This is a genomic window from Pseudomonas sp. WS 5051 (assembly GCF_012985715.1).
GTDB lineage: Bacteria > Pseudomonadota > Gammaproteobacteria > Pseudomonadales > Pseudomonadaceae > Aquipseudomonas > Aquipseudomonas bubulae.
Map to the genome: position 1 here is coordinate 115343 of NZ_JAAQWV010000008.1, position 56301 is coordinate 171643.

Consider the following 56301-nt stretch of genomic DNA (forward strand, 5'->3'; position numbering starts at 1 on the left):
AATCGAAGGTCTGGACAACCTGAGCATCGAGCAAGCCTTCGAACTGTCCGACGCTTCGGCAGAACGTTCGGCCGCCGGTTGCACCATCAAGTTGTCCAAAGAGTCGATCACCGAATACCTGAATTCCAACATCACCCTGCTGCGCTGGATGATCGGTGAAGGTTACGGCGACGCACGTACCCTCGAGCGTCGTGCTCAAGCGATGGAAGCCTGGGTAGCCAACCCTGAGCTGATGGAAGCCGATGCTGACGCCGAATACGCGCACATTATCGAAATCGATCTGGCTGACATCAAAGAGCCTGTGCTCTGCGCGCCAAACGACCCGGATGACGCCCGTCTGCTGTCCAGCGTTGCTGGCGAGAAAATCGACGAAGTGTTTATCGGTTCGTGCATGACCAACATCGGCCACTTCCGCGCTGCGGGCAAGTTGCTGGACAAGGTCAAAGGCCAGCTGCCAACCCGTCTGTGGCTGTCGCCGCCGACCAAGATGGACGCTCACCAACTGACCGAAGAAGGCTACTACGGTATTTACGGCAAAGCTGGCGCGCGCATGGAAATGCCGGGCTGCTCGCTGTGCATGGGTAACCAGGCACGTGTAGAGCCGAACTCGACTGTTGTGTCGACTTCGACCCGTAACTTCCCGAACCGTCTGGGTGACGGCGCGAACGTTTACCTGGCTTCGGCCGAGTTGGCGTCGGTTGCCTCGATCCTGGGTCGCCTGCCTTCCGTTGAGGAATACATGGCCTACGCGGCAGAGATCAACACCATGGCTGCGGACGTGTACCGCTACCTGAGCTTTGATCAGATCGCCGAATTCCGTGAAGCGGCAGCCAATGCCAATATCCCGGTTATTCAAGCGTAAGCTGATGCAGTAACGAAAAAGCCCCGACTCTTACGAGCCGGGGCTTTTTCATCTCTGGCGTTCAGTGATTTACAACAGCGGTGATACGACTTGCTGCTCGCGCGGCCAGGCATCGAGCACGGCCTTGAACAAGGTCGCCAGCGGGATCGCAAAGAATATCCCCCAGAACCCCCATAAACCGCCAAACAACAGCACCGCACAAATGATCGCCACCGGGTGCAGGCTCACCGCCTCGGAGAACAGCAGCGGTACCAGCACATTGCCGTCCAGGGTCTGAATGATCCCGTAGACCGCCATCAGGTAGATAAACTGATCGCTCCAGCCCCACTGGAACAGCGCAATCAGCAGCACCGGCACCGTCACCACCACCGCCCCGACATAGGGCACCACTACCGAAACCCCCACTAGCAGCGCCAGCAAGGCCGCATAGTTGAGGCCCATGGTGACAAAGGCGATATAGGTCACGCCGCCACAAATGATGATCTCGATCACCTTGCCGCGAATGTAATTGGCAATCTGGCGGTTCATTTCTTCGGCCACGCGGGTAATCAATGCCCGTTCACGGGGCAAATAACCCCGCACCCAACGGCCAATCACCGCGCGGTCCTTGAGGAAGAAAAACACCAGGATCGGCACCAGCACCAGATAAATCATGATGTTGACCAGCAGCGGCAAACTGGACAGCGAAAAGGTCAGTGCCAGTTGCCCGAACTTGCCGATTTCACCCCGTGCAACTTCGATGGCCTGTAACACCTGCTCATCCGACACGAGGTGAGGGTAGCGCTCAGGCAGCAACAGCAACAACGATTGCCACTTGGCAAGCATGCCCGGCAGCTCGTTGAACAGGGTGATCAACTGATGCCAGAGCAAAGGCACTACCACCACCAGAAACACCAGCAACAGCCCCATAAACAGCGCAAACACCAGCCCGACTGCCGCCGCGGCCGGCATCCGCATGCGTTCCAGTGCAACCACCAGGCCCTGCATCAAATACGCCAGCACCATGCCCGCCAGCACCGGCGCCAGCATGCCGCCCAATGTCAGTACGGCGGTGAAAGCCAACACCAGCAACACCGCCAGCACCACTGCTTCTTCATCAGAGAAATAGCGCTGCACCCAACCACGTAAAACCTTGAACATCGATATTCCTTAAAAGAAAGTGCAGCGCTTCTGCGGCAGCGATTCATTCGCGAGCAGGCTCGCTCCCACAGCGAGGTCAAGCAGGCTCAGGCCTTGCGTAACCAGTAGCGATAAGTGCCAGCATCTACTTCTTCACGCAGCAACTCATGGCCTGCCAGGCGCGCGAAGGTACGAATGTCCCGTTGTGAGCCGGCATCGGTGGCAATCACCTTGAGGGTCTGGCCACTGCCCATTTTGTTAAGCGCCATCTTGGCCTTGAGCAGTGGCAGCGGGCAATTGAGCCCGGCAGCATCCAGTTCGGCATCATGGGCCAGCACATCAGTCATTGCATACGTCTCCACAGAGGGCTTTTTTTATGCGGGCTAGAATACCCCAAGCAACCCCGCCACTGGTCGCCAGCCAAGTGTCCAGCTACAGTAAGCGCTTTACCGACCAGAGCCTTGTGCATGACTTTTCTGCGCCCTACCCTGTTGACGCTCGCTTGCCTGCTCGCATCACCGAGTTTCGCCGACGATTTACCGTCTCTGGGTGACGCCAGTTCGTCCATTGTCTCGCCACAGCAAGAGTACCAACTGGGCCGCGCCTGGCTGGGCATGTTGCGCGGCCAGGTGTCACAACTCAACGACCCGCAGCTCAAGGACTACGTCGAGACCAGTGTCTACAAACTGGTCGAAACCAGCCAGGTGCAGGACCGCCGCCTGGAATTCATCCTGATCAACAGCCCGCAGCTCAACGCCTTCGCCGCACCCGGCGGCATCATCGGGGTTAACGGCGGTCTGTTCCTCAATGCCCAGACCGAAGGTGAATATGCCTCGGTAATGGCCCACGAACTGGCCCACTTGTCCCAACGCCACTTTGCCCGTGGCGTGGAAGCCCAGCAGCGCATGCAACTGCCGATGATGGCAGCGCTGCTCGCCGGGATCATCGTTGCAGCCTCTGGCGCAGGAGATGCCGGCATCGCTGCGATTGCCGGCACCCAGGCTGCGGCCCTGCAAGAGCAGCGACGCTTCTCGCGCCAGAATGAGCAGGAAGCTGACCGCATCGGCATTCTTAACCTGGAGAAAGCCGGTTACGACCCGCGCTCCATGCCCACCATGTTTGAGCGCCTGATGCGCCAGTACCGTTTTGATGGCAGGCCGCCGGAATTTTTGCTGACTCACCCGGTCACCGAGTCGCGTATCGCCGATACCCGCAACCGCGCGGAACAGGCCCGGCCAGGCGGCACTGAAGACAGCCTGCGCTATCAGTTGATCCGCGCCCGGGTGCAACTCAATTACGAAGAAACCCCGGGGCTGGCGGCCAAACGCTTTCGCCAGCAACTGGATGAAAACCCGAAAAATAACGTAGCCCGTTATGGCCTGGCGATTGCCTATATAAAAGGCAGCCAGTTCAACGAAGCCCGCGAGACCCTCAAGCCACTGCTGGAAAAGGCGCCCAACGACATCACCTATAACCTGGCACAGATCGAGCTGGACATGGACAGCAACCGCCTGAGCGAAGCCCAGCAACGTATCGACCGGATGCGCACCCTGTACCCGGGCAATTACCCGCTCAATCAGGCCCGGGTTGATTTGCTGCTCAAGCAGAATAATCCCAAGGAAGCCGACAAGGCCCTTGAGGCGCTGCTCAAGAGCCGCCCCGACGACCCGGATGTCTGGTATTCGGTTGCCGAGACCCGAGGTTTGTCAGGCAATATCATCGGCCTGCACCAGGCCCGTGCGGAGTACTTCGCATTGGTGGGGGATTACCGCCAGGCCATCCAGCAACTGGATTTCGCCCAGAAGCTGACCAACAACTTTCAGCTGTCGGCACGCCTGGATGCTCGCAAGCGGGAGTTGATGGATCAGGAACGGGCGCTCAAGGAAATGATGAACTGAGCCTGACTGGCTCAGTTCCTGTGGGAGCGGGTTTGCTAATCAGGCATTCCCCGCCAGCTTCAACCGCGCTGCCTGGGTGAAATCGAGCATGCGCTTGAGCGGGCGAATGGCATGGGGCACCAGTGCCGGGTCGACAAAGATTTCGTTGCTGCCCTGCTGCAAGCATTCCAGCGTGCGCTCCAGGGTATTCATCGCCATCCACGGACAGTGCGCGCAACTGCGGCACGCCGCACCGTTACCCGCGGTCGGGGCTTCGATAAACACCTTGTCCGGGCACAACTGCTGCATCTTGTAGAAAATGCCGCGATCGGTGGCCACGATAAAGGTCTTGTTGGGCAGGTTCTGCGCCGCAGCAATCAACTGACTGGTAGAGCCCACGGCATCGGCCAGATCGATCACCGACTCTGGCGACTCCGGGTGCACCAGAATCGCTGCATCCGGGTACAGCGCCTTCATGTCTTCCAGCTGCTTGGACTTGAACTCTTCGTGAACGATGCAGGCACCGTCCCACAGCAGCATGTCGGCACCGGTCTGGCGCTGGATATAACGGCCCAGATGCTTGTCCGGCCCCCAGATAATGGTTTCGCCGTTATCCATCAGGCTTTCGACGATTTCCAGCGCACAGCTTGACGTCACCACCCAGTCCGCCCGGGCCTTGACCGCCGCCGACGTGTTGGCATACACCACCACCGTGCGCTCGGGGTGCTTGTCGCAAAACGCGGAGAACTCTTCCACCGGGCAGCCCAGGTCCAGCGAGCAGGTGGCCTCCAGCGTCGGCATCAGCACGCGTTTTTCAGGGGTGAGGATTTTTGCGGTTTCGCCCATAAAGCGCACACCGGCGACCAGAATGGTCTTGGCCGGGTGAGCCGCGCCAAAGCGGGCCATCTCCAGGGAGTCAGAGACACAGCCGCCAGTTTCTTCGGCCAGGGCCTGAATCACCGGATCACAATAAAAGTGCGCCACCAGCACCGCGTCGCGGGCTTTAAGTTCAGCCGCGATTTGCGCCCGCAGGCTGAGGGCTTGAGCCTCAGTCAACGGCTTGGGCTGCTTGGCATCAAGGTGGGCTTGAACCAGAAGTCGTTCAGAAATTTGCGTCATGTTCGCAAGACCTGCAAGCGCTGTTGCGCGAAAGTCGAGTGTACCACCAGCTCCGGGCCGGCAAGCCCCGCTGGGAGAATGTATGTATCAGGCACGGACAAGCACTGAAGCGCGACAAGGCTACAGAATATCCTTGGGATTCAAAAGTTTAATGTGGGTATCAGGCAGGTAGATGCAGGCTGAGGGGCCTGCATCGGCTTTAGAACGGGGATTTTACTGAATCGCCGCCAGTACCAGCTCGGCCACCGGCCCGCCCGATGCCGGGTTTTGCCCGGTAATCAGCCGTCCGTCTGCGATGGCAAACGGTGCCCATGGGGTACCGGCCTTTTGATACAAGGCACCGCGCTTCACCAGCTCGGTTTCGGTCAGGTACGGCACATGCTGGCTTAATCCGGCCAGGTCTTCCTCTTCATTGGAAAAACCAGTGACTTTCTTGCCCTTGACCAGCAGCTCACCATTACTCAGCTTGATATTCAGTAAACCCACAGCGCCATGACACACCGACGAAACCACCCCGCCGTGCTCATAGATATGACGGCTGAGCGCTTGCAGTTTCTCGTTGTCAGGAAAATCCCAGATAACGCCATGGCCGCCCGCGTAATAAATGGCGATGTAGTCATCCGGGTTGACCTGATCGGGCTTGAGCGTCGCGCCCAGCCGGTTCATGAAGGCCTTGTCGTGATACCACTGCCAGTCAATCGGCGACGCCATGTCGGCGGCCAGGCTGTGGGGGTCGATCGGCGTGTACCCACCTTGCGGGCTGACGTAGTCGACGGCATAGCCTGCGGCCTCGACCTTGTGCACAAAATGCACGGCCTCGCCCAGCCATAAGCCTGTGGCGCGATCAAGGTTCGGGTATTTCTCGACGCTGGTCAGTACCACCAAAATCTTCTTGCTCATGGTCAACCTCCTGTTTGTGCGGACACCGGCAAACCGGTGGGAACAAGAGCATAGACCACAGCAACACGCATTCGTCCTGTGCACTCAAATCTTGCCGAACACCTTGAACACACTGATGATCGCAGGCCCGATGGCCACCAGGAAAAAGCTCGGCCACAGGCAGAAGATCAGTGGAAACACCAGCTTGGTACCGACTTTGGCGGCCTTTTCTTCAGCCAGCTGGGTGCGCCGATCGCGAAACTCTTCAGCATAAATCCGCAGGGTCGTACCCACACTGGTACCAAAGCGAATGCTTTGTGCCAGCAAGCTCACCAGCCCGCGAATATCTTCCAGCCCGGTACGCTCGGCCAGGTGCTTGAGCGCCTCAGTACTGGGCACCCCGGCACGCACCTCGGCGTTGACCAGCGCCAGCTCCATGGCCAGGTCAGGCTGGCTGACGGCCATTTCCTCGGCCACCCGTTCAATAGCCTGGGGCAAGGCCAGGCCCGATTCCACACACACCACCATCAGGTCGAGGGCATCCGGGAAGGCAATGAGCAACCGCGACATGCGCGACTCCTTGCGTGAGCTGACATAGATCGCCGGTATCAGCCAGCCCACCCCGAGCGCTACTGCCAGGATGCCGCCCCCCAGCAGCAGCGACATGTTGGGAATAAACGGCAATGCCAGAAGCGCAATACCCATCAGCAGCAGTGGCAGCAGCAGACGAATCGCCCAGTACACCTGCACCGCAGACGGCGAGCGATAACCGGCATGGATCAGCAGGGTCCGGGTGGCCGATGCCCCCCGGGTCTCACCGGAGCTGAAACGCTGCCCGACCTGCTCCAGCATCATTTGCAGATTGCTCGGCGGCGCCCGGTGGTCGACACCATGCCCGCGCTTGATCAACATCAAGCGCCGCTGTACCGGGCTTTGCAGGCCCTTGACCAGCACCGCCAGGGTGACCACCACCAACACCACACTCAGGCCGATCACTGCGGCAAACAGCATTCGGGTCAGTTGCTCGTCACCCACCATCCGATTGATCAGTTCCAGTAAATAGTTCATGTCACCCTCCAGGGCGAGCCGTGTTCAAACCTGAATCCGGATGATTTTGCGAATCCAGAAAATCCCGATGATCATGGCCACAAAAGCCCCCATGATCAGCTTCTGGCCCATGGGCTCCTTGAACAGCAGGGGCATATAAGTCGGGCTGGAAATCAGGATGGCCAACGCCAGCACAAAGGGCATCGACACCAGAATCCAGCCGGACATCCGCCCTTCAGCCGAGAGCGTCTTGACCTTGCGATGGAAGCGAAAGCGCCCGCGGATCAGGCTGCTCAAGCGGGTCAACACCTCGGTCAGGTTGCCGCCGGTTTCGCGGTGGATCAGCACCGTGGTCACCAGCATCATCACCGTCATGCTGGGCACCCGTTCCAGCAGGCCGAGCATGGCCCGGCGCACATCATTGCCATAGTTGATATCGGCAAAGGCCAGGCCGAACTCGTAAGCCACCGGCCCGTGATGCTCTTCGGCAACCAGTTGCAGGGTTTCGTTAAACGGATGCCCGGCGCGCAAAGCCCGGCACATGGCATCCAGCGCATCGGGCAAACCCTCTTCAAACTGGGCAAAACGCTTGATGCGATCGTGGGAAATCTTCCAGATGGGTAGCCAGAAGCAGACAAACGCCGCCGGCAACGCCACCCACCACAGCTGCAACAACGACCACAACACCAGCCCCACTGCCGTGGCCAGTACCAGCCCCAGCAGCAACACGCGGTAGGCCCTGTATTCATGGCCGGCCTGCTCGATCATCTGCGCCAGGGTTTCCATCATCGGCAACTGCTCGAGGCGGGCCTCAAGGGGTGGCAGACGCCGCAGGTATTTCTGGCGCAGGATCGACTGCATATTGGGCAGGTTACTCGCCCGCTCCAACAGGTTAAGGCGCCCGCGAATGCGCTTGCGCACCTGGTTGGCCTCACCGAACACCGGAATGGTCAAACCCTGACTGAGCAGGAACATGGCAGTGAACACCATGCCCAGGAACGCCAGGATAAACTCGCCAGGAACCTGATTCATGACTGCCCCTCCATCCATTCCGGCCGGAACAGGCTGAGCGGCAGCTCAATACCCCGTTTGGCCAGCACATCACGAAATGCCGGCACCATGCCGGTTGAGCGGAACTCGCCCAGCACTTCCCCTTTCTCGCCCATGCCGCTGCGTACAAAGGCGAAGATCTCGGTCATGGTAATGATGTCGCCTTCCATGCCATTGATTTCCTGCACGCTGACCAGGCGCCGGGTACCATCCTCCTGACGCTCCAGCTGGATGACCACGCCGATGGCCGAGGCAATCTGCTGACGCATGGCCTTGATCGGAAAGGTGGCGCCGCTCATCGACACCATGTTTTCGATCCGCCCCAGCGCGTCGCGGGCCGTGTTGGCGTGAATAGTGGTCAGCGACCCGTCGTGGCCGGTGTTCATGGCCGTCAACATATCCAGCGCCTCGGCACCACGCACCTCACCGATCACGATCCGGTCAGGGCGCATGCGCAGGCTGTTGCGCACCAGTTCACGCTGACCCACCTCGCCACGCCCCTCGATATTCGAGGGCCGGGTTTCCAGGCGCACCACATGGGGCTGCTGCAATTGCAGCTCGGCGGAGTCTTCAATGGTGACGATGCGCTCGTTGTGCGGGATAAAGCTGGAGAGCACATTGAGCATGGTGGTCTTGCCGCTGCCGGTGCCGCCGGAGATCAGCACATTGAGCCGCCCGCGCACGATGGCCTTGAGCATCAGGGCAATGGCCGGGGTCAGGGTGCCCATCTGCACCAGGCTCTGGGTATTGAGCAGGTCTACAGCGAAGCGGCGGATCGACATGCTCGGCCCGTCGATGGCCAGCGGCGGGATGATCGCGTTGACCCGCGAGCCGTCCTTGAGCCGTGCATCCACCAGGGGCGAGGACTCATCGATACGCCGCCCGAGGCTGGAGACAATACGGTCGATGATATTGAGCAGATGATGATCGTCGCGAAAACGCACATCGGTTCTCTGCAATTTGCCGAAGCGCTCGACGTACACCGAGTCAAAACCATTGACCAGAATGTCCGATACGCTGCTGTCACCCAGCAGCGGCTCCAGCGGCCCGAGGCCCAGCACCTCGTCGGTAATCTGCTTGATGATCAACTGACGGCTGCTGGCACTGACCGGTGCCGAGTACTCATCCAGCAGGCGCTGACTGATCTCGCGAATCTGGCGCCCTGCATCGGCCAGCTCCAGGGTGTCGAGCAAGGACAGGTCCATGACCTTGAGCAACTGCTGGTAAATCTTCTCCCGCCACTCGGCTTCCATGGAGCTGAGCTTGGTGCGGGTTTCATACACCACATCCGGCACGCTGGCTTCCCAGGCCATCAATACACTGGTGCAATCGGCGCCCTCGACAGGCAGTGCCACCACTTCTGCGGAGGCCAGCTTGCCGGCTTGCTGACGCAGACGATTACGAAAGTCGCTGAGCATGGCTTATCCTCCGAACAGACGGCTGAAAGTACGTTTGAGCAAACCTGCTTCAGTGGCCTCGATGCCGATCAGGCTCTGGCTCAGCTCACGCAGGCTCAAGGTGATGCTGGCACGGGGAGCATGCAGCTCCAGGGGCACCCCGGTATTCTGGCTTTCACTGACCACTGCATAGTCATTGGGCAACTTTTGCAGTTCCGCGCAGCGCAAGGCTTCGCTGATGTCCTTGGGTTTAAAGGGCGACGCCTTGTCAAAGCGGTTAAGCACCACATGCAGACGATTGCCCTGCACGCCCAGGTCGTCGCGCAGAATGCGCACCAGGCGGTTGGCGTCCTGCAGATGGCTCAAGCTTTGTTGCAGCACGATATAGACCCGGTCCGACTGTTCCAGGGTGATGCCGGTGAGGTGATCAATATGCCGCGGCAAATCCACCACGACCCAGTCATAGGTGCTGCGCGCCAGTTTCAGCAAACTGTCCAGTTGCTCCAGGCGAATTTCCTGGGACAGGCACAGCTCATCGGTGCGGCCGCCCAGCACATGCAGACTGGGGCTGAAATGACTGCAGAAACCACGCAACGCCACGCTGTCCAGGGTATCGATCTGTTGCAGCACATCGGTATGGCTGTGGGTGGGCAACACATCCAGACTGTGAGCCAGGCTGCCGAATTGCAGGTCCAGATCCAGCAGCAGGGTTCTGCCGCCCTGCACACTTAATTGATGAGCCAGATTGCAAGCCAGCATCGAGGCACCTGAGCCGCCCTTGGCATTCATCACCGACACCAGCTTGCCCTTGCTCCCATACTCGCTGTGCTGCTCCAGCTGCATGCGCTCCAGCGCCGACTGCAAGTCCTCGGCCGACACCGGCTCCGGCAAAAAGTCACGGGCCCCGGCCTGCATGGCCATGCGCATGCCTTCATGCTCATCCAGCGACCCGCACACCAGCAGTGGCGGACGCTCCTTGAGCGGATGCTGCAACAATGCCGCCAGTTCCTCGCGCCATAAATGACTGACGCGCAACAGCAGAAAATCAGGCTGCTGTTCCAGGCCGTAGAGCGGGTCAGTGTGGCCATTGCTCACCAGCCGCGTACTCACCTGCAAGTGGGCTATGCCCTGGCTCAAGGCCTTGAGATGATTCAAGGCCGCGGCATCACGACCGCTGATCAACAGGCGCATTCCCTGGCGGTCTGATGACGTAGCCGCCGTCACTTCTCGGACACTTAACATGGCGTAATCCCCGGTGTAACCGCCGGATCAGGCTGGCGTCCAAGACTCTCACGAGGCACGGTCGACCTGAACGTGGGCAGAATGAAGACCCCCCTGAAACCGGGGATCAACAGATTGAAACTGAAGTTGGTCACCTGCAGTTGCACATAACGAATGGCGGCAAAACCGCCGGCCCCCACCAGATCATTGGGGCTGCTGACCACTGCACCGTTGGCGTCCAGATAGATCAGGTTCAGATTGGCACTGGTCAGGCTGGCGATCAGGCTGCTTGGCCCGGCATTGCCCGCCGTGTTGAACATGGCACGACGCAGGATGACCGGGTCCTGGATATTGCACACCGCTGCCAGCCGCGCGCCGCGACGCACCGACTCGCTCAGCACATTGACGGTGAAGTACAGCCGGCCCATTTCCAGTGCGCCAAACAGCAGGGTGAAGAGCACCAGAGCGGTGATGGCGAACTCGACGATATACACGCCACCCATGCGTTTTCGGTTCATCACAAGGCCCTCATTACGACCGTTGAAGTCAACAGCAGGCCCAGTGGCACGCTGCTGCCATACAGCGCAGGAATGGCGCTGCCGAGCGCCGGGACAAAGGTGTAGGCAATGCTGACCCGTACATGGTTGGTGCCCACCGCACTCACCGTGACATCACCGGTGGTCAGGCCCGGTGCCGCCGCCGGGTATCCATTGGGGTTGGCCGGCAGGCCGTAAACGGCAACGTTTTTGGTCTTGGTGACCAGCGCCGCGTTCAGGTCCAGCGTGCCCAGGGTGGCGTTCCACGCCTGGCTGGCCACATAACGCCCGGCATCACGGCTGGCCTGCTGCAGGCTGTTGTACTGGAACAGCATGCGGCCGAACTCGGCGAAGGCCAGCATCAGCAACACCAGCAGCGGCAGGGTCAGCGCCAGTTCGACCATCGCCAGGCCCCGCTGGGCGCGGGACGACCTGAATCCACAGCGTCTCATGAGACCTCCTAGGAGTCGGTGCTCGGCGTCTGGTTGTTGTCGATATAGGTTTTGTACAGCTGGATCACCTGTGGCCCGGCGTTGGCCGCAGGGTTTGGACCCGGTACGTTGTCGCCTTCGCACACGCTGACGAACTGGCCGAAGATTTGCGCTTCATTACCCTTCAGAGCGGCTGGCTGCATCACGAAATAGCAGCCAAAGCCCAGCACCGGAATCGCCGAGGCTCCGTCGTTCTTGCCCGAGCAATCGCCGATCACGATTTTCAGGATCCGTCGTTCAAATACACCATTGCCCTGGCAACCGGCGCCACCGCCCACACAAGCTGCCTCGTCCTGTTTCCAGTTGTTGTAGTCGTACAGGGCTCCGCTGCTGGTGGACAGGTTGCCGCTGCTGGACGTGACCGTATTGCCGTCATACAGAATCGGCGCAGGCGAGCCGGCGTAGGTAAATGACTTGGGATTGACGGTAACCACCAGGTCCGGCGGATAGTCAGAAGCACTGAGGCCACCCTTGTATTCGTTAAAGCGCGTATTGAGGCCCTGGGAAGCCGGGCCCACGGTGTTGCCCGGCTTGGTCTGGGCAGTTGCACCGACGATATTGCACTGGTCGATCCCCCCCGCCAGCGCTTCCCTGACCGTCTTGCCGCCCGAACCGAAATCCAGCAGCTGAAAATTGCCCGGACCGATGGGCGAATTGTTGTTGGCGGCAGTTTTCAGTACCTGCAGATCACCGAACGTGAAACCCCAGAACATCCCCGCAGCCGGATTGTTCTGCGCAGGGTTGCCGCACACCAGCAGCGGCGTCAGATCACAGGGGCCGCTGCTCGGGCTGGGCCCGGCAGTGGCCACCGCCGCGACGGCCTTGCCGGTGGCGTTACCGTTGTCCAGCGCCTGGAATACGCCCCAGAAAAAACTGCTCAGGGGATAGTTGTTCACCGTGACCCGAACAAAGGTCGCATTGGTCGGCCCCGGGAAAGAAAACGGCCCGTAGACACTGGTGGCCAGTTCTACCGAGGCAAAGCCTGACGGGTTGGCCGTGATGGCCCTGCCCAATTCCTCGTTGCCCGTCGCATTGGCATTGAGGCTCAGGGTATTGAGGGCCGCTGTTTGCGTCAGGCTGGCCGAGCCGGTCGCCCCCACCACCATGCTGAGCGTCTTGGCCCCGCTCAACGCCGCCGCATCCACGGCGTTTTGCAACCGGGTCTTGTTCAGCAGCATATGGCTGCCGTCCAGGGCCAGGGCGCCCATCAACAAGAGCGAAGCCATGGCAATGACCACCAGGACCAGCATAGCGCCGCGCTGTTGCCGGGGAAACGCGGTGTGGGGCTGTTGGATACGCGCGTTCATGATGGTTCACCTTGATAGTGTTACGCTGCCGCTGCCCGGCCCTCTACATCGCCTTTTCTACCGTGGCCGCGACACCGCGGATGACAATCACGCCACCGTCATTGGCCGGTGCACGACGGCGAGCCACCGGCTTGGCCATCACGGTCGGCAGTACCGGCGCCGCCATGGCAACGGGTTCAGCCGCAATGGGTGTCTTGTTGTTATCCAGGGGGTTGCGCAAGGCCAGTTGCACCTTGCCAGCGCTCATGCCCTTGACCAGCACTTCGGCCTGGGCGGGGGTCATCTCCAGGGTTACCGCACGCACCACCACCGGTTGGGTCTTGTCAGTGCTGGCGGTCTGGTCAACAGCCAGTACCCGCAGGTCCTGGAGAATGGTCTTGGACTCGGCATTACCTTCGCTACCAACCTGCCGGGTTGCCAGCACGTCGACCCGATTACCCGGCAGCAGGAAGCCGCCGACGCCAACCACGTCATCCACCCGCACCGAGATGGCCCGTTTGCTGGGTTCGATCAGCGAAGCCAGGGTGCTGCCACCCATATGCTCGGCCAACCGTGCCCCCCGCAGAATGTCGCCGCGCAGCAGGGAGAAGGTGGCGATCTTGCCGACCACTTTTTCAGGGGTGTCGAAGGCGTCCTCGGGGGCTGCATCCCTGGGCATGCGCACCACAGTCACCTGCTGGGGCTCGATCATCTGCCCGAAAGCGATTTCCACCGTGGCAATCACCACGTTTTGCTGGTTATCGTCAGGGCTGGTGTTCAGCCGTGCCGTGAGCCAGTTATTGGCCATCCATGTAGCCCCCAGCCCGAGGATCACGGACAGGACAATCAAAGTCAGCGTGCGCGAGTTCATGACGGTAACTCCTTACCCAAGAAAATCGAGTTGGACGAAATAGTTGCGCCACGCCCACTCAAGCTCCTGAGTAGTCAGTGGCCCCGCCCCCTCCAGATAACGCTGGCGATCGCACGCCATATTCAACAGATCCCGGGGATGGCATGGCACCAGGGGCATGTTTTCGGCGCCATACAGGTCGTGCAGCACGAAACTGAGCAACAGCGGGTCATAGGGGATACCCAGGCGCTGCGTCTCTTGAATCCAGATGCGTTCGTATTCGCCAGGCTTGAGGTAGCCAAATTGCAGCTTGTAGCCAATGCGCCGCAAAAATGCTTCGTCAGCCAGCTCCAGCGGATTGAGGTTGGTGGAGAACACCAGGATCAGGTCAAACGGCAGTTCGCAGTGGCGCCCGCCCCCCAGGTTGAGGAAGTCTCGCCTCTCTTCCATGGGCACAATCCAGCGGTTCAACAACTCGCCCGGGGTCATGCGCTGACGCCCCAGATCGTCGATGATCAGCAGGCCGTTACTGGCCTTGAGTTGCAACGGTGCCTGGTACTGACGGGCATAAGGGTCATAACGAACATCCAGTTGTTCCATCGTCAACTCACCACCGGTGATCACGATCGGCCGTTCGCAGCACAGCAAGCGGCGGTCTATGCCCTCGTTGAGCATCAAGCCGTTTTGATGTTCGTCATCGCCCAGGCGCTTGTGTACCTGAGGGTCAAAGATCTCGATCACCGATTCATTGATGGCGATGGCATGGGGCACCCAGATCGCTTCGGCAAACAAGCGGATCAGCCGACTGCTGACATAGGTCTTGCCGGTACCAGCAGGCCCGTAAATCATGATGGCGCGCCCGGAATTCAAGGCAACACCCAGTTGATCGAGCATGCTTTGCGCCAGCACCATCGAACCGAAACAGTGGTGCATGTCATGGGCGCTGATACGCCCGTGGTGAATGGTCTGCAACTTCAGCAGCGAGCGGTAGGCACTCACCGGGTAAGGCGCTGCACCTATGTAGCCACTGCGGGCCAGGGCATCGCGGGCACTGTTGCGGCCGCGCTCGGTCAAGCCGTAGCGCATGGCCTGCCCCCCTGCCTGGCCCAGTACTTCGACGCGACGGTCCTTGCGCAGGAACGTGAGGATTTCTTCCATCACCGCACCGGTAAGCGCCAGTCGCGCCACCAGCTGCACCATGTCCAGCACACCCGCATCGTATAAATGCTTGCACACCAGATCACCGAGAAAATTGTCTGCCAATCCGGTTTCAAGGATGGTCCGTGGTTGTGGAGCCAGTAGTTGTACCGCTTCGCGCTCATCGAGAGAAACACGGTTGCTGCTGATGGCGTACATGGTGTTCTCCTGAACTAGTGGCCCAAGGTCAGCCAAAAGACGCTGGCCAAGGTGCCGAGCAAAACGGCGACCGAATAAGGGAAAGGTTTGCCGGCCACTTCAGCAGCGTGGGGGGGGAAGTAGGCGCGTGCCCTGAGCATCAACCAGTAGCGGCCCAGGGTTTGCAGGGCCTGGCCCTGCACTAGGACGATCAATAACCCGCATACCCCACCTGCAATCAGGCTGAAAAACGCAGCCCAGAGGGCGTCATGGGGGGTTAAAAATGCGCCGGCCATGGCCATTAACTTGACGTCCCCGGCGGCCATCCCGCCAACGGCGTACATGGGCAGGAAAATTCCGAAACCGATCAGCATGCCCAGCAGTGAATGCCCCAACCCGATAAAGCCTGCGGCCCAGGTCTGGCCGACCAGGCCCAGTACCAGCCCCAGCAAAACAAGAAGGTTGGGAATGCGGTGACTGCGAAGATCGCTCACCACCGCAACTCCCAGCAGCCCTAAAAGCAATACGACAGGAGCAATCAGTAACTCGCTCATGGCTGCACCCTCAACAGGAGACATCGTGTTAGCAGACAGTGCCCTTGACAGCACATCCCAGACTGGTGATTGCTGTTTTCACATTGCCGCCCAGGGTGATAAACGCGGCGACAGCGCCCAGTGTTATCAGCCCGCCTGCCACTGCATATTCCACAATGGTCAGGCCATCTTCGTCGTTGATAAACTTCACTACGGAAGTCTTGATTGATTGCAGGCTCATTTCGTCCACCTCACTCAATGTTTGATATCAAGAAGCAGGGCTATTTGCGCTGCTTGATTGGATCTTAGCCAGAGGGTTATTTGAGGGTTAGGAGATTTTTGCTGACTGCTAGGACTTTATTGAAATTACCCAGAAACAGTTAAACCCCACCTATTCAAGAGCAGGTAACTGCCACTAACAGACTCTTTATATGCAATCCGTACTACAACTAATCAGGCACAAAAAAACCGGCTTCAGGGTGCTGGGCTAGAGGGGACGTATAGCGCAACAGACTAAGCCGGGGGTTTCATAGCAGGATTTAATCTTCACAACCTCACAGCAACAGCGATACTTATGTACGGGTTGGTATCATTGGCGCTGCAAACCGGCAGCCAGCAACTGCAAAGGAGCCATGCCCCAGTGATCATTGCCCGTGCATCAGCAGGTAGTACCCTTGACCGCACACCCCAGGCTGGTAATGGCGTCCTTGACGTTGCCACCCAGGGTGACGAATGCCGCAACCGCCCCCAGGGTTATCAAGCCACCGGCCACGGCGTATTCAACAATGGTCAGGCCGTTCTCATCCTTAATAAAGGCCTGGACGGAAGTTTTAATGGTTTGCAAGTTCATTTTGTTCACCTCACTCGAGTGGCTTGCCCAAAGCGATTACTAAATGCACCGCCTGATTGAAGGCTAGCCATCGGTGGAAGGAGCGGTTAGGAGTTTATTGTCGAACAGCAGGATTTTTTTGCACTAATTAGATAGGCAAACACCCTTATCGGATCCAATTAAAAACCAACTTGAAAGTGCGCGTACATATTGATTCGACCTATCAACCCGACAGCGCTCTGCACAAGAAAGGATTAGGGATGGTCTGAAGTAGGCCGCTATTTTTCGACTGCTGAGCCATAGGTGCTTTCAAAAAACGGCAGCCGTTCAAAACCGATCACGTCTGCCGCCTATTCCATCCATTTTTTCCGCTGAACGCTCCTCGCAGCAGCTATTTCCCTCATTACGGACGCACCTCTCCTGCGCTGGAGAGCAAATATCGACGCGCCATCCAAAGGTTCGACAGGGCGAACAGCGTCACCATCTGAGCAGTGTTTTTCACCAAGCCTCGGAAACGCACTTTCGTATAACCAAACTGACGCTTGATCACTCGAAATGGATGCTCAACCTTGGCGCGAACCTGGGCCTTGGCTTTCTCGATCTTGCGCATCGCTTTGTACAGCGCGCTGCGTTTACCGTGTTTTTTGTAGGTACTGCGCCGGGCTGCAATCTGCCAGATGACGTGGCGTCCCGCATGCTCTTCGCGCTTCTCGACACCGGTATAGCCTGCATCGGCGCAGACCACGTTCTCAGCACCGTGTAGCAGTTTGTCGACTTGGGTTATGTCCGCGACGTTGGCCGCAGTGACCACCACGCTGTGCACCAGCCCTGACTCATCGTCGACACCAATGTGAGCTTTGGCACCGAAGTAATACTGGTTACCTTTCTTGGTTTGATGCATCTCAGGGTCGCGTTTGCCGTCCTTGTTCTTGGTCGAACTGGGCGCATGAATCAGCGTGGCATCGACGATGGTGCCTTGTCGCAGCGACAAGCCACGGTCGCCCAGATAGCCATTGATCACGCCGAGAATACCGGCGGCCAACTCGTGCTTTTCCAGCAGGCGACGGAAGTTGAGGATGGTAGTTTCATCTGGGATCCGCTCCAGGCTCAGACCGGAAAACTGGCGCAAGATCGTCGTCTCGTACAGCGCTTCTTCCATCGCAGGATCGCTGTAACCGAACCAGTTCTGCATGAGATGAACCCGCAGCATCGCCATCAAAGGATAGGCCGGACGGCCCCCTTCGCCCTTCGGGTAATGAGGTTCGATCAGGGCAATCAAACCCTTCCAGGGTACGACCCGATCCATCTCGATCAGGAACAATTCCTTGCGGGTCTGCTTGCGCTTACCGGCGTACTCGGCATCGGCGAAGGTCATTTGCTTCATTGAAAAGCTCGGCGATTGGTGTCCGGGGATTTTGCCAAATCAGGAAGTCTTTTTCAGGATTTCCCTAGATGCCGCAGACCTACCTTCGCCGGAAGTACTGGCTGGAGAGTCTATGGCCGAACTGATCGAGGCACTGCATGAGCTCGAAGAGTTGATGAAGGCGTTGGGGGCCGGGGATGAGGTTGAAGCACAGAGGCGGTTGATGGCTGAGGTGATGGGATTGGCGGTGATTGAGGGTGCAGGCAATGAGTGAGTTGCCAAATGGTTGGACTGAAACAACTTTAGGTGAGGTCGCGAACTGGGGTTCAGGGGGCACTCCATCTCGCAGTGAATCGAGCTTTTATGGCGGAAAAATCCCGTGGATAAAAAGTGGGGAACTTAATGGCCGATTTGTAACGACAGCCGAAGAGTACATTACAGAAGCAGCACTCGAAGGCTCTAGTGCAAAGTTATTCCCTGCTGGTTCCGTTGCTATAGCTATGTACGGAGCAACGATTGGTAAAACAGCAATCCTTGGTATCGATGCAGCAACAAATCAAGCCTGTGCAGTTGGAGCGCCAATAGAAGGTCTTATTGGAAAGGAACTTCTGTATCGACTTCTGCAAAATGAAAAGAATGCTTTCATTGAGAAAGGTAAAGGGGGCGCGCAGCCAAATATATCGCAGGCTGTTATCAAGGCTCATTTAATAGGGCTCCCACCACTCGCTGAACAAGCTCGTATCGTGCAAAAACTCGATGAACTACTGACACAGGTCGACATCCTCAAAGCTCGCATCGATGCCATCCCCGCCTTGCTCAAACGCTTCCGCCAATCCATCCTAACCGCAGCCATTTCCGGAAAATTGACGAAAGATTGGCGCACCCAAACCATATCAAATGAAATGGATGATAAAAAAACAGGGGCTGAGCTATTAGCTTCCATCCACACTAGAAAGCAGCAGTGGGCATTAGAACACTCAGACCACAACGAAAGTCGGCGAGTTCTAAAACGATTAACAGCTGATATAAAGCTGTTACATATTCCTAAAATACCAAAAAATTGGATCTCGGCTCAACTCGAAGACGCAGTCCTAATGATTGTTGACTGTCACAACAAAACTGCACCTTACTCCGAGTCTGGTATTCCGCTCGTAAGAACGCCAAACATACGTAACGGTAAATTTGTGTGGGCCGAGCTAAAATTTATTGATGAGCCCACCTACTTACAATGGTCTCGAAGATGCCCGCCCGAAACTGGCGACATCATTTTCACGAGGGAAGCACCGATGGGAGAGGCTGCAATTATTCCAAAAGATACCCGTCTTTGCCTAGGACAAAGAACGATGTTGATTCGCCCATTAGCAGACGCTATTTCTGCAGAGTACTTGCTCTATGTATTAATGGATCCAGCCTTCAGAGCCAGATCTGAAGATACTGCAGTCGGCACAGGTGTGAGGCACCTCAGAGTTGGCGACGTAAGTAATCTGCTTATTCCAGTTCCTCCAACCGATGAGCAAAACGAAATCGTCCGCCGCGTTGAACAACTCTTTGCCTTCGCAGATAACCTGGAAGCAAATGTCGCCTCGGCCAAAAACCGTATCGATCACCTGACCCAAAGCATCCTGGCCAAAGCCTTCCGTGGTGAACTGGTGCCGCAAGACCCCAACGACGAACCAGCCAGCGTGTTGCTGGAGCGCATCAAGGCCCAGCGTGCCGCCGCGCCAAAAGCCAAACGCAGTCGCAAAACATCGGCCTGAACCTAGACGATCGAACAGGAAGTCATTTATGCCCATCCCGGATTTTCAGAGCGTTATGCGGCCGATATTGGCTACCGTTGCCGACGGCACTCCGATTCCGTTGAGCGATTTGCGCGAACGCATCGCCAATGAGTTTCAGCTCAGCGAAGAAGAGCGCAGCGAGCGCCTGCCTTCCGGGAAGCAGACGGTGATTAACAACCGCGTCGGTTGGGCACGCACCTACTTGAACAAAGCCGGACTGCTGAGCATTCCGGCAAAGGGTATGGTGCAAATTACCGAGCGCGGACGAGAGGCTCTGAATAACGGTCCGGCACGCATTACCGTAAGTTGGCTCAAGCAATATCCGGAGTTCGCCGCGTTTCATTCCACAAATCCTGCCGACAGTACTACCCCCACCCAGCAGAGCGAACCGGTCGAGCAAGCTACCCCCGATGAGCAGTTGGCAGCAGCACACCAGGCGCTGACGCAATCAATGGCCGATGATCTGCTGGCTCAGGTGCGGGCCGCCTCGCCGACCTTTTTCGAGCAACTGGTGGTCGACCTGATGATCGCCATGGGCTACGGCGGCTCACGCAAGGAAGCAGGGCGCGCAACGCAACAAACCAACGATGACGGCATCGACGGAATTATCAAGGAAGACAAGCTCGGCCTGGACGTGATCTACCTGCAAGCCAAGCGCTGGACTAATACCGTGCACCGTCCGGAGATCGACAAGTTCATCGGCGCTCTGACCCGCCAACGCGCCCGCAAGGGCGTATTCATTACCACCTCTGACTTTTCCAGCGGTGCCCGCGATGCCGCATTGGGCCTGGATATAAAAGTAGTGCTGATTGATGGCCCTGAGTTGGCCCGCCTGATGGTCGAAAACAACCTGGGCTGCAACGTGAAGCTGATTTATGAAGTAAAACAGCTTGATAGCGACTACTTCATCGAAGACTAAGGGCTTCATACTTCGAACGGGCCGGCACTCGCTCCCTCAAGCCGGGTTAAGGCCCACGGCAAACATGAAAACCATAACCCCTCAATAACAGTTTTCCTGCTGCACCCGTCATTCCTTTCCTGTTTCCTGCACCTGAGCCCACTTCAGGTACAGCGCCATGTATGCACGTCACGCCCGCACCCACCGATCATTCTTATGGATGCTGTCTCTTGTCGTGCTCTCCAGCGCTAATCTCACCCAAGCTGATACTTGGGTTTTCACTGATACCGCAAACCCCGTAACAGCGCCGTCTACAGCTCGAGTTATTCTGCTGGACCAACAACACCACCTCGAAACCGAACTATCCCGCGCCCTCCCCCCAGATCCGCAACAGGCTGCCGCAATCATCCACGCCCGCCTTAACAGCCCCTCCGGCAAACGCTTGCAATCCGACCTCGCCAAAGCCCAGCAAGCTCTAACCGATGCCTGGAGCATGGGTATCGAGAAGATCCCGGCCGTGGTCGTTGATAGACGTTATGTGGTCTATGGCGAACCGGATGTGGCCAAGGCCCTGGAGCTGATCAACCGCGCCAGGAGCCAGCCGCAATGAGCCGCCACCTGCTGCGCCCCGTCTCGCTGGCCCTTATCTGCAGCCTGCCCTTCAGCGCATCCGCATCAATCAACTCGGCCAGCATTATTGCCTCCTCGCTCTCGCCACAGTGCCTTGAGTACAAGGTGGTCGGCATCTGCTACTGGCTGCTGTGCACGGCCTTCGGCTGCAAGGTGAGGACTTCGACCAAGGTTCGCCACTACATACCGGACGCGGTGGTGTCGGCGTATTCCAATACAGGAGCGAATCCGTGGGCCGAGCTGTCGGTACTCGGTACGCCTACCCCACTGTCTCAGGCAGGCAATGACGCGACCACCAACCATATCGGCGAAAACGCGGCGCTGAAGTTCAAGGAAGCAGATGTGATTGGCCACCCGGGCGGTGCCACATTCAGTCAGTTTGCCAGTGCTTCGGGGTATGCCTGTCAGGGCGCGACACTGCCTCTGGTGCCCTACTTCGTCAGCACGCTTGATCCGATAGCCTGGCGATATGGCATCCCCGAAACCGTTTACCCCGAAGCATTGATACCCGGGCGGCGAGAGGTCGGCAGCATGGCCACTGCGGATTTGTGGGGCAATGTGTATCCGCGCAGTGGTTTTTTGCATCAGTCGGACGACTACAAAACCGGAGCTGTGATCGCTCAGCGGGCAGGTGATATCACCACGCGCTCCGGGCAGATCCACGTTTACTTACCCATGCAGGCCAAGGCCAAGGATGGGTATTGGCCTGCTGGCGAGCTGGTTGAGGGCGACGCCAAGACCGGTAAATGGCAAGAACTGACACCACGCACGAGCCAGTCCTGCGCTGTTTTTCCCAATAGGGAAGCTCAGATTCAGGCAGAGGACGGTGGCTATGCCTGGGCACTGTGGCGGCCTTATTCGTGCTGCCAGCGGCGCGGTCAAACTTTTCTCGGCAGCACGGACTTCCAACAATGAGCAGATTAAAGCTGACAGCAACTGGGCTTGGGTTGTTGTGCGCGTTGGTCAGTGCAGCGATTTTTTCCGCTGATCCCATTGGCGCCTCTTCCTCCGGCAGTGTGATCGGTGACGATGTGCTTTACAGCATCGGCGGCGGCAGCGCGGTGACGATGGGCAGTGCCGGGAATATGGACAGCATCGAAGTGGGCGGCGGCTGGAACAGCAATCTGGTCTGCGGAAACATGAGCCTAAGTAACACGCTGGAAAATCAGTTGAACGGGGCAACTGCTGGTTTCCAAAACATCATGACTTCAGTAGTGCAGAACGCCACTGGTGCGGTGGCCTCACTGCCCGCCTTGATCCTTCAACGTGCAAACCCGGCCCTCTACAACTTGATTACCAATGGCATTCTGCAGGCCCGCCTGGACTTTGACCGCTCCAAAAGTACCTGCCGCGCCATCGGCGACAGGATGGCCGATATCGCAGGCAACCAAATGGGCTGGGGCAAGCTTGCCGAAGGCCAGGCTATGAGCAAGACCTTGCAGTCCAATACGGACGCCGTATCTGCAGTCGAACAAGTCGAAAAGAAAGGCGGCAATGATGGCGTGACCTGGGTCGGTGGTGATCGCGCAGGAGGCTCCGGGCAAAAGCCGATTCGCATCGTGGGGGATGTCACCAGGGCCGGGTACAACCTGCTGAACAAACGCGCAGCCAATGACTCGTCCTCGATCAACAAGGACATCTGCGGCAATGGACTGGTGTGCAATGTTTGGTCTTCCCCTCAGGAAGCCAGCACTTTCGCCAACCGTGTATTGGGGGAGCAGCAGCAACAGACCTGTGACAACTGTCCAAAAACGGTCACTGCCGCAGGCGTGGGCCTGACACCTCTTATCCAGGAAACCTACGATATCAAGTTAAAGGCCCTGCAAGAGCTGCTGACAGGCAGCAAAGCGTTGTCAGTGGACAATCTAAATGCTGCCAGTAGCCATTCATTGCCGATCACGCGGGGCGTGGTGGCGGCACTGAAAGATGAACGTGATCAGGATGTGCTTGCCCGTCGATTGGCCTCGGAAGTCGCTTTATCCGATGTGCTGGAGAAGGCGTTAGTTTTGCAACGCACGCTACTGGCTGGCAGCCGCGAACCCAATGTAGCGGCCAATGATCTGGCCCTGCAGGCCGTCAATTTGCAGAGTTCGTCGCTGCAGCAGGAAATTGGCAACCTCAAGATCGAGCTGGATATGCGCCAGCAACTCGCGAAGAACTCGCCCATGGCCATCATTGAGCGCAGTAAAGCCCGGGCTGAAAACTCTCGCGGGGTGTTTCAGGGAGACCCTGAGACTGGCCGCCTGAACCAGTTGCAGTCGCCAGCCAAAAGCAACCAGTGAGGCATAGACCATGAACCGGCGAATCGGGCACAGCATCCTCATCGGGCTTGGCGTTTTTCTCGCTGTCTTCGTCCTCGCAGTGTCGATGAGTGCCGCCTTGCTGCGCCTGTTCGACAGCGTCCAGCAGTGGCAACAATGGCGGCCAGATTATTACTGGCCGCTCCTCGCTTGGCGTTTGCTGCTCTACGCCGCACTGTCTGTTGGCTGGCTAAAGCTCAAGGCTCGTCTGTGCAAACTACAGCGCCTGAACAGTCGCGGCCGCTTGTTGAAAATCGAAATATTGTTCGTCTTTTTGGTACTGCTTATCGAACTGAGCAAAGTACTGTTTCAGAACGGGGGTACGCAGTGACCCTCTACACCAATGATTACCTCGAGTACTACCTGACCCTGGTCGGCTGGCTAATCAACAACGGCATTTGGGCGATGATCCAGGATAGCGGGTTGTTTGCCCTGCCCTTCTGCATCATCGTTGTTCGCGAATGGGGGAAGGTACGCGGAGAAGGTGCTGACGAGGGCAACAAGGGCGTGCTCTCGCTGGCACGGATCGAGACCAGCATCTATATCGGTTATGTGGTCGTAGCGCTATGTGGAGTCCCGGCAGTCAATGTGAGCTTCGACACCCTGGCATTTGACCAAAGCAGGGCTCAGCAGTGCCAATACAACCTGCCTGCTCCGGGAGATACTGGCTGGAACACCTCATTCAGTTCACTGGCGGGCAAAAGCGCTCAAATGCCGGTGTGGTGGGCCTTTATGCATGCACTGTCCAAGGCCGTGACTAGTGGCTCGGTGGCTGCAATCCCCTGTGGAACCGACCTGCGGCAGATGCGGATGGCGATCGATCAAACGCGAATTAACAACCCGTTGCTGGCCCAGGAAGTGGCTGACTTTACTCACGACTGCTACGGACCTTCGCGCGCACGGTTGTTTATGCGCAGTCCTGACGTGGTGGCTGGAAACAACAAAACAGATGCCCTCTCTGACCTGAGCTGGATTGGATCGCGCTACCTGCTCAATACAGCAGGCTATTACGACACCGACTATTCCAGAACCCCCAGAGCCTTGTGGCCCTATAACCCGGCACGCGACGTTGGCTTACCCATGGTCACTGGTGGTGGCGGGTATCCGACATGCAAACAATGGTGGAGCGACGGCGGTACAGGACTGAGTGAGCGTCTGCAGAAGCAGATCGACCCCGATGTACTGACTCGATTCTTGGGATGGGCCAAGTGGCTGTCCGCAGAGCAGGTCAACGAATCCCTCGTTCGACAATTAGTCTCCCCTTCAAATCAAGTGCAAGGCGATGTGTACACAGACTACGGCGGGCAGATTGGCGGAACGGTTTGGAATGGACTGGCCCGGGCAACCGGCACATTCGGGGTCGCGATTGGCTCTTTGGGCTACTTCCCTGCAATGGATATGGTTCGCCAGGCGTTACCCATGGTTATGGCATTTTTGAAGATGGCCATGGTGATTTGCATTCCACTGGTGCTGGTTGTCGGCGCCTATCAACTCAAAGTGGCCATGACGATGTCCGTGGTTTTCTTTGCGCTGATCTTTATCGACTTCTGGTTTCAGCTCGCACGATGGATCGATAGCAGCATTTTGGATGCGTTTTATGGCTCTGGGTCGCCACATCTGAGCTTTGATCCGGTCATGGGGCTGAATACCGCCACTCAAGACGCCATTCTGAATTTCGTAATGGGGGCAATGTTTATCATTCTTCCCATGTTCTGGATGGGGGCATTGGGCTGGGCAGGCATCAGCGCAGGCAAAGTTCTTGAAGGACTCTCAAGTGGAACGCAGGCTGTTCGAGGAGCCGGAGAGAAAGGAGGTCAAGTTGCAGAAGGAGGGGTCAAAACAATGGGGAGCAGCATGGTGAAATAGCTAGAAAAACCAATACAAGAGTATTCGATTATCTCTTTCTGCGCTCATCTTCACCGCGCCATAAGCTGCCTGATACATTGGTATCCCAAAGGCTTGTATCGTCTGAAGAGGATGAAGCGACAGCATCATTATGACCATCGCTCTTATCTGATCCGCTAGATTTGGCCAGCATCGATGCTACCAATACTGAAACAAGCAGGATCACCACCACACTCAAAATTCCGCTACCAAAATATGTAAGGAATGCCGCAATCAGCCCGGTAAAAACGACTCTTTTGGCCCATCGCAGAGCTGGGCTCTCGTCAACAATGAAGAAACGCACAACCCGACCAAGGCCAAAGCCCAATCGACGTGCAAGCCCATGCGCTGTATTAATGACCATGCTAAATATCCTTTGAAACCCTTTCTGAAATCACCTATACGCCAAGAATAATGCTTTTGTAAACCGATTGGCATAATATGCCAATAACACCCTCTGACACCTGGAGCATCTCATGGCCACTCGAAATGTAGTGCTTACTGACCACCTGGAACAAGTCGTAAATGACCTGGTTGTGTCCGGCCGATATCAGAATGCCAGCGAAGTCCTGCGCGAAGGTCTGCGCCTCCTTGAAAAGCGTGAAGCTGAAGAATCCGCCAAACTCGAGGCACTCCGCAAGGCCACTTCGCTAGGCATGATGAGCCTGGAAGATGGCCGTTTTACAGAAGTCCGAGGTGAAGACCTGGGTCAGTTTATTTCAGACCTGGGCGAGCAAGCTTCACTCCCGACCTCTGAGAGTCATTGAGCATGGCGCAGTACCGAATTTCCGCTCCCGCTCAATCAGATATCGTGGATATCCTGCGGCACTCCCAAACACAGTTCGGCACCACTGCCCGGCTGCGTTACCAAGAACTGATCATCACTGCTCTGGAAGATATTGCAGCCGTACCCAACCGGATCGGCAGCAGCTTTCGAGACGAAATCGCACCGGGCCTCAAGAGTTTTCACCTGTACCACTCACGAAAGCGCGCAGCTACATCCAAGGGTTTAGTCCAACGACCCCGGCACATCATTTTCTATCGCCTTGCGCAAGACCAAGTTATCGAGATCGTTCGACTTCTACACGATGCCATGGAAGTCAGACTGCACCTGCCCGAAGACTGAACCAACAAATGGCTAAAAGGGAAATGGCTCGATAGAAGCCAATGGAAGGGAGCACAAGGGTAAAAGCCTTACCCGAAAGGGCTTGCTGCGCAAAAGGCCTGTCCCTGCAATAGCTTAGGCCATCACTGTCACCAACTACCGACCATTCAGCCGTCACGCACACAACTGACAGACAACGAATAAACGACGGCACCTACATGGCTAAGAGACCCATCCGATTTCCAAGCTTTTTTATAGGCCCCAAAATCACTCCGACTTCATGGACGTGATGGCATATTGCCTTTTTAAATAGGATGAGCAGCGGGTGTTATTTTCCCGTTGAATGGACCCATCTGATAGAGGAAAAGCCCGCCCCATGATTCTTATGTGGAGCTGGCCATGTTTAGTTTATTTCGCCGTAACAAAACACTTCCTAACCAAGCACCGCCCCCAAACGGTTTTTTACAACCTGCTTGCGGCCAAATGCTTCTGGCCACACCACGACGGCAAAAAATGCTGGAGCACATCTGGCAACGGGCATCGTTATCCCGCGCACAATTTACGCGCTTGTACCGGGACCCAATAGCTCGCTACGCCGAATTGGTTCAGCTACTCCCAGCCTCACAGAACCACCACCATGCACATCTTGGCGGGATGCTGGATCATGGTCTGGAAATCGTCGCTTATGCCTTGAAAATCCGCCAGACCTACCTGCTTCCCATCGGCGCGCCTCCAGAATCGCAATCGGCTCAAGCCGAGGCTTGGACCGCAGCGGCAGCTTATGCCGCACTGATACATGATCTCGGCAAGATTGCTGTCGATGTTTACGTCGAGCTGGAAGATGGGCAAATCTGGCACCCTTGGCACGGCCCCATCAATCGCGCCTATCGCTTCCGCTATGTGGACGGGCGTAACTACCAGCTTCATGGTGCAGCTGCAGCGCTGATTTATACGCAGGTACTGACCCCGGAGATTCTGGATTGGCTTAGTGGCTTTTCTGAGCTGTGGACGCAGTTGATCTTTATTCTGGCTGGCCACTACGAGCACGCTGGAACTCTCGGTGAAATTGTCGTCAAGGCCGACCAGGCATCTGTCGCCCAAGCGTTGGGCGGCAATCCGTTACGTGCATTGTCTGAGCCCAAGCAGTCTTTGCAGCGACAACTGGCTGATGGTTTGCGCTACCTGGTTCGCGACACTCTCAGACTGAATCAAGCAGATGGGCCGGCAGATGGGTGGCTGACACACGATGCACTCTGGCTCGTCAGCAAACCTATTGCAGATCAGCTTCGAGCCTACTTGCTGACTCAAGGCGTAGAAGGCATACCCAGCTCCAATGCGACCTTCTTCAACATGCTGCAAGATCAGGGTGTTATTCAAACCAATGCCCAGAACAAGGCGATCTGGAAGGCTACGATCGATAACGGCCGCGGTTGGCGAAATACCTTTACGTTGCTCAGGCTCTCTCCTGCCCTAATCTGGACCGACGCGAACGATCGTCCCGCTGCTTACTCGGGAACGGTACAGGTCGACGAATCAGGCACCCCCGATGCCCAGAGCCTCCCCTCTACTTTGCAACAACCACCGCAGGTGGATTCAGCAACCCCATTTGCAGCAACTACAAATGCTTTGTTCGAGCACCTCCCCCCATCCAGCAGCGACCCCGCCGAGGTTGAAGCATTGATGGCGCTTCTAGACAACATCAAAGCCCCGCTGGAATCTCGCCCAGATACAAGCCCCAGTCAGCCAGAGACGCCGCTGGCCGATGCAGGAAATGAGGACGTGACAGAAACCCTAACCGCACCTCCCCGTCAGAAAATCGAACTGGGCCAGGGGTTTGTTGATTGGCTCAAGGAGGGGATCGCTTCCCGGCGAATCATCATCAATGACACCAAAGCACTGGTGCATACCGTAGCGGGGACTGCAATGCTGGTGACACCCGGAATTTTCAAAAGGTTTGTACTGGAGTTTCCTGCCCTTGAAGCCCAGGCGAAAGCCCAGGAGTTGAATGCATGGCAACTGGTGCAGCGCAGCTTTGAGAAACTGAAACTGCATCGCAAAACAGCAAAAAGCCTCAACATCTGGACATGTAATGTGGCTGGGCCACGCAGCACCATAAAGCTACGCGGCTACCTGCTGCAAGACCCACTGACTGTGTTCAATGAAGTCCCATTCGACAATGTGAGCCTGAGTCTTGTCGTCGAATCAGCCGAGGGCTCCAAATGAACACCCCGCTGGAATTGACTCAGGACTACATTTTTACCCATGACCTTCGAGAAGCCAGCGGGAAGATCTACCTGGCCTCAACCCGCGCGCTGCTCAGGCATTTTGGTCACAGCGTATCCGTCAAAGATATTGACCACCGCTCAATATTGGGATGGCGCAGAAAAGTATTGGCAGAAGGACTTACCAAACAAAGCTGGAACACCTATTCAAACCACCTGCGCAGCATATGGGGATATGCCATTGAACAAGGCACCTTGACTCATTGCGCAATCAATCCGTTCAAGAAAACCACGGTCAACCCACCGAGAAGAGCCAGTAAAACGATTGACCGTAACGCGATACGGACTGCGCGCGAATGGCTAAAGTCACTGGTGATCGAAGAGCACAGCACAAATGAACGCAGCAAAATAACGCCCGCCTGGTTCTGGCTCACCGTGTACGAGATGTTTTATTACTCGGGGATTCGTATCAATGCGCTACTGAATTTGCGGTACCGGGACATCGATTGGGGCAATCGCCTGATTCAAGTACAGGCTGATACAGAAAAAACCCACCGTGAATTTTTCATACCCATTCCAGTTGGCCTGGAGCCCCATATTCGCAGGCTGCTAGATGCCGCCGATGAAATTGGTTTCGGACCGAATGACCAGATTTTCAACGTCAACAGGTTTTCCAGCCACTACCGATCAAAGGTCATGAATATTGACCAGGTCGAAGGAATGTATCGCAAGCTTATTGAAAAAATGGGCGTTCGAATGACCCCTCACCGGTTCAGGCATACGCTGGCTACAGACCTGATGCGCCAACCGGAACGAAATATCCACCTGACCAAAAGCCTGCTCAATCATTCGAATATTGCTACGACCCTGTCCTACATTGAGACCGATTACGATCATATGAGAACCGTGCTGCACGAACGCAGCCTGATTCAGGGGGCGGTCGCTCTCGAGCGACGTGTGGACGAACAGAGGCCTATGGCCACTTTGGTGGAATTGCCTGCAGCGGTTGCCGAGCTAGAACCCGCTCAGGACTGCCCACCCCCATGTGAAGCCACGCTAACTGCTTTCACGCAGGTCAAGAAAGTAGAAAAAATCCAAGCAGCGTCTCCGCCGCCGCTATTACCAGCCGAACCCTCATCGACATCAAAGCTGCTGACTCAGGTCACCAGCCTGGCTTCCGAGCGATACACACTTGAACAGACAATTCTTCCAGTGGGTACGGGGCTCAGTCATGAGCTGACATGGGATGGACCTGGCACATGGTGGCAAGAACTGGGGCTTCCACCAGCCGCCATGGATGAAGGTACGGAGCCCTCTCTGCTGCTCACCTTGATGATCAGTCAGGTCGGTGGCATGAAGATCCACAATTGGGGCTAGGAAATGCGGAACCAGGATCGTACCAATCGGACTGATGGCAACTAATCCCGGAGAGATATGAGCAGGCTTGTAAGCTCAAGGTAGCGATCATCGGAAACGCTTTTCAGAGCAAAAAGAATGTTCCTGCAACAGAAAAATCCACCTTCCGACAGACATTGCTTAAATCGCTAAAAACAGCCAAGAACTCGACCGCTCCATATTGACATCACCTGAAGTCGAAATTAGTGTTCGATTCAGACGGCTGCATGTCTGTACGTTGGTGAAAGCTCAAACCACCTTCCAGCCCTCGCCCCGCCAAATCCCAGGCACAAAAAAGCCGGTTAATCCTGAGGACTAGACCGGCTGTTTTGGTGTAGCGATATGGTGGGTCGTGTGGGATTCGAACCTACGACCAATTGGTTAAAAGCCAACTGCTCTACCAACTGAGCTAACGACCCGCTTCGTTGTGGGGCGTATAATACTGATTTCTAACGAGAATTCAATACCCGCTCAGAAATAAATCGGAAATAATTCAAAAATAACGGGTTGGGTCGCTAATTCCGGCAGCTGCAAAGCCTTCTGCACGCAAACGGCAACTGTCGCATTTGCCACAGGCACGCCCTTGATTGTCAGCCTGGTAGCAGGAAACAGTCAGCGAATAGTCCACGCCCAGCTTTATACCAGCCTGTACGATTTGTGCCTTGCTCAGGTTTTGCAGAGGCGCCTTGATACTGAATCCCTGCCCCTCTACTCCGGCCTTGGTCGCCAGGTTGGCCATGACTTCAAAGGCCTCGATAAACTCTGGACGGCAGTCCGGGTAACCCGAGTAGTCCACCGCATTGACACCGATAAAAATATCTCGCGCCTGCAGCACTTCTGCCCAACCCAGCGCCAAGGACAGGAACACGGTATTGCGTGCCGGAACATAAGTAACCGGAATGCCTTCACTCGGGGCCTCAGGCACGTCTATGGAGCTGTCGGTCAATGCCGAGCCACCCATGCCGTCCAGGTTCAGGCCGATAACTTTATGCTCAACAGCCCCCAGATCCCGTGCAACACGTGCAGCAGCGTCCAGTTCAGCACGATGGCGCTGACCGTAGTCAAAGCTCATGGTGTAGCAGCTGTAGCCCTCGGCACGAGCCATGGCCACGACGGTTGCCGAGTCGAGGCCACCAGACAGCAGGATCACGGCCCGTTTTTCAGTGACAACAGTTTGTTCAGTCATTTCAGCGCCCCGGCTCGTCATTCCACAGATATTTGTGCAGCTGCATTTGCAAACGTACTGGCAGGTTATCCGCCACGATCCAGTCGGCCAGGTCACGGGCTGACAGGTCATGGTGGCTCGGCGAAAACAGTACTTCGCCTGCACGTCGCTCCAGCCCGTATTCAATCAACTTGGACACTGCCCAGTCATAGTCTTCCCGCGAGCAGATCACAAACTTGACCTGGTCGTTGGGCGTCAACAGGGCGATGTTTTCGTAGAGGTTGCGGTGGGACTCCTTGGAGCCCGGCGTTTTCAAATCCAGCACGCGACTGACGCGCGGATCTACCGCCGAGATATCCAGCGCACCACTGGTCTCGATCGAGACTTCATAGCCCGCATCGCAGAGCTGCTTAAGTAGAGGAATGGCATTGGGCTGGGCCAGCGGCTCGCCGCCTGTCACGCACACATAACGCGGGCGAAAGCCGGCAACCTGCTCAAGGATGTCGTCCAGAGGGCGCACAGTCCCGCCACTGAAGGCATAAGCGCTGTCACAGTAACCGCAGCGCAAAGGGCAACCAGTCAGGCGCACAAAAACGGTGGGCAGGCCAGCCGTCCGCGTTTCACCCTGCAACGAGTAAAAAACTTCGGTAATTCTCAATGTGTCTTGCATATTCGCCACGGGCGTAACAGCTAAACAGGCTGTCCGCCTCCGTCAGGCACTCCAAAAAATCTGCTCGCGCAGGATCCAGAAGAGCGTATTTCATAAAAGGGCGTGGATTCTAACGAAAAAACCCGCGACAGGCGCGGGTTTCTCGATTAAAGCCGGTTATTGCTTACATACGCTGCAAATCGCGTTGCGCCAACTGTGCAGCGGAAGTGCCTGGATACTGGGCCACAACCTGCTGCAGAATGCCTTTTACCTTATCGGTATGGCCCAGGCGACGCTCTACATCAGCAAGCTTGTAGAGCGAGTCCGGCACTTTGGCATGCTTGGGGTACAACTGGCTGACCTTGGAAAAGGCCTGGCCTGCCGCTTGCAAATCACCTTTGGCCAGGTTTACTTCTCCCAACCAGTACTGGGCGTTACCCGCGTACTGACTGTTGGGGTATTTGCGCAGAAAGGCAGTAAATGCCTGGCTGGCCTTGTCGAAGTCCTTGGCTTTGATCAGGTCGAAAGCAGCATCGTAATAGAGCTTCTCTTTCGCCGGATCGCCAGGCTCGGCACTGGCAGCGGCCTGGGAAGCAGGCGCTGCTGTATTACCGGCGGCATTAGCGCCACCAGCAGAAGAATTATCAGGGGCGGCAGCAGGAGCAATGCCAGCACCAATACGCCGATCAAGTTCCTGGTATCGCTCCAGGCTTTCTTGTTTCATGCGCGAAATGTCGTTCTGCAGAACTTCAATCACACCCTGTTGGCGTGCAATCTGTTCCTGCATTTGTTGCAGCTGGTTGAACAGCTCGCCCTGTGCCGAGACAGGGGTCGAAACCCCTCCCCCGGCATAGGCGCCGCTCGCACCATAACCCGGTGACGGATAACTCCCCCCGCTATTGTTATAGCCAGAGTTGTCATCGACCACAGGAACCGCAGCCCATGCCGATAGCGGCAGGAGGCTGAGAGTCAGAATAGTTACAGCACGGCGGCACGTTCGCATGACGAATTACTTACGCAGTTCGACGCGACGGTTTTGAGCCCACGACTGTTCGTCGTTGCCAGTAGCGATTGGACGCTCTTTACCGTAGGACACCAGCTCCAGCTGTGCTGGAGAAACGCCTTGCAGTACCAGGTAGCGTTGAACGGCTTTCGCACGACGCTCGCCCAGTGCCATGTTGTACTCACGAGTACCACGGGCGTCAGTGTTACCTTCCAGAACAACGCGAGCGCCGTTAGCTTTCAGGTCTTTGGCGTGAACGTCCAGAGCGCGCATTGCTTCTGGTTTCAGGTCCGAAGAATCGTATTCGAAGTAGAAAACAGTGATAGCGCGCAGAGCAGCTTCTTCGCTCAGGGAACCATCAACAGCGCCAGTGTTTGCGCCGTAACCAGCGTTTGGATCAACAGCAGCGCCTTCACCGGCATTGTCGCCGCCTTTGGACGAGCAACCTACAGCTACAGCCATGGCCAGTGCCAGCGCAGCAAATTTACCAAACTTCAGCATTTCCATCGTAAAACTCCTAATGAACCCCAAGTGTTATGTGCAACGTAAAGCTATCACCACGTCAGTTCAGGTAAGGGGACCAGGAAGGTTCTCTGACTTCGCCTTGAGCGGTAGGAAGAGGGAGCCTTACGCGTCCATTAATGGACACGAGCATCAAGACTCCCCGGCCCTGCTGGCGGGTGGCGTAGATTACCATGGTGCCGTTGGGCGCAACAGTAGCAGACTCATCAAGGTTGGTATCTGTGAGGATTTTCACGCTTCCACGCTGCAAATCTTGCGCCGCAACACGGAAATTGGTGAAACCGTCCTGACGATGGATCATTACCAGGGTCTTTTCGTCAGCCGAAAGCTTAGGACTGGCGTTGTAGTTGCCGATAAAGGTCACGCGCTCTGCGTTACCGCTGCCAACGTTGGTCTTGTAGATCTGTGGTTTGCCGCCACGGTCGGAGGTGAAATAGATGGTAGAACCATCTTTACCCCAGAAAGGTTCTGTATCAATTGCAGGGTTGTTGGTGACACGAGTCAACCCGCGGGAAGCCAGATCCATCACATAGATCTCGGCATTACCGTCCTTGGACAATACGAACGCCAGTTTCGAGCCGTCCGGCGACCATGCTGGCGCACCGTTCAGACCTTCGAAATTGGTGATCTGCTCACGGCGGCCGGTATCAATGTTCTGCACGAAGATGCGAGGACGTTTCTGCTCGAACGACACATAAGCGATGCGTTTGCCATCGGGCGCAAAACGCGGCGACAGAATCGGCTCACGGGATTGCAGCAGGGTCACGGCACGGGCACCGTCGTAGTCCGAACGTTGCAGGGTGTAACGGGTATTGGTGGCACTGGCACGCTCGGCCGTCACATAAAGAAGACGGGTGGAGAATGCACCTTTGATACCGGTCAGTTTTTCAAACGACTGATCGGAGATGTAATGCGCCATGTCCCGCAACTGCTCAGCCGTGCCCGACACACTGCCAGTCAGTACTGGCTGCTCGGTTGCAACGTTGAACAAGGCGTATTGCACCTGCAGGCGACCGCCTGCCGGCACGATATTGCCAACCATTACGTACTGGGCACCCAGGGCTTTCCAGTCGCGGAAAATGACTTCGCTGGCCTGGGTAGGCAAGCCGATCATGTTCTGCTTTGGAATCGGCGCGTAGTAACCCGAGTTGCGCAGGTCATTGCCGATAATTTCAGCCATGTCGTCCGGCAGCACTGTACCGCCCTGCCAACCAAAAGGGACTACGGCAATTGGCGTTGCCCGATCGCTGCCACTGGTGACCAGGATGTTCTTTTCATCTGCTACAGCCATCCCTGCCAGGCAGCAGACGACGACCAGCAGTCCTCGAAAAAGTTTAATCACAAGGCTAGATCCTCAGGTGTGAATGTCATCTTGAACGATCGATAAGGATTAAAATCGCTGGGCTTCATACCCTGCATTTCCGTTAAACGGCCAATATTCTTGACCGCTGCCACTGCGGAGCTGTCGAACGGTCCGTCACCGCTGGATTTGGCAACCGTCACAGAGGTTACCGTACCATCTGGCAACATGCCGATCTGCAGCACCACTGTCATGTTTTTGCGCGCCGATGGCGGACGGGCCCACCCTTCTGCTGCACGAGCACGAATCAAGTCATCGAAACTGCCGGCGACCTCATCCCCTTGCTCATCTGCCAGCGCCTGCTGGCGTTGCGGCGTATCGGAAAGCAAATCAGCCAAGGCTTGCGCCTTTTTCTCTTCGGTCGATTTACGAGCTGCTTCCACGGCCTTTTTCTTGGCGGCATCGGCAGCGGCCTTTTTCTTCGCATCTTCGGCGGATTTCTTTTTCGCCTCGTCTGCTACGGCCTTTTTCTTGGCGTCTTCAGCTGCTTTTTTCTTCGCATCTTCAGCCGCTTTTTTCTTGGCGTCTTCCGCGGCCTTTTTCTTGGCCTCTTCTTCCGCAGCCTTCTTGGCCTCTTCCTCGGATTTTTTCTTGGCTATGTCAGCCAGTTTTTTCTCTTCGGCTTTTTTGGCTTCAGTGGCCTTTTTGGCATCATCGGCTTTCTTGGCTTCATCAGCCTTCTTCGCCTCGTCTGCCTTTTTGGCCTCGCTCGCTTTGGCTTCGTCAGCCTTCTTGGCTTCTGCAGCTTTTTCGGCAGCCTCTTCTTTCTTTTGTTCCGCAGCTTTTACAGCTTCCTGCTCAACCTTCTTTTGTTCCATCTGCTCGACTTCGGTCTGGCGCGCGGCGGATTTCTTCGCCTCACCCGCAATCTTTTGATTGGTCTGGGTGGTCGCCTGACTTTTGGACTTGAGCTGGTACAAGGTCGCCTGAACAATCGGTTTGGAAGGCGGCAGTTCCGGAGTCATGGCAAAGCTGACAAACAGCATGCCAAAAATCAGGACGTGCAACCCTACCGCCCAGACTGCAGGCCAAAAATAGTTTTCAGAGGCGGACGGCTCCCGCTGTTCGCGCATCAGGGAGCCTCGGTTATCAAGCCAACGTTACCGACCCCGGCCTTCTGCAGACCACCCATAGCCCCCATTACCGCCCCGTAATCCACGGTCTTGTCACCGCGAATAAACACCTGGGTGTGCTTGCCGCCTTCATTGCCTGCGCGGATGATCTTGGTCACGGCGTCAGTCATCTGGGGCAAGGTCATTGCCTTGTCCATCTGCTTGTCGGTGTCGACTTCGCTGCCAAGGTTCCAGAAATAGGTCTTGTCAGCCTTGATCGAAATGGTCAGAACCTGGGTATTGTTGTCTTGCGGCAAAGCCTCGCTGGAGACCTTGGGCAAATCAACCTTCACACCCTGGTTGAGCATCGGTGCGGTCACCATGAAAATGACCAGCAGCACCAGCATCACGTCGATGTAAGGCACTACGTTCATCTCGGCGACCGGCTTGCGCTTTTTACGCGCTCGAGCGATTAAAGCCATTGGAAATTACCTGCTTATTCTTCGCTGGTGTGCACTTTGCGGTGCAGGATCGCCTGGAATTCATCGGCGAAGGTGTAGTAGCGGCCGATCAGCGTTTCGCTACGGGCAGCAAAACGGTTGTAAGCAATAACTGCCGGGATGGCCGCGAACAAGCCGATGGCCGTTGCGATCAGTGCTTCGGCAATGCCTGGCGCTACAGTCGCCAGTGTCGCCTGCTGGGCAGTGGCCAGGCCACGGAAGGAGTTCATGATGCCCCATACGGTACCGAACAGGCCGATATACGGGCTTACGGAACCAACGGTGGCCAGGAACGGCAAGCTTTGCTCAAGCTTTTCTTCTTCACGGGAGATGGCCACGCGCATGGCACGCGCCACACCTTCCATAACCGCTTCAGGATCAACGCCCGGCTGCTGACGCAGACGCGAGAACTCTTTGAAACCGGCACGAAAGATTTGTTCCACGCCCGAGTCCGGATCCGGATTGCTACCTGCCTGACGATACAGTTTCGACAGGTCGATACCCGACCAAAAACGCTCTTCAAAGCTTTCAAGGGCACGTCGACCGGCGCGCAACATGGTGCTGCGCTGAAAAATCATGACCCACGAGGTAACCGATGCGGCCAGCAGGGTCAACATTACCAACTGCACAACAATGCTGGCATTGCTGACCAAGCTCCACATGGAGGAATGGTCGACGACGTTAGCTTCCACGCTTTATCTCCTGCTCTAAATGTTTACCCGCGCCGCTCACGTCGGCAAAGGCCGTACGTAGAGCTTCGGGAATGGCTCGGGGTTTAAAACTATCGGCGCGCACACAGGCCACCAAAAACTGCCCTTCACAGAGCAGCGTTGCATCTGCAGCCCGCCAGACCTGCTGCTTGAAACGCAGGCTGGCACGGTTGAGTTCCATCACTTGCGCACTTACCAACAGTTCGTCGTCCAGTCGCGCCGGTGCGTGGTAGCGCGCCTCGCTGGAATGCACGACAAATAACAGGTTCTCGCCTGCCAGCGCGGACTGGGCAAACCCCAATTCCCGCAGCCTTTCGGTTCGAGCCCGCTCCATAAACTTTAGATAATTTACGTAATACACGACGCCACCCGCATCGGTGTCCTCGTAATAAACGCGACAGCGATGTGCGAACGGCTCAAGCCTGTTTTGCGCGCGCATACTCTAGTGCTTACTCCTCAGGTTGCCAATCCGCCAAACCACTGTTTTTTACGCTTCTTGGCCTTTATGACCGAAGATTTTCAGCGCCAGTCCTTGAGACAGCAAAAACCTTAAAAAAATCGACCGCTAACGGCTTATTAATCATCCAAAGCATTCAGAAATTCGTCTACCACAGGCATATCGCCTAATCGTGACGGAATGTTTAAACCAAAGTGCAAATACGCATGCCGGGTCACAACGCGACCACGCGGCGTACGCATGATGTAACCCTGCTGAATCAGATACGGCTCCAGCACATCTTCAATCGTATGACGCTCTTCGCTGATTGCTGCGGCAAGGCTATCGACTCCCACAGGCCCGCCATCGAACTTCTCGATCATGGTCAGCAGCAATCGCCGGTCCTGATGATCAAAACCATGCTCATCTACGTCCAGCAGGTTCAACGCCAGGTCAGCGACCGGCTTGGTGATATGCCCCTTGGCACGCACCTCGGCAAAATCCCGCACACGACGCAGCAAACGGTTGGCGATACGCGGTGTCCCGCGAGCCCGCCGGGCAATTTCATACGCACCTTCAGGGTCGAGCGGCAAACCGAAGATACCCGCCGAGCGACTGACAATCGTCGCCAGGTCGTCAGTACTATAGAACTCCAGCCGCTGAACAATCCCGAAACGATCACGCAACGGGTTGGTCAGCATCCCGGCGCGCGTGGTCGCCCCCACCAGGGTAAAAGGCGGCAGATCGAGTTTGATGGAACGCGCAGCTGGCCCTTCGCCAATCATGATATCGAGCTGGAAGTCCTCCATGGCCGGGTAAAGCACTTCCTCGACAATGGGTGAAAGGCGATGGATTTCATCGATAAAGAGCACATCATGGGGCTCGAGATTGGTCAGCAGCGCAGCCAGATCACCCGGGCGCTCCAGAACAGGCCCGGAAGTGCTCTTGATCGATACGCCCATTTCCTGGGCGATGATGTTGGCCAGCGTCGTCTTGCCCAGCCCGGGTGGCCCAAAGATCAATGTGTGATCCAGCGATTCGGCACGCCCGCGCGCAGCCTGGATAAACAGCTCCATCTGCTCGCGAACGGTGGGCTGGCCAATATAGTCGGCCAGGCTCAGAGGCCGAATCGCCCGATCCTGAACTTCTTCCCGGTCCCGCCCGCTTGAGGCTGTAATCAGTCGATCAGCTTCAATCACTTAAATCATCCCCTTGAGGGCTCGGCGAATCATGTCTTCACTGCTCAACGTTTTATCCTTGATCGCAGAAACCGCCTTGCTCGCTTCCTGAGGCTTATAGCCCAGGGAGATCAAGGCACTCACCGCATCACTTTCAGCGCTGGCGACCGGCACCGGAGCATCCGGCTGATTAGGGACCAGGGCGAACATGCTGGGTACTTGCTCCCACGCCTTGAAACGATCCTTCAACTCTACCAGCAGTCGTTCCGCGGTCTTTTTGCCCACCCCCGGAACCTTGGTCAAGGCCGATGTGTCCTGAGCCTGCACACAGCGCACAAGCTCGTCGACTTCCAGGCTGGACATCAACGCCAGCGCCAGCTTGGGGCCGACGCCGTTGAGCCGGATCAGCTCACGAAAAAAGTCACGCTCGCGCTTGCCTATGAAACCATAGAGCAACTGGGCGTCTTCGCGAACCACAAGATGGGTATGCAGGGTCAGTGGCTCGCCGACAGACGGTAATCGATAAAGCGTGGTCATCGGTACTTCCAGCTCATAACCCAAGCCGTTTACATCGAGAATCAGGTGCGGCGGCTGTTTTTCAGCCAGAGTGCCGCGCAAGCGTCCAATCACGTTTCAGATCCTTTCACTGGCCAGATCAATGGCTGACAAATACAAAGACAGAGCCGCATCATTACAGATGAAGCCCTGCCAGGTAGCCCAATCCAGTTAAAAATTGCGTTTCACAGGCGCAAACGCCCGCCACGGCTACGGGCCGCACCCAGCCCGTGGGGCAGCAAGCTGGAGCGAGTGTGGGCATGGCACAAGGCAATCGCAAGGGCATCCGACGCATCGATTTGCGGCTTGCTGGTCAGCTTGAGCAGGTGCATGACCATCATCATCACCTGTTCTTTATTGGCGCCACCTGTACCCGCCACCGCCTGCTTGACCTGGGTTGCCGAATACTCGGCGATCTCCAGGTTTTCTTCGGCTCCCGCAACAATGGCCGCGCCCCTGGCCTGCCCCAGCTTGAGAGCCGAATCGGCATTGCGGGCCATAAACACCTTTTCGATGCCCATGGTGACAGGACCGTACGTCTGAATAACCTCACGCACCCCACGATAGACGATCTGCAACCGCTCATGCAGTTCGCCGCTCCCCGTACGAATACATCCCGAAGCCACGTACACACAGCCACGCCCAGTGTCTCGCACGACGCCATAACCGGTGATTCGCGAACCCGGATCGATACCAAGAATAAGAGTCATAACGCCTACAGCTTATGAAGTGATGCCCACCGGCACATACCCGGACAGCTTAAAGGCAGAAGCCGGAGGTGCCCAGCGCCGCGATTGTCGCGACGGAGCACCTCCGGCCTCTTGATTGACGCAATCGCTCAGGCAAGCTGTTCCAGGACGGCGTCAGGGATTTCAGCATTGGAGTAGACGTTTTGGACGTCATCCAGGTCTTCAAGCATGTCGATCAACTTGAGAACCTTTTCTGCGCCCTCCAGATCAAGCTCGGCACTGGTGGTCGGCAACATGACGATTTCAGCATCCGTCGGCTTGAACCCTGCCGCTTCCAGGGCGTTACGCACGGCATAGAAGCTGGAGAACGACGTGAACACATCGATGGAGCCATCTTCGTTGGTCACCACGTCGTCGGCATCGGCCTCCATCGCGGCTTCCATCAAGGCATCCTCATCAACGCCGGCTGCATAGGAGATCTGGCCCTTGCGCTCGAACAGATAGGCAACAGAACCGTCAGTACCCAGGTTGCCGCCACACTTGCTGAACGCATGGCGTACAGCCGCGGCAGTACGGTTACGGTTGTCGGTCATGCACTCGACCATTACGGCTACGCCACCCGGGCCATAGCCTTCGTAGCTCAATTCGACCATGTCATCGGTATCAGCCGCACCGGCACCACGGGCCACGGCGCGATCAATGATATCGCGACTCATGTTCGCCCCAAGGGCCTTGTCCAGCGCCAGACGCAGGCGCGGATTGGAACTCGGATCGCCGCCACCTTGACGGGCAGCAACGGTCAGTTCACGGATCCACTTGGTGAAAATCTTGCCTTTTTTGGCATCCTGACGCTCTTTGCGGTGCTTGATGTTCGCCCACTTAGAATGACCTGCCATAACGCACTCCGAATCCCTTTAAAAACCTTGCCAGGCCAAGGCCTGACAATAAAAATTCTCGACCCCAAATGCAAAGGCGCACCCGAAGATGCGCCTTTGAAGGTCAGACTTACTCTGCCTTGGCTTGTTCGCGCAAACGAATATGCAGCTCGCGCAACGCTTTGGCGTCAACCACGCCAGGTGCTTGTGTCATGACACAGGCAGCACTCTGGGTTTTCGGGAAGGCAATCACTTCACGAATCGATTGTGCACCGGTCATCAGCATGACCAGACGATCCAGACCGAAGGCCAGGCCACCATGGGGCGGCGCGCCGTACTTCAGGGCGTCCAGCAGGAAGCCGAATTTCTCTTCCTGCTCGGCTTCTTCGATACCCAGCAGGCGGAATACCGCTTGCTGCATTTCCTTGCGGTGGATACGGATCGAACCGCCACCCAGCTCGGTACCGTTCAAGACCATATCGTAGGCACGGGAGATCGCGGTTGCCGGGTTGGCTTCCAGCTCTTCAGGCGAGCACTTCGGTGCAGTGAACGGGTGGTGCAAGGCGCTGAAGCTGCCGTCGTCGTTCTCTTCGAACATCGGGAAGTCGACCACCCACATAGGGGCCCACTCGCAGGTCAGCAGGTTCAGGTCGTTACCCACCTTGATACGCAGCGCGCCCAGGGCCTCGCTGACGATCTTGGCCTTGTCGGCACCGAAGAACACGATATCGCCATCGACGGCACCGACGCGATCCAGGATCACGTTCAGGTTGGCCTCAGGGATGTTTTTAACGATCGGCGACTGCAGACCTTCCACGCCTTTGGCGCGCTCGTTGACCTTGATGTACGCCAGGCCTTTGGCACCGTAGATGCCGACAAACTTGGTGTAGTCGTCGATCTGCTTGCGCGGCATGCTTGCAGCACCCGGAACCCGCAGGGCCGCAATACGGCATTTAGGATCGTTGGCCGGGCCGCTGAACACTTTGAAATCCACGTCTTTGAGCTGATCGGCAACGTCAACCAGTTCCAGCGGGTTACGCAGGTCAGGCTTGTCGGAGCCGTAGCGGCGCATGGCCTCTTCGAAGGTCATGTGCGGGAATTCGCCGAATTCCAGATCCAGCACTTCCTTGAACAGGTTGCGGATCATGCCTTCGGTAAGGCCCATGATGTCTTTTTCATCGAGGAAGCTGGTTTCGATGTCGATCTGAGTGAACTCAGGCTGACGGTCAGCACGCAGGTCTTCGTCGCGGAAGCACTTGGCGATCTGGTAGTAACGGTCAAAACCGGCCACCATCAGCAACTGCTTGAACAGCTGTGGCGATTGCGGCAGTGCAAAGAACGAACCGGCGTGAGTACGGCTAGGCACCAGGTAGTCACGTGCGCCTTCAGGGGTGGCACGGGTCAGGATCGGTGTTTCAACGTCCAGGAAGCCGTTTTCGTCCAGGTAACGACGAATGCTGGTGGTCATGCGCGAACGCAGGCGCAGCTTCTCGAGCATTTCCGGGCGACGCAAGTCGATAAAGCGGTAGCGCAAACGGGTTTCTTCGCCGACATCCGAGAATTCGTTAAGCGGGAATGGCGGGGTTTCTGCTTCGTTCAGCACTTCCAGCTCATAGCCCAGCACTTCGATCATGCCCGACGCCATGTTGGTATTGCCTGCACCGGCAGGACGCAGACGTACCTTGCCGGTGATCTTGACAACATACTCGCTGCGCACACGGTCGGCAGCGGCGAAGGTCTCAGCGCGATCCGGGTCGAAAACCACCTGGGCCAGACCATCACGATCACGGATATCGAGGAAAATCACCCCACCGTGGTCACGGCGACGGTGAACCCATCCGCAAAGGGTAATTTCCTGGCCGTCCAGGCTTTCGTTCAGTTGGCCGCAATAATGGCTGCGCATCATGGTAGTGGTTTCACTTCTCGTAATTCGAAATTCGGTGGAGGTCTTGCGCACCGTCGGTGCTGGTAACCTTGCAAGAGCCCGCTTGTGTTCTGACTGCTTTCGCTAGACCTCAGTCGGATTTATCGCCGCCTGCCAGATTCTTTTTCGAGCCTGTCTTGAAGTCTGTTTCATACCAGCCTGTACCGCTAAGGCGGAAACCCGGCATGGACAGCATTTTCTTCAGCTCGGGGGCCTGACAGGCTGGACAATCAACCAGCGGTGCAGCGCTGATCTTTTGAATGGCTTCCAGCTGATGACCACAGGAAGCGCACTGGTAATCGTACATGGGCATTGGCGTGTCTCGACAATCCGTTAGCGGCAACCCTTAAGCAGGGCCGCACAGCAAAGAGCGAGATTATATCTGGTAAATCGAGCCATTGCAGCCGCATGAACAGCCAGAAGCGCCTAAATGCATCATAAATATTGGGCGATTACAAGCCGTCGAGCATGCACCTCCAGCCGGCTGCGGCCTTCAACCCGCAAACACCTGCTGCTGTTTTACCTCCTGAAGGCCGCGACCCATTTTCAACAAATGCATGACGCAGACGACCCGAATGAACCCACTGAAGTTCTTCACCCCGCCATGGCGCAAGTGAACCTCCAGGTCGATATAGGACAGCAGCGTATTTATTGAACACTTGTTGATACGTGACATATCGGACAACACCTCCCAATACACTTCCTCAAGCCGCAAACAGGTGGCAAAGCCATTCAACCGTACTGAACGTGATAATGGCCGGGCCAGCGTGATGCCAAAATCCAGAATGGCAGGGTCAATCCTGACCCTCTGCATTAATCTGCACCCGGCATTTTCTTGCCGCATCAATCGCCCCATCGCAAAAGCACTCCATTGCGCATCATTGGATTTGATTACTCTTTTTTCAAAGAACTTGCCTCATAAAACGACATGTAAAAATTCTTATCCAGCGGATCAAACCCGCAAATCTGTAGGAGCGCTCTCGCTACGTGCGGCGAATATGGTCATGGACGGAGCAGGCAGCACCCCCATCAGATCACACCACCCCCCAACCCCCAGACCAGAGGCCTACATGCGTCTAAGACAAGGCTTTCGTAATAAGCTGATTTTGCCTAGGCCTCATCGAACAGTCTCACTCACAGATAGACCCATACGCTTAATTTGAGTAGACCCAAGCTTTGCTGTTAAATAGGCAGCGTGTTGCCCAATTTTCGCCTCCGGCGAGGGCGCATAGGCTGATGAACTCACGTGTCCAGCGCCTCCATTTTTTCTGAAGCGAACCGTGCGCAATCAGCTCTTCCTTGCGATCTATCTTAATGTGAGTCATTGAAATGTTGAAAATCGTCCACCTGATAACGGGTGCAGCGGCTTTGCTGCTGTCCTTTATTCCCAGCCTGCAATCTGAAGCTTTACCTTACCTACAACATCCTGATGCCCTTTACCTGGCGTTTTTTGGCCTGCTGAACCTGACACTGGCCCCAGTCATTCCATTCTGGAATAAAGGCCCGCGCCATCAACTGCAGAATCTGGTCAGTGCGCTGCTGGTACTGTCCGTTGTCCTGCAGACCCTGACCCTGTTCGGCCTGCTGCTGCCGATTGGTGATCAGCCCGCTGTTCTCCTGGGCCTGACACCTGCTGTTATTGCCGTACTGCTTCATCTTGCTGTCAGCTTCTATAAATCGTCACCTTCGTCGTCCTCGCAAAGCTATGACATGACCAACCGCGATACAGGGACTGTCAAATGGTTCAACACCTCAAAGGGTTTCGGCTTTATCTCCCGAGATTCCGGTGATGATATTTTTGTACACTTCCGCGCCATTCGTGGCGAGGGCCACCGTGTTTTGGTGGAAGGGCAACGTGTCGAGTTCTCGGTCATGAACCGCGACAAGGGCCTGCAGGCCGAAGACGTGATCGCAGCATTGCCGCGCCGCTGATTCAAGCCTGAAAAAAAACCGCGATCAGCCAGGCTGAATCGCGGTTTTTTTATGCCTGCACAAAACAATCAATAGTGCGGTGGCGGAGCCTCTTCTTCAAACGACTCGAACTGCCCGCCCATTTCCTCCTGGCGCTTGAGCAAGGCGGCCATCTGCATCTGCAGACGATCCACGGTGTTCTGCTGGGCCACCAGTACATCATTCAATGCCTGAATGGTGTCATCCTGAAAAGCCACGCGGCTTTCAAGGTCCATCACTCGCGCTTCAAGCGTCACGATCAACCCTCCGAAATAGTAAAACTTGCATCAAGAGCCGATGCCAGCCTGTCCCGGATAGCACGCACCTCTGCCGGCGCATAGGGTTTTGCAGGATGCTTGCCCCAGACAGGCCCTGGCCATGCCACATCAGCCCGGTAACGAACAATCACATGCATGTGCAACTGACTGACGACATTACCCAGGGTGGCAACATTGATTTTATCCGCACCGTACGACTCTTTCAGCACCCGCGCCAAAGCCGTGGTCTCAGCCCACATCCGCTGTTGGTCGGCGTCATCCAATTGAAACAGTTCAGTTATACCCTCGCGTCGCGGCACCAGGATAAACCAGGGGTAATTCGAATCATTGGAAAGCAGCAAGCGGCACAAGGGGAAGTCCCCTATCAGCCAGGTATCCTCTTGAAGACGTGTATCCAAAGCGAACACTGGGAGCTCTCCTGTTTGACCGTTCATTTCAGCACAACCCGGCACCCGGTGACACTCACCGCAGGCCAGACGACAGGAATCAAGGATACCCTTGATTGCGACTGGCATCACGCCTCCAGCCCTGCACGCACCGCAAATGCGGCGCTGCACGCCCAAGCAACAGTGCTCGAACACTTATGCACCAAAACTGCACAAAGCGCATGTTTCAAGCGCGCCAAAACGTCACCTGCCACCCCAGCGGGTGTTAACCGGTAACGCTTAAGGCGTAAATCCGGGACAGGCACCACTCCTTGCAACAAAAAACAACACCCTGAAGGCAGCTTTATCGCCGTTTGACCCAAGCAAGATCAGGCCTCATAGCTCAAAAACGCAGAATATTATTTATTTTTCATCCAGGCAGGAATTTGAGCACGCTTGTTGCATAGATCATTGACACAGTCGCCAGGCCTGAGCAGGAGCACAGCAACCTGACGATAAATAACAATAGCTAAACAGTAGGAATTTTGAGTTTTCATTGTAGGCAACATGAAATCAATCATATGCCCAACACTGGAAACAGTACTGAATAGATGCTCAAACAAGGCTCTAAGCGGCGCGCTTGCGACATGTGGGGTGCCATTTGCGACATGGCTGTAAAGAAGCTGAAAGGTTATGAGAGCAAGTATCGCCAATATTGCCGGCGTGATATAAGTTTGCGCCGACACAAAAAGAAAGAGCCGCCCAGATAATAATTCAGGTGGGACGGCAGTACTCTTCCTAAAAACCAAAGGAGCAAATCACGATGCGCGTGATGAAGTGGAGCATGATCGCCCTGGCTGTTTCAGCCGGCACTACTCAGTTCGCAATGGCTTCGTCCCAGGACGACGCAAAAGGTTTCGTTGAAGACAGCACGCTGACTTCCAAAACCCGCATGCTGTACATGAACCGCGACTTCCGTAACGGTGCTGGCAACAAGAAGCAGGACGATGGTTCGTTCAAAAGCGGCTACCGTGAAGATTGGGGCCTGAGCGAGCTGCTTAACTACCAGTCCGGCTTCACCCAAGGCACCATTGGTGTCGGTGTTGATGCTTTCGCCATGGGTACTGCACGCTTGGATGGCGGTGCCGGTCGCCAGGGCAACGGCCTGTTCGCCAGCAAAAGCGATGGCTCCCCTGAAGATACCCAAGGGAAAATCGGCGGCGCGGTCAAATTCCGCCTGTCCGACACCGAGCTGAAATACGGCAACCAGTTCGTCGCCAGCCCGGTTTTCTCCACTGACGACAGCCGCCTGCTGCCTGAGGTTGCTACCGGCACCCTGATCACCAGCAAGGAAATCAAAGGCCTGGAGCTGACCGCAGGTCGCTTCACCGCACTGAGCTCCCAGACTGGCATGGCCCGTGACAGCATCAACGGCAAAGGTGAGCCAGGCCTGACCGCCGCCAATATTGCCGGCGCAACCTACCAGTTCACTGACAACTTCGTCGGCGGCATTGCCGCATCCGATGTTGATGACTACTTCAAGAAGCAGTACATCAACCTGAACTACACCCTGCCAATCGCAGAGTCTCAAGCCCTGAACTTCGACTTCAACGGCTACAGAACCTCGAGCCAGGGTCAGGAACGCGCCGGCGACGTTGACAACAAAATCTGGAGCCTGGCAGCCGCCTATAGCCTGGGCGCCCACAAGTTCACCATCGCTCACCAGCGCTCCACCGGTGACAGCGCTTACTACTACAGCGTAGACGGCGGCGGTACTATTTTCCTCGCCAACTCCGTGCAATATTCCGACTTCAACCAGCGTGACGAACGCTCCTGGCAGGGTCGCTACGACCTGAACATGGCCAGCTACGGCGTGCCAGGCCTGAGCTTCATGGCTCGCTACGTGAAAGGTGACAACATCTCCACCAGCACGGGCGAAGGCAAAGAGCACGAGTTCGACTTCGAGACCAAATACGTATTGCAGGAAGGCCCGGCCAAAGACCTGTCCTTGCGTCTGCGTAGCGCGGTTTACCGCACCAACGGCAACAACAGCGTGAACGGCACAGACAACAACGACGTACGTATCATTGCCGAGTACCCACTGAACATCTTGTAACCAAGGCCTAAGGGCTCTAGTTGCAAACACACTGTTTAGTGAAAGCCACGCACCTGTCTCAGGGCGTGGCTTTTTATTTGCCGACATAAAACCAAGTTATATAGCAAGCTAACTAACAGAGTCGAATGCAACTAATTATCAGTTATACATATATGTCCGATCTTGCATTCGCAGCGGCGACCACAAGCGACAAAAACAATTAAAGGGGCCTTAGCCCCTTTAATTGTTTATCCAGACCTGACTCAATAATCAGGTGCAGTTCCCAGCCTTATTGCGCCGCTACTTCCTGAACCACACGTACTACACGCTGCGGAAAAGGAATATCAATACCTTCAGCCTTTAAGCGGTCACGCGAATGCTCGTTGAGCATAAAGAGTACATCCCAGTAATCCGGGGTGTTGACCCAAACCCGCAGCGACATGGTGATAGCACTGTCGCCCAAGGCAGTCACCACAACGACCGGAGCAGGCTGCTTCAGCACGCGCGGGTCATCGGCCAGCGCCAACAACACTTCACGCACCTTCTGCAGGTCCGCCTCGTAGTCCACACCCACATCAAACACCACCTTGCGCGTCGGCTGACGGTTGTAGTTGGTGATGATGCCGTTGGACAGGTTACCGTTTGGCACGATGACGGTTTTGTTGTCACCGGTACGCAGCACCGTGTGGAAAATCTGAATGCTGTCGACAGTCCCGCTTACACCTTGAGCTTCGATCCAGTCACCGATCTTGAACGGGCGGAACAACAGAATCAGTACCCCACCTGCAAAGTTGGCCAGGCTGCCCTGCAATGCCAGGCCAATGGCCAGACCTGCCGCACCGATGGCTGCCACAAACGAGGTGGTCTGAATACCGATCATCGATGCAACACTGACAATCAGCAATATCTTGAGAATGATATTGGCCAGGCTGCTGATAAAGCCCTGCAGCGCAAGATCCGCCTTTCTCAACGCCAGCAACTGACCGATCTTGGTCGTCAGGCGGTTAATCAGCCACCAGCCGACAGCCAGGGTAACCAGTGCCAGCAGCACGCGACTGCCGTACTCCATGATCATCGGAACCCAGGCCTGGGAGGCCTTGATCAATTGATCAACTTCAGTGTTCAAATCCATTTTTATCTCCTCACGCCATTACCAGCCAGCGTCATTTATTCAGCAAAACGATCGAGCCACCCTGGCAGCTCAATCGTTTCTGCAGCGCCCAGGAAAATCGGACGTCAATGATCGCCAGAGGTTCCCCGGGTGGTGATCAGTCGCGGAAGTTGTTGAACTGCAGCGGCATGTCGAACGTCTTGGCACGCAACGCAGCGATGGCTTCCTGCAGGTCATCACGTTTTTTACCCGTGATACGCACTTGCTCGCCCTGAATGGCGGCCTGAACCTTGAGCTTGGCGTCCTTGACATGAGCGACGATCTTTTTCGCCAGCTCTTTATCAATACCTTCCTTGAGCACCGCTTCCTGCTTCATCAGTTTGCCCGAAGCGTAAGCGTCCTTGACCTCAAGGCACTGAACGTCGATCTTGCGCTTGACCAGTGCCAGCTTGAGGATCTCGATCATGGCTTCGAGCTGGAAGTCGGCTTCAGCGGTCAAGTTGACCGTCAAATCCTTTTCCTTGAACTCGAAAGTACCCTTGCCCTTGAGGTCATAACGACGATCCAGCTCCTTGACGGCGTTCTCGACGGCGTTGGTGACTTCGTGCTTGTCCAGTTCGGATACCACGTCGAACGACGGCATGTAATTCCTCCAATAATAAACGGCGCGCTCAACACTGATGGAGCACGCCTGACCTGACAGTTAAAATGCGCGGGCATTATAGCGGTTCTTCGACTTCATTCACTTGCGAGCTCACATGCCAGATTCGGCCATCCCCCAAAATCCCCCAAACGCACCGGCACGGGCTAGCACCACCTGGCACATTCTCGGTGCAGGCAGCATGGGGATGCTGTGGGCAACACGACTGGCACGCGCCGGCCTGCCCGTCACCCTCATTCTGCGCAACGACGACCGCCTGCAAGCCTATAAAGCCGTGCAAAAGTTGACCCTGATTGAAGGCGAAGATTCGCAACACTGGCCCATCAGCGCACAAACCCCTGAAACCGACGAGCCTATCCAGCGCTTGCTGGTCACCTGCAAGGCATACGACGCCGAGCAGGCGGTCAAGCAAATCGCCGGGCGCCTGAGCCCGGGTGCCGAACTGATCCTGTTGCAAAATGGCCTCGGCAGCCAGCAGGCCGTCGCTGCGCAGGTACCCCACGCGCGTTGCATCTTCGCCTCCAGCACTGAAGGCGCCTATCGCGATGGCGACTGGCGCGTAGTGTTTGCCGGGCGTGGCCATACCTGGCTGGGCGACCCACGTCATGGCCCTGCCCCTCAATGGCTGGAAGAGCTTCAACTCAGCGCCATTGCCAATGAATGGAGCCCGAATATTCTGAGCAGGTTGTGGCGCAAACTGGCACTAAACTGTGCGATTAACCCACTGACGGTGCTCCATGATTGCCGCAACGGCGGCTTGCAAGCCCATGATGCCGAAGTGAACACCCTGTGCGCCGAACTCAGCGCCTTGCTGGAACACTGCGGCCAGGCAGAAGCCGCCATCGACCTGGCCACCGAGGTGCACCGGGTCATCCAGGCGACAGCCAACAATTATTCATCGATGCACCAAGATGTCAGCCAGGGCCGGCGCACCGAAATCAGTTACTTGCTGGGCTACGCTTGCACTGCCGCCCGCAACCGATCGTTCGGCGTCCCCTGTCTGCAGGGTCTGCACCAACGCTTGAGCGAACACCTGCGCCAGCGCGGATTGCCCTGCAACTGAGGGCCGCGCTACCCTGCCCTTCTGTTCTTTTATCAAATGGCCATCTCATGCCCTTGCGCCAGCGCCTTGAAAACCTCCCGGTAGGCCAGAAGCTGCTGACCGCCCTGCTCGCCTTGCTGGCCACCGTATTGCTGGTGGCCAACTTGACGTTTATCAGCGTCGCGTACTGGATCTCCCACGAGAGCACGGCTCCGCAAGCCCTGCAAACCCTGGGCAAGCTGACCGCAAACCCCGACCTGATCACCCACGCACTGGACTCGCCGCAAAGCGCCAAAGCCCTGCTCAACGAGATCGGCAGCTACGCCCCCCTGCGTGCTGCCGCCATTTATGACAGCGCGGGCAACCTGCTGGGACAACTGCAACACGGCGAACACCTGCCACTTCCGGAGCACTATCGTCAACTTGAGGCCTGGAGCCTCACCGAACTGCGCAGCCATCAAATCACCCGCTTGCATAACGGCGACCAGCCCCCCGGGCATTTGTTGCTGATCGCCAGCAGCGAACTGCCAATGGCGTTCTATACCGGCACGCTAACGGCCAGCCTGGGCATTCTGATCATCAGCGCTTTGCTCTGGTTCGTGGTGGCGCGGCAGATCAAGCGCCTGATTACCCAGCCTATTCACCGCCTTGAAGAACTGTCCCGCCAGGTCACTCGCGAGGAGAACTACGCATTGCGCGCGGCGCCCGGCAACAACGACGAAATCGGTAGCCTGGCTGAGGCATTCAACACCATGCTGTCGCGCATTGAAGTACGCGATCAAGCGCTCAAACGCGCACGGGACGAGGCCCGCCAGGCGTACGATCAAGCGCAGTCGCTGGCCGAAGAAACCCGCAACACCAATCGCAAGCTGGAACTGGAAGTCCAGGTACGCAGCAAAATCGAGAAAAAACTTACCGGTTTTCAGAACTACCTCAACTGCATCATCGACTCCATGCCTTCGGCGCTGATTGCACTGGACGAACAGCTCTATGTCACCCAATGGAACCAGGAAGCCAGCGCCCTCTCCGGCACGCAGCTGGATGAAGCCCTGAACAAGCCCATCGAGCTGGCATTTGAACCTCTCAAGCCCTTCCTGCCGCAACTCAAAGACACCATTGAGCACCACCAGGTCGCAAAAATTGAACGCGTCACCTGGAATCAGGGCGAGGAAGCCCGCCACTATGCCCTGACCTTTTACCCCCTGATGGGCGGTGGTGGACGCGGCGTGGTGATCCGCATCGATGACATCACCCAGCGCCTGTCGCTGGAAGACATGATGGTGCAATCGGAAAAAATGCTTTCCGTAGGCGGGCTGGCTGCCGGCATGGCTCACGAAATCAACAATCCGCTGGGAGCGATCCTGCATAACGTACAGAACATTCGCAGGCGCCTGTCGAGCGAGTTGCCCAAGAACATCGAACAAGCCGAGCAGACCGGCATCGACCTGGAGGTGGTCAACCACTACCTGCAGGCCCGGGAAATCCCGCAACTACTGGATGGCATTCAACAGGCCGGTGCACGCGCGGCGAAAATTGTCACCCATATGCTCAGCTTCAGCCGCCGCAGCAACCGGCAGATGAGCCCCTGTGATCTGTCGGCCCTGATTGACCAGGCTCTGGACATCGCCAGCAATGATTTCGACCTGGCCATTGGTTTTGACTTTATGGGACAAGCCATCACTCGCCAGTTCGACCCGCAACTGGGACCGGTGCCCGGCATCCCCAACGAACTGGAGCAGGTGCTGCTCAATTTGCTGAAGAACGCCGCCCAGGCCATTCATCAACGTGCCGATCAGAGCGAGCCGGGACGCATAACCCTGCGCACCAGGCTCAACCTGCCCTGGGCGGAAATACAGGTCGAAGACAACGGTGCCGGTATGCCCGAGGCGGTGCGCAAACGAATTTTCGAGCCCTTCTTCACCACCAAGGAAGTTGGCCAGGGCACAGGGCTTGGCCTGTCCGTGTCGTACTTCATCATTACCAACAACCACAAGGGCCAAATGGAAGTGCACTCAACCCAGGGCCAAGGCACCTGTTTTACCCTGCGCCTGCCCTTGGCCGGCAACCAGCCGGCCTCCCCCGAACCAACCAACGTGGAAATGTAACCATGGGCTTTCGCTTATCGAAAATTTATACCCGCACCGGCGACAAGGGCGAAACAGGGCTTGGCGACGGTCGCCGTGTGCCCAAGGATCACCCGCGCATAGAAGCCATCGGCGAAGTCGATACGCTTAACAGCCAGGTCGGCCTGCTCCTGGCCGGGCTCATCGAGCACAGTGCCAGCCAGCCGGGGCTCAACGAGCTGATCGAGGTGCTTGAGCCGTGTCAGCACCGTTTGTTTGACCTGGGGGGTGAGTTGGCGATGCCGGAATATCAGGCACTTAACGCTGCCGAGATCGAACGGCTTGAAACTGCGATCGATCGCTGGAATGAGGAGCTGGGGCCACTGGAGAACTTCATTCTGCCCGGCGGCTCGAGCCTGATAGCCCAGGCCCATGTTTGCCGCAGCCTGGCACGTAGTGCCGAACGCCGCTGCCAGCAGCTCAATGCATTGGAGCCACTGGCAGGTGTGGGGCTGGCGTATATCAATCGCTTGTCTGACTTGCTGTTTGTCGCCGCGCGCCTGATTGCCAAGCGCCAGGGGGTTGCAGAGATCCTGTGGCAGGCGGCAGCCAAACCAAAGGCTTGATGTCGTTCATTTGTAGTCGCTCTACTCGTCAGCGACTACAGGAAAAACTGAATCTGTGGGAGCGAGCCTGCTCGCGAAGGTCGTTCGCGAGCAGGCTCGCTCCCACAACCAACAGAACGTGCATGCCGTCGCGGGACCCGCAACAGCCTCCGAATCACATCAAACCTGCGGCCAGAACGCCCGAATACCCGCCACGCCCTGGGCACCGATCTGCCACGCCTGCTGGCGATCATCCGGGCCGAGCCCACCCAGCAAAAATACCGGCCTGCTGAAATTGGCGATCAATTGCTGCGCCTGCTCCCAGCCCAGTGGCTGTGCATCAGGGTGGGTCTGCGTCGCCAGCACCGGCGACAGGGTCACGAAGTCCACATCCATCTGTTCAGCCAGCGCCAGCTCCTCGGCGTTATGGCATGAAGCTGCCAGCCAGCGGTCTTTTGGCAATGGCCGACCCTTGGCGGCGTACTTGCGCAATTGCGCGGCCGTCAGATGCCAGCCGGCCGAAGGAAAATCCCCCAACCACTCCAACGGCCCCTTGAGCATCAATTGCGCCTTGCCGGCACACAAGCCGGTCGCGTCCACCGCCAGGTCGCGGTACTTGGGGTCGTACCCATTGGGGGCACGCAACGAAATCAGCCTGATCCCGCCTGCAATCGCCTTCTGGATACCGCGCAACAGCTCAGGGGTCTCCAGCTCATCCGGTGTGATCAGGTACTGATCGGGCAAGCGGGCAGCGGCCACAATGGGCTGATTGGCGTCAGGGAACCTGTAGTCCACCAACTCGCGCTGACTGACCCAAGCCAGTGGCTGACCTTCTACGCCATGAGGTTCGCCGGAAAACGCCGAAACTTCCCATACATCCAGCAGAACCTGCTTATCCGGATAGTCATGCTGAACCTTGATCAGGGGCCGGGCCACCTCGACCGTAATGCCCAACTCTTCTTTCAGCTCGCGCGCCAGTGCAGCTTCGACCGATTCCCCGGCCTCGACCTTGCCGCCGGGAAATTCCCACAGACCGCCCTGATGCTGAGTGTCAGCGCGACGAGCGATCAGAATGCTGCCGTCTGTGCCTCGGATAACGGCCGCAGCCACATGAACTCGTTTCACCCTTGTACTTCCTCTAATCCGGCCTGTTGCCAGGCTTTGAACGCAGGCCATTGATAAATGGCGTCGATATACGCTTGATCTTCTGCTGACAGCTCCACGCGATAAGTGCGAAGGCGCACAGCCACCGGCGCGAAAAACGCATCAGCCACACTCAACCGCCCGAACAGGTACGGCCCGCGTTCGCTGGCCACAGCACGGCACTCTGCCCACAAGGCAATGATGCGCTCGATGTCGGCCTGAGCCTCGGCCGGCATGGGTACCAGCGCATGATCATGGCTCAAATCAAATGGCAGATTGCCCCGCAACGCAAAAAAGCCGCTGTGCATTTGTGCACAGGCCGATCGGGCCTGGGCCCGTGCCTTGATATCTGCAGGCCATAACTGGGCCGCAGGGAAACGCTCATTCAGATATTCGGCAATCGCCAGCGAGTCAGCGATGGTGCCATGTTCGGTCTTGAGCAACGGTACTTTACCCGCTGCCGAGTGTTGCAGAATCAGTGCCCGGGTATCCGGCTGACCCAGTTTTATCAGTGTCTCGGTGTAGGCAGCACCCGCCAGATCCAGCGCCAGTGCGCCACGCAGGGACCACGAAGAGTGCAACTTGTCGCCAATGATCAGGTGGAAGCTCATACACAGACACCTTGAGAATTAGGGGGTAAATCTGATGCCCTCAAGGCATCACGGTGCTGCCCGCGCAGGATCGGCTGACAACCCCGTGATGTCGAGACGACTTAGGTACGGTACTCGGCGTTGATTTTCACGTATTCGTGGGACAGGTCAGTGGTCCAGATAGTCTCGCTGCAGGTACCACGACCCAATTCGATGCGGATGGTGATTTCTTCGCGAGCCATCACTGCCGAGCCCTGCTCTTCGGTGTAAGTGGCCGAACGGGCGCCGCCGCTGGCAATGCACACTTCACCCAGGAACACGTCAATCTTGCTGACGTCCAGATCCGGCACGCCTGCGCGGCCCACTGCAGCCAGAATGCGGCCCCAGTTCGGGTCCGAGGCAAACAGCGCGGTCTTGATCAGCGGCGAGTGTGCAACGGTGTACCCCACGTCCAGGCACTCCTGGTGATTGGCGCCGCCATTTACTTCAACGGTGACAAACTTGGTCGCACCCTCACCGTCACGCACGATGGCCTGCGCCACCTCCATGCAGACTTCCAGCACCGCCCGTTTCAACGCGGCAAACAGCGGGCCGCTGGCTTCTGTAATTTCAGGCAGGGCAGCCTTGCCGGTGGCAATCAGCATGCAGCAGTCGTTGGTCGAAGTATCGCCATCGATAGTGATGCGGTTGAACGACTTGTTCGCACCGTCGAGCAGCAGGTTTTGCAACACGTCGCGGGCAACTTTGGCGTCGGTGGCGATGTAGCCCAGCATGGTGGCCATATTTGGACGAATCATGCCCGCACCCTTGCTGATACCGGTCACGGTGATGGTTACGCCTTCATGCTCGAACTGACGGCTGGCACCCTTTGGCAGGGTGTCGGTGGTCATGATGCCGGTTGCAGCCTCGGCCCAGTTGTTCTCGGACAAATCGTCCAGCGCGGCTTGCAATGCGCCTTCGATCTTCTCGACAGGCAGCGGCTCGCCGATCACCCCGGTGGAATACGGCAGCACGGCACTGGCATCAACGCCGGTCAGTTCAGCCAGCCTGGCGCAGGTCCGGGCTGCAGCGATCAGCCCCGGCTCACCGGTACCGGCGTTGGCATTGCCCGTGTTGGTCAGCAAATAGCGAACCGGGCCTTGCACACGTTGTTTGGCCAGAATCACAGGGGCCGCGCAAAACGCATTCAGGGTGAAAACACCCGCCACGCTGGAGCCTTCGGCGCAGCGCATAACCACCACGTCCTTGCGCCCTGCGCGCTTGATACCGGCAGAAGCGATACCCAGTTCAAAACCGGCCACCGGGTGCAAAACAGGCAAAGGACCAAGACCAACAGCCATGACGCGCTCCTAAAAAGTTCTGTGCGCCGCCGCAAAAGGACGGGAATTCAATGGTAAAACGCCGCGACGGCTAATGCCGGTCGCGGCGCAGGTGTTTCAGCAGGTGAAGCGGGCTTTAGTTGATTTGCCCGTGACAGTGCTTGTATTTCTTGCCCGAGCCGCAGTGGCACAGCTCGTTGCGACCCAGCTTCTGCTCGCTACGAACAGGCTCGGTTGCCGCCACAACATCTTCGACGTCAGCACCTTGCAGCACCTGGGCCATTGCCTCCGGCTGGTCAAGGCCCGGCGCTTCAGCATGCTGGAACTGCATGCGCGAAGCCAGGTCTTCAGCTTCCTGGCGCAGGCGCGCCTCCTCTTCGACCGGGTCTTCACGACGAACCTGTACGTGGGACAACACACGGATCGAGTCGCGTTTGATCGAATCAAGCAGCTCG

Annotated in this window: 61 protein-coding genes and 1 tRNA gene (2 of these 62 only partly in view); 19 read left to right on the plus strand and 43 right to left on the minus strand. The window is 56.9% G+C overall.

All coding sequences use genetic code 11. From position 1 onward, the window contains the following. Nucleotides 1–862 carry the end of a bifunctional aconitate hydratase 2/2-methylisocitrate dehydratase gene (acnB, locus tag HBN79_RS15020; RefSeq protein WP_095001721.1) on the plus strand. It extends 1739 nt beyond the left edge of the window, so the window shows 862 of its 2601 coding nt (coding positions 1740–2601); its start codon lies beyond the left edge, outside the window; its stop codon occupies nt 860–862. A gap of 69 nt (nt 863–931) precedes the next feature. Here acnB and HBN79_RS15025 read toward each other — a convergent pair whose 3' ends face one another. Both HBN79_RS15025 and HBN79_RS15030 read right to left on the minus strand, forming a co-directional pair. Further along, nucleotides 932–2002, minus strand: a complete 1071-nt coding sequence (locus tag HBN79_RS15025) for an AI-2E family transporter (RefSeq protein WP_095001722.1) — start codon at nt 2000–2002, stop codon at nt 932–934. A gap of 86 nt (nt 2003–2088) precedes the next feature. Beyond that, a complete protein-coding gene (locus HBN79_RS15030; protein ID WP_095001723.1) occupies nt 2089–2328 on the minus strand; it encodes a sulfurtransferase TusA family protein in 240 nt (79 codons plus the stop codon). Nucleotides 2329–2448: 120 nt separating this feature from the next. On the opposite strand from HBN79_RS15030, the gene HBN79_RS15035 reads away from it, so the two are divergent. Then, entirely contained in the window at nt 2449–3879 is a 1431-nt protein-coding gene (locus HBN79_RS15035; RefSeq protein ID WP_095001724.1) for a M48 family metalloprotease, read from the plus strand. Nucleotides 3880–3918: 39 nt separating this feature from the next. Here the strand turns inward: HBN79_RS15035 and nadA are convergent, their stop codons facing one another. The 15 genes from nadA to HBN79_RS15110 form a co-directional block, all read right to left on the minus strand. After that, nucleotides 3919–4977: a quinolinate synthase NadA gene (nadA, locus tag HBN79_RS15040; RefSeq protein ID WP_095001725.1), complete on the minus strand. Its 1059-nt coding sequence runs from the start codon at nt 4975–4977 to the stop codon at nt 3919–3921. A 213-nt stretch (nt 4978–5190) separates the two neighbouring features. Beyond that, complete coding sequence (locus HBN79_RS15045; protein WP_095032087.1) at nt 5191–5877, minus strand: type 1 glutamine amidotransferase domain-containing protein; 687 nt, start codon at nt 5875–5877, stop codon at nt 5191–5193. Nucleotides 5878–5961: 84 nt separating this feature from the next. Beyond that, on the minus strand, nt 5962–6924 hold the full coding sequence (locus HBN79_RS15050) for a type II secretion system F family protein (protein ID WP_153399190.1): 963 nt from the start codon (nt 6922–6924) through the stop codon (nt 5962–5964). Between the two features lie 24 nt (nt 6925–6948). Then, the gene (locus tag HBN79_RS15055; protein ID WP_095001734.1) at nt 6949–7935 is read right to left on the minus strand and encodes a type II secretion system F family protein; all 987 of its coding nucleotides are present in this window, start codon (nt 7933–7935) and stop codon (nt 6949–6951) included. Next, entirely contained in the window at nt 7932–9371 is a 1440-nt protein-coding gene (locus HBN79_RS15060) for a CpaF family protein (protein ID WP_095001735.1), read from the minus strand. Before HBN79_RS15060 ends, HBN79_RS15055 begins: the two co-directional genes overlap by 4 nt. Before the next feature lie 3 nt (nt 9372–9374). After that, complete coding sequence (locus tag HBN79_RS15065) at nt 9375–10592, minus strand: AAA family ATPase (protein ID WP_095001736.1); 1218 nt, start codon at nt 10590–10592, stop codon at nt 9375–9377. Then, the gene (locus tag HBN79_RS15070; RefSeq protein ID WP_095001737.1) at nt 10586–11089 is read right to left on the minus strand and encodes a TadE family protein; all 504 of its coding nucleotides are present in this window, start codon (nt 11087–11089) and stop codon (nt 10586–10588) included. The genes HBN79_RS15065 and HBN79_RS15070 overlap by 7 nt, the downstream gene beginning before the upstream one ends. Then, nucleotides 11089–11559: a TadE/TadG family type IV pilus assembly protein gene (locus HBN79_RS15075; RefSeq protein WP_095001738.1), complete on the minus strand. Its 471-nt coding sequence runs from the start codon at nt 11557–11559 to the stop codon at nt 11089–11091. The genes HBN79_RS15070 and HBN79_RS15075 overlap by 1 nt, the downstream gene beginning before the upstream one ends. An 8-nt stretch (nt 11560–11567) precedes the next feature. After that, the gene (locus HBN79_RS15080) at nt 11568–12908 is read right to left on the minus strand and encodes a TadE/TadG family type IV pilus assembly protein (protein WP_346010143.1); all 1341 of its coding nucleotides are present in this window, start codon (nt 12906–12908) and stop codon (nt 11568–11570) included. Between the two features lie 40 nt (nt 12909–12948). Continuing rightward, nucleotides 12949–13755, minus strand: coding sequence for a Flp pilus assembly protein CpaB (cpaB, locus tag HBN79_RS15085; RefSeq protein WP_095001740.1), 807 nt, complete (start codon nt 13753–13755; stop codon nt 12949–12951). 12 nt (nt 13756–13767) lie between these two features. Continuing rightward, a complete protein-coding gene (locus HBN79_RS15090) occupies nt 13768–15090 on the minus strand; it encodes an AAA family ATPase (protein ID WP_095001741.1) in 1323 nt (440 codons plus the stop codon). A gap of 14 nt (nt 15091–15104) precedes the next feature. Beyond that, nucleotides 15105–15623, minus strand: a complete 519-nt coding sequence (locus HBN79_RS15095) for a prepilin peptidase (protein WP_095001742.1) — start codon at nt 15621–15623, stop codon at nt 15105–15107. Between the two features lie 28 nt (nt 15624–15651). After that, nucleotides 15652–15843: a type IVb pilin, Flp family gene (locus HBN79_RS15100; RefSeq protein ID WP_016782274.1), complete on the minus strand. Its 192-nt coding sequence runs from the start codon at nt 15841–15843 to the stop codon at nt 15652–15654. Between the two features lie 417 nt (nt 15844–16260). Beyond that, nucleotides 16261–16452, minus strand: coding sequence for a Flp family type IVb pilin (locus tag HBN79_RS15105; RefSeq protein WP_095001743.1), 192 nt, complete (start codon nt 16450–16452; stop codon nt 16261–16263). Between the two features lie 382 nt (nt 16453–16834). Further along, nucleotides 16835–17815 carry an IS5 family transposase gene (locus tag HBN79_RS15110; RefSeq protein ID WP_047273613.1) on the minus strand — a complete coding sequence of 327 codons (981 nt, stop codon included), beginning with the start codon at nt 17813–17815 and terminating at the stop codon, nt 16835–16837. Nucleotides 17816–17927: 112 nt separating this feature from the next. On the opposite strand from HBN79_RS15110, the gene HBN79_RS15115 reads away from it, so the two are divergent. From HBN79_RS15115 to HBN79_RS15150, 8 genes are all read left to right on the plus strand, one after another. Further along, nucleotides 17928–18068, plus strand: a complete 141-nt coding sequence (locus HBN79_RS15115) for a hypothetical protein (RefSeq protein WP_262372539.1) — start codon at nt 17928–17930, stop codon at nt 18066–18068. Next, the gene (locus HBN79_RS15120; RefSeq protein ID WP_153399423.1) at nt 18061–19551 is read left to right on the plus strand and encodes a restriction endonuclease subunit S; all 1491 of its coding nucleotides are present in this window, start codon (nt 18061–18063) and stop codon (nt 19549–19551) included. The genes HBN79_RS15115 and HBN79_RS15120 overlap by 8 nt, the downstream gene beginning before the upstream one ends. 28 nt (nt 19552–19579) lie before the next feature. Beyond that, nucleotides 19580–20491, plus strand: a complete 912-nt coding sequence (locus HBN79_RS15125) for a restriction endonuclease (RefSeq protein ID WP_153399425.1) — start codon at nt 19580–19582, stop codon at nt 20489–20491. Between the two features lie 199 nt (nt 20492–20690). Further along, entirely contained in the window at nt 20691–21080 is a 390-nt protein-coding gene (locus HBN79_RS15130) for a TIGR03757 family integrating conjugative element protein (protein WP_153399476.1), read from the plus strand. Further along, complete coding sequence (locus HBN79_RS15135; RefSeq protein ID WP_153399427.1) at nt 21077–22015, plus strand: TIGR03756 family integrating conjugative element protein; 939 nt, start codon at nt 21077–21079, stop codon at nt 22013–22015. The genes HBN79_RS15130 and HBN79_RS15135 overlap by 4 nt, the downstream gene beginning before the upstream one ends. Further along, a complete protein-coding gene (locus tag HBN79_RS15140; protein WP_169916854.1) occupies nt 22012–23382 on the plus strand; it encodes an integrating conjugative element protein in 1371 nt (456 codons plus the stop codon). Before HBN79_RS15135 ends, HBN79_RS15140 begins: the two co-directional genes overlap by 4 nt. Before the next feature lie 10 nt (nt 23383–23392). Next, nucleotides 23393–23731 carry a hypothetical protein gene (locus HBN79_RS15145; RefSeq protein WP_153399431.1) on the plus strand — a complete coding sequence of 113 codons (339 nt, stop codon included), beginning with the start codon at nt 23393–23395 and terminating at the stop codon, nt 23729–23731. Beyond that, a complete protein-coding gene (locus HBN79_RS15150; RefSeq protein WP_169916855.1) occupies nt 23728–25266 on the plus strand; it encodes a conjugal transfer protein TraG N-terminal domain-containing protein in 1539 nt (512 codons plus the stop codon). Before HBN79_RS15145 ends, HBN79_RS15150 begins: the two co-directional genes overlap by 4 nt. Before the next feature lie 28 nt (nt 25267–25294). Here the strand turns inward: HBN79_RS15150 and HBN79_RS15155 are convergent, their stop codons facing one another. After that, nucleotides 25295–25648 carry a hypothetical protein gene (locus HBN79_RS15155; protein ID WP_153399433.1) on the minus strand — a complete coding sequence of 118 codons (354 nt, stop codon included), beginning with the start codon at nt 25646–25648 and terminating at the stop codon, nt 25295–25297. A 112-nt stretch (nt 25649–25760) separates the two neighbouring features. On the opposite strand from HBN79_RS15155, the gene HBN79_RS15160 reads away from it, so the two are divergent. The 4 genes from HBN79_RS15160 to HBN79_RS15175 all read left to right on the plus strand — a co-directional run bounded on the left by HBN79_RS15160 (nt 25761) and on the right by HBN79_RS15175 (nt 29988). Beyond that, nucleotides 25761–26051, plus strand: coding sequence for a type II toxin-antitoxin system ParD family antitoxin (locus HBN79_RS15160; RefSeq protein WP_153399436.1), 291 nt, complete (start codon nt 25761–25763; stop codon nt 26049–26051). Between the two features lie 2 nt (nt 26052–26053). Beyond that, nucleotides 26054–26410 carry a type II toxin-antitoxin system RelE/ParE family toxin gene (locus HBN79_RS15165; protein WP_153399439.1) on the plus strand — a complete coding sequence of 119 codons (357 nt, stop codon included), beginning with the start codon at nt 26054–26056 and terminating at the stop codon, nt 26408–26410. Between the two features lie 378 nt (nt 26411–26788). Beyond that, nucleotides 26789–28612, plus strand: coding sequence for a MobH family relaxase (mobH, locus tag HBN79_RS15170; RefSeq protein ID WP_169916856.1), 1824 nt, complete (start codon nt 26789–26791; stop codon nt 28610–28612). Continuing rightward, nucleotides 28609–29988 (plus strand): site-specific integrase, encoded by a 1380-nt coding sequence (locus HBN79_RS15175; RefSeq protein ID WP_153399445.1) that lies wholly within the window; start codon nt 28609–28611, stop codon nt 29986–29988. Before mobH ends, HBN79_RS15175 begins: the two co-directional genes overlap by 4 nt. 361 nt (nt 29989–30349) lie before the next feature. Here the strand turns inward: HBN79_RS15175 and HBN79_RS15180 are convergent. The 17 genes from HBN79_RS15180 to HBN79_RS15260 form a co-directional block, all read right to left on the minus strand. After that, nucleotides 30350–30425: transfer RNA gene (locus tag HBN79_RS15180), tRNA-Lys, on the minus strand. Nucleotides 30426–30499: 74 nt separating this feature from the next. Further along, nucleotides 30500–31192 (minus strand): 7-cyano-7-deazaguanine synthase QueC, encoded by a 693-nt coding sequence (gene queC / locus HBN79_RS15185; RefSeq protein ID WP_095001772.1) that lies wholly within the window; start codon nt 31190–31192, stop codon nt 30500–30502. Nucleotide 31193: 1 nt separating this feature from the next. Continuing rightward, a complete protein-coding gene (gene queE / locus HBN79_RS15190; RefSeq protein WP_095001773.1) occupies nt 31194–31841 on the minus strand; it encodes a 7-carboxy-7-deazaguanine synthase QueE in 648 nt (215 codons plus the stop codon). Nucleotides 31842–32004: 163 nt separating this feature from the next. Next, nucleotides 32005–32823 carry a tol-pal system protein YbgF gene (ybgF, locus tag HBN79_RS15195; RefSeq protein ID WP_153399447.1) on the minus strand — a complete coding sequence of 273 codons (819 nt, stop codon included), beginning with the start codon at nt 32821–32823 and terminating at the stop codon, nt 32005–32007. A gap of 6 nt (nt 32824–32829) precedes the next feature. Then, a complete protein-coding gene (gene pal / locus HBN79_RS15200; RefSeq protein ID WP_003441254.1) occupies nt 32830–33330 on the minus strand; it encodes a peptidoglycan-associated lipoprotein Pal in 501 nt (166 codons plus the stop codon). A 55-nt stretch (nt 33331–33385) separates the two neighbouring features. Continuing rightward, nucleotides 33386–34636: a Tol-Pal system beta propeller repeat protein TolB gene (gene tolB, locus HBN79_RS15205; protein WP_016782234.1), complete on the minus strand. Its 1251-nt coding sequence runs from the start codon at nt 34634–34636 to the stop codon at nt 33386–33388. Nucleotides 34637–34683: 47 nt separating this feature from the next. Further along, complete coding sequence (tolA, locus tag HBN79_RS15210; protein ID WP_133144214.1) at nt 34684–35778, minus strand: cell envelope integrity protein TolA; 1095 nt, start codon at nt 35776–35778, stop codon at nt 34684–34686. Next, nucleotides 35778–36230, minus strand: a complete 453-nt coding sequence (gene tolR / locus HBN79_RS15215) for a protein TolR (RefSeq protein ID WP_162200692.1) — start codon at nt 36228–36230, stop codon at nt 35778–35780. Before tolR ends, tolA begins: the two co-directional genes overlap by 1 nt. 23 nt (nt 36231–36253) lie before the next feature. After that, nucleotides 36254–36949: a protein TolQ gene (tolQ, locus tag HBN79_RS15220; protein WP_048363571.1), complete on the minus strand. Its 696-nt coding sequence runs from the start codon at nt 36947–36949 to the stop codon at nt 36254–36256. Continuing rightward, entirely contained in the window at nt 36939–37406 is a 468-nt protein-coding gene (ybgC, locus tag HBN79_RS15225) for a tol-pal system-associated acyl-CoA thioesterase (protein ID WP_016782230.1), read from the minus strand. The genes tolQ and ybgC overlap by 11 nt, the downstream gene beginning before the upstream one ends. 137 nt (nt 37407–37543) lie before the next feature. After that, nucleotides 37544–38602, minus strand: coding sequence for a Holliday junction branch migration DNA helicase RuvB (gene ruvB / locus HBN79_RS15230; RefSeq protein ID WP_095001776.1), 1059 nt, complete (start codon nt 38600–38602; stop codon nt 37544–37546). After that, nucleotides 38603–39211 carry a Holliday junction branch migration protein RuvA gene (ruvA, locus tag HBN79_RS15235; protein ID WP_095001777.1) on the minus strand — a complete coding sequence of 203 codons (609 nt, stop codon included), beginning with the start codon at nt 39209–39211 and terminating at the stop codon, nt 38603–38605. It lies immediately after the preceding gene. Nucleotides 39212–39321: 110 nt separating this feature from the next. Continuing rightward, entirely contained in the window at nt 39322–39846 is a 525-nt protein-coding gene (gene ruvC, locus HBN79_RS15240; protein ID WP_029611572.1) for a crossover junction endodeoxyribonuclease RuvC, read from the minus strand. A gap of 128 nt (nt 39847–39974) precedes the next feature. After that, nucleotides 39975–40721: a YebC/PmpR family DNA-binding transcriptional regulator gene (locus HBN79_RS15245; protein ID WP_016782226.1), complete on the minus strand. Its 747-nt coding sequence runs from the start codon at nt 40719–40721 to the stop codon at nt 39975–39977. A gap of 109 nt (nt 40722–40830) precedes the next feature. Continuing rightward, nucleotides 40831–42606 carry an aspartate--tRNA ligase gene (gene aspS / locus HBN79_RS15250; RefSeq protein ID WP_016782225.1) on the minus strand — a complete coding sequence of 592 codons (1776 nt, stop codon included), beginning with the start codon at nt 42604–42606 and terminating at the stop codon, nt 40831–40833. 109 nt (nt 42607–42715) lie between these two features. Further along, a complete protein-coding gene (locus HBN79_RS15255) occupies nt 42716–42937 on the minus strand; it encodes a zinc ribbon domain-containing protein (RefSeq protein WP_029611571.1) in 222 nt (73 codons plus the stop codon). Nucleotides 42938–43117: 180 nt separating this feature from the next. Then, the gene (locus HBN79_RS15260) at nt 43118–43480 is read right to left on the minus strand and encodes a ribbon-helix-helix domain-containing protein (protein ID WP_153399449.1); all 363 of its coding nucleotides are present in this window, start codon (nt 43478–43480) and stop codon (nt 43118–43120) included. Nucleotides 43481–43953: 473 nt separating this feature from the next. Between HBN79_RS15260 and HBN79_RS24070 the strand changes: the two genes are divergently transcribed. Continuing rightward, a complete protein-coding gene (locus HBN79_RS24070; protein ID WP_095001779.1) occupies nt 43954–44556 on the plus strand; it encodes a cold-shock protein in 603 nt (200 codons plus the stop codon). A 68-nt stretch (nt 44557–44624) separates the two neighbouring features. Here the strand turns inward: HBN79_RS24070 and HBN79_RS15270 are convergent, their stop codons facing one another. Together HBN79_RS15270 and HBN79_RS15275 are read right to left on the minus strand one after the other, a co-directional pair. Further along, nucleotides 44625–44831 carry a SlyX family protein gene (locus HBN79_RS15270; RefSeq protein WP_095019267.1) on the minus strand — a complete coding sequence of 69 codons (207 nt, stop codon included), beginning with the start codon at nt 44829–44831 and terminating at the stop codon, nt 44625–44627. 2 nt (nt 44832–44833) lie between these two features. After that, the gene (locus HBN79_RS15275) at nt 44834–45259 is read right to left on the minus strand and encodes an HIT domain-containing protein (RefSeq protein ID WP_169916863.1); all 426 of its coding nucleotides are present in this window, start codon (nt 45257–45259) and stop codon (nt 44834–44836) included. Nucleotides 45260–46040: 781 nt separating this feature from the next. Between HBN79_RS15275 and HBN79_RS15280 the strand changes: the two genes are divergently transcribed. Continuing rightward, nucleotides 46041–47333: an OprD family porin gene (locus HBN79_RS15280; protein ID WP_153399451.1), complete on the plus strand. Its 1293-nt coding sequence runs from the start codon at nt 46041–46043 to the stop codon at nt 47331–47333. 268 nt (nt 47334–47601) lie between these two features. On the opposite strand, the gene HBN79_RS15285 is transcribed toward HBN79_RS15280, so the two are convergent. Both HBN79_RS15285 and HBN79_RS15290 read right to left on the minus strand, forming a co-directional pair. Next, the gene (locus HBN79_RS15285) at nt 47602–48444 is read right to left on the minus strand and encodes a mechanosensitive ion channel family protein (protein ID WP_095019265.1); all 843 of its coding nucleotides are present in this window, start codon (nt 48442–48444) and stop codon (nt 47602–47604) included. A gap of 136 nt (nt 48445–48580) precedes the next feature. After that, nucleotides 48581–49066 carry a YajQ family cyclic di-GMP-binding protein gene (locus HBN79_RS15290; protein ID WP_007906601.1) on the minus strand — a complete coding sequence of 162 codons (486 nt, stop codon included), beginning with the start codon at nt 49064–49066 and terminating at the stop codon, nt 48581–48583. A 115-nt stretch (nt 49067–49181) separates the two neighbouring features. On the opposite strand from HBN79_RS15290, the gene HBN79_RS15295 reads away from it, so the two are divergent. The 3 genes from HBN79_RS15295 to HBN79_RS15305 are packed head-to-tail and all read left to right on the plus strand — an operon-like array spanning nt 49182 to nt 52815. Beyond that, a complete protein-coding gene (locus HBN79_RS15295) occupies nt 49182–50147 on the plus strand; it encodes a putative 2-dehydropantoate 2-reductase (RefSeq protein WP_153399455.1) in 966 nt (321 codons plus the stop codon). Between the two features lie 47 nt (nt 50148–50194). After that, entirely contained in the window at nt 50195–52231 is a 2037-nt protein-coding gene (locus HBN79_RS15300; RefSeq protein WP_169916857.1) for an ATP-binding protein, read from the plus strand. A gap of 2 nt (nt 52232–52233) precedes the next feature. Then, nucleotides 52234–52815: a cob(I)yrinic acid a,c-diamide adenosyltransferase gene (locus tag HBN79_RS15305; protein ID WP_095001786.1), complete on the plus strand. Its 582-nt coding sequence runs from the start codon at nt 52234–52236 to the stop codon at nt 52813–52815. 159 nt (nt 52816–52974) lie between these two features. Here HBN79_RS15305 and HBN79_RS15310 read toward each other — a convergent pair whose 3' ends face one another. From HBN79_RS15310 to secA, 4 genes are all read right to left on the minus strand, one after another. After that, nucleotides 52975–53919, minus strand: coding sequence for a Nudix family hydrolase (locus HBN79_RS15310; protein WP_095021329.1), 945 nt, complete (start codon nt 53917–53919; stop codon nt 52975–52977). Then, nucleotides 53916–54548, minus strand: coding sequence for a glutathione S-transferase (locus tag HBN79_RS15315; RefSeq protein WP_153399457.1), 633 nt, complete (start codon nt 54546–54548; stop codon nt 53916–53918). The genes HBN79_RS15310 and HBN79_RS15315 overlap by 4 nt, the downstream gene beginning before the upstream one ends. 101 nt (nt 54549–54649) lie before the next feature. After that, complete coding sequence (gene argJ / locus HBN79_RS15320) at nt 54650–55867, minus strand: bifunctional glutamate N-acetyltransferase/amino-acid acetyltransferase ArgJ (protein WP_153399459.1); 1218 nt, start codon at nt 55865–55867, stop codon at nt 54650–54652. Between the two features lie 115 nt (nt 55868–55982). Further along, on the minus strand, nt 55983–56301 hold the final stretch of the coding sequence (secA, locus tag HBN79_RS15325) for a preprotein translocase subunit SecA (protein ID WP_095001790.1). The gene runs 2435 nt beyond the window's last position; the window shows 319 of its 2754 coding nt (coding positions 2436–2754); the start codon falls outside the window, past its right edge — the gene reads right to left on this strand; the stop codon is at nt 55983–55985.

Coding starts and splice junctions, on each gene's coding strand:
- HBN79_RS15025 (WP_095001722.1), bottom strand. CDS start 2,002: ATGTTCAAGGTTTTACGTGGTTGGGTGCAGCGCTATTTCTCTGATGAA.
- HBN79_RS15030 (WP_095001723.1), bottom strand. CDS start 2,328: ATGACTGATGTGCTGGCCCATGATGCCGAACTGGATGCTGCCGGGCTC.
- HBN79_RS15035 (WP_095001724.1), top strand. CDS start 2,449: ATGACTTTTCTGCGCCCTACCCTGTTGACGCTCGCTTGCCTGCTCGCA.
- nadA (WP_095001725.1), bottom strand. CDS start 4,977: ATGACGCAAATTTCTGAACGACTTCTGGTTCAAGCCCACCTTGATGCC.
- HBN79_RS15045 (WP_095032087.1), bottom strand. CDS start 5,877: ATGAGCAAGAAGATTTTGGTGGTACTGACCAGCGTCGAGAAATACCCG.
- HBN79_RS15050 (WP_153399190.1), bottom strand. CDS start 6,924: ATGAACTATTTACTGGAACTGATCAATCGGATGGTGGGTGACGAGCAA.
- HBN79_RS15055 (WP_095001734.1), bottom strand. CDS start 7,935: ATGAATCAGGTTCCTGGCGAGTTTATCCTGGCGTTCCTGGGCATGGTG.
- HBN79_RS15060 (WP_095001735.1), bottom strand. CDS start 9,371: ATGCTCAGCGACTTTCGTAATCGTCTGCGTCAGCAAGCCGGCAAGCTG.
- HBN79_RS15065 (WP_095001736.1), bottom strand. CDS start 10,592: ATGTTAAGTGTCCGAGAAGTGACGGCGGCTACGTCATCAGACCGCCAG.
- HBN79_RS15070 (WP_095001737.1), bottom strand. CDS start 11,089: ATGAACCGAAAACGCATGGGTGGCGTGTATATCGTCGAGTTCGCCATC.
- HBN79_RS15075 (WP_095001738.1), bottom strand. CDS start 11,559: ATGAGACGCTGTGGATTCAGGTCGTCCCGCGCCCAGCGGGGCCTGGCG.
- cpaB (WP_095001740.1), bottom strand. CDS start 13,755: ATGAACTCGCGCACGCTGACTTTGATTGTCCTGTCCGTGATCCTCGGG.
- HBN79_RS15090 (WP_095001741.1), bottom strand. CDS start 15,090: ATGTACGCCATCAGCAGCAACCGTGTTTCTCTCGATGAGCGCGAAGCG.
- HBN79_RS15095 (WP_095001742.1), bottom strand. CDS start 15,623: ATGAGCGAGTTACTGATTGCTCCTGTCGTATTGCTTTTAGGGCTGCTG.
- HBN79_RS15100 (WP_016782274.1), bottom strand. CDS start 15,843: ATGAGCCTGCAATCAATCAAGACTTCCGTAGTGAAGTTTATCAACGAC.
- HBN79_RS15105 (WP_095001743.1), bottom strand. CDS start 16,452: ATGAACTTGCAAACCATTAAAACTTCCGTCCAGGCCTTTATTAAGGAT.
- HBN79_RS15110 (WP_047273613.1), bottom strand. CDS start 17,815: ATGAAGCAAATGACCTTCGCCGATGCCGAGTACGCCGGTAAGCGCAAG.
- HBN79_RS15115 (WP_262372539.1), top strand. CDS start 17,928: ATGGCCGAACTGATCGAGGCACTGCATGAGCTCGAAGAGTTGATGAAG.
- HBN79_RS15120 (WP_153399423.1), top strand. CDS start 18,061: ATGAGTGAGTTGCCAAATGGTTGGACTGAAACAACTTTAGGTGAGGTC.
- HBN79_RS15125 (WP_153399425.1), top strand. CDS start 19,580: ATGCCCATCCCGGATTTTCAGAGCGTTATGCGGCCGATATTGGCTACC.
- HBN79_RS15130 (WP_153399476.1), top strand. CDS start 20,691: ATGCTGTCTCTTGTCGTGCTCTCCAGCGCTAATCTCACCCAAGCTGAT.
- HBN79_RS15135 (WP_153399427.1), top strand. CDS start 21,077: ATGAGCCGCCACCTGCTGCGCCCCGTCTCGCTGGCCCTTATCTGCAGC.
- HBN79_RS15140 (WP_169916854.1), top strand. CDS start 22,012: ATGAGCAGATTAAAGCTGACAGCAACTGGGCTTGGGTTGTTGTGCGCG.
- HBN79_RS15145 (WP_153399431.1), top strand. CDS start 23,393: ATGAACCGGCGAATCGGGCACAGCATCCTCATCGGGCTTGGCGTTTTT.
- HBN79_RS15155 (WP_153399433.1), bottom strand. CDS start 25,648: ATGGTCATTAATACAGCGCATGGGCTTGCACGTCGATTGGGCTTTGGC.
- HBN79_RS15160 (WP_153399436.1), top strand. CDS start 25,761: ATGGCCACTCGAAATGTAGTGCTTACTGACCACCTGGAACAAGTCGTA.
- HBN79_RS15165 (WP_153399439.1), top strand. CDS start 26,054: ATGGCGCAGTACCGAATTTCCGCTCCCGCTCAATCAGATATCGTGGAT.
- mobH (WP_169916856.1), top strand. CDS start 26,789: ATGTTTAGTTTATTTCGCCGTAACAAAACACTTCCTAACCAAGCACCG.
- HBN79_RS15175 (WP_153399445.1), top strand. CDS start 28,609: ATGAACACCCCGCTGGAATTGACTCAGGACTACATTTTTACCCATGAC.
- queC (WP_095001772.1), bottom strand. CDS start 31,192: ATGACTGAACAAACTGTTGTCACTGAAAAACGGGCCGTGATCCTGCTG.
- queE (WP_095001773.1), bottom strand. CDS start 31,841: ATGCAAGACACATTGAGAATTACCGAAGTTTTTTACTCGTTGCAGGGT.
- ybgF (WP_153399447.1), bottom strand. CDS start 32,823: ATGCGAACGTGCCGCCGTGCTGTAACTATTCTGACTCTCAGCCTCCTG.
- pal (WP_003441254.1), bottom strand. CDS start 33,330: ATGGAAATGCTGAAGTTTGGTAAATTTGCTGCGCTGGCACTGGCCATG.
- tolB (WP_016782234.1), bottom strand. CDS start 34,636: ATGGCTGTAGCAGATGAAAAGAACATCCTGGTCACCAGTGGCAGCGAT.
- tolA (WP_133144214.1), bottom strand. CDS start 35,778: ATGCGCGAACAGCGGGAGCCGTCCGCCTCTGAAAACTATTTTTGGCCT.
- ybgC (WP_016782230.1), bottom strand. CDS start 37,406: ATGCGCGCGCAAAACAGGCTTGAGCCGTTCGCACATCGCTGTCGCGTT.
- ruvC (WP_029611572.1), bottom strand. CDS start 39,846: ATGACTCTTATTCTTGGTATCGATCCGGGTTCGCGAATCACCGGTTAT.
- HBN79_RS15245 (WP_016782226.1), bottom strand. CDS start 40,721: ATGGCAGGTCATTCTAAGTGGGCGAACATCAAGCACCGCAAAGAGCGT.
- aspS (WP_016782225.1), bottom strand. CDS start 42,606: ATGATGCGCAGCCATTATTGCGGCCAACTGAACGAAAGCCTGGACGGC.
- HBN79_RS15255 (WP_029611571.1), bottom strand. CDS start 42,937: ATGCCCATGTACGATTACCAGTGCGCTTCCTGTGGTCATCAGCTGGAA.
- HBN79_RS15260 (WP_153399449.1), bottom strand. CDS start 43,480: ATGGGGCGATTGATGCGGCAAGAAAATGCCGGGTGCAGATTAATGCAG.
- HBN79_RS24070 (WP_095001779.1), top strand. CDS start 43,954: ATGTTGAAAATCGTCCACCTGATAACGGGTGCAGCGGCTTTGCTGCTG.
- HBN79_RS15280 (WP_153399451.1), top strand. CDS start 46,041: ATGCGCGTGATGAAGTGGAGCATGATCGCCCTGGCTGTTTCAGCCGGC.
- HBN79_RS15285 (WP_095019265.1), bottom strand. CDS start 48,444: ATGGATTTGAACACTGAAGTTGATCAATTGATCAAGGCCTCCCAGGCC.
- HBN79_RS15290 (WP_007906601.1), bottom strand. CDS start 49,066: ATGCCGTCGTTCGACGTGGTATCCGAACTGGACAAGCACGAAGTCACC.
- HBN79_RS15295 (WP_153399455.1), top strand. CDS start 49,182: ATGCCAGATTCGGCCATCCCCCAAAATCCCCCAAACGCACCGGCACGG.
- HBN79_RS15300 (WP_169916857.1), top strand. CDS start 50,195: ATGCCCTTGCGCCAGCGCCTTGAAAACCTCCCGGTAGGCCAGAAGCTG.
- HBN79_RS15305 (WP_095001786.1), top strand. CDS start 52,234: ATGGGCTTTCGCTTATCGAAAATTTATACCCGCACCGGCGACAAGGGC.
- HBN79_RS15315 (WP_153399457.1), bottom strand. CDS start 54,548: ATGAGCTTCCACCTGATCATTGGCGACAAGTTGCACTCTTCGTGGTCC.
- argJ (WP_153399459.1), bottom strand. CDS start 55,867: ATGGCTGTTGGTCTTGGTCCTTTGCCTGTTTTGCACCCGGTGGCCGGT.